Origin of the sequence: Nonomuraea sp. NPDC046570 (assembly GCF_040645915.1) — a bacterium.
Taxonomy (GTDB): Bacteria; Actinomycetota; Actinomycetes; order Streptosporangiales; family Streptosporangiaceae; genus Nonomuraea.
Genome location: NZ_JBEYZF010000025.1, coordinates 54228 through 109600 on the forward strand (window position 1 = coordinate 54228; position 55373 = coordinate 109600).

At 70.4% G+C, this 55373-nt stretch carries 58 protein-coding genes and 2 pseudogenes (2 of these 60 cut by a window edge); 28 read left to right on the forward strand and 32 right to left on the reverse strand.

Translation table 11 applies throughout. The annotated features are described in order from the left end of the window. Positions 1–35 carry the start of an antibiotic biosynthesis monooxygenase gene (locus tag ABZ911_RS31205; RefSeq protein WP_358063886.1) on the reverse strand. Its footprint begins 1564 nt before the window's first position, so only the first 35 of its 1599 coding nucleotides appear in the window; its start codon is at positions 33–35; its stop codon lies beyond the left edge, outside the window. 256 nt (positions 36–291) lie between these two features. Here ABZ911_RS31205 and ABZ911_RS31210 point away from each other — a divergent pair, with 256 nt between their 5' ends. The 3 genes from ABZ911_RS31210 to ABZ911_RS31220 all read left to right on the forward strand — a co-directional run bounded on the left by ABZ911_RS31210 (position 292) and on the right by ABZ911_RS31220 (position 2494). Next, complete coding sequence (locus tag ABZ911_RS31210; RefSeq protein WP_358063889.1) at positions 292–870, forward strand: sigma-70 family RNA polymerase sigma factor; 579 nt, start codon at positions 292–294, stop codon at positions 868–870. Between the two features lie 68 nt (positions 871–938). Next, positions 939–1604, forward strand: coding sequence for a DUF5667 domain-containing protein (locus ABZ911_RS31215; RefSeq protein WP_358063892.1), 666 nt, complete (start codon positions 939–941; stop codon positions 1602–1604). Between the two features lie 17 nt (positions 1605–1621). After that, positions 1622–2494, forward strand: coding sequence for an HAD-IB family hydrolase (locus ABZ911_RS31220; protein WP_358063894.1), 873 nt, complete (start codon positions 1622–1624; stop codon positions 2492–2494). Positions 2495–2506: 12 nt separating this feature from the next. On the opposite strand, the gene ABZ911_RS31225 is transcribed toward ABZ911_RS31220, so the two are convergent. The 8 genes from ABZ911_RS31225 to ABZ911_RS31260 form a co-directional block, all read right to left on the reverse strand. Continuing rightward, positions 2507–3529, reverse strand: coding sequence for an LCP family protein (locus ABZ911_RS31225; protein ID WP_358063897.1), 1023 nt, complete (start codon positions 3527–3529; stop codon positions 2507–2509). Between the two features lie 2 nt (positions 3530–3531). Further along, positions 3532–4116: an RNA polymerase sigma factor gene (locus ABZ911_RS31230; protein WP_358063900.1), complete on the reverse strand. Its 585-nt coding sequence runs from the start codon at positions 4114–4116 to the stop codon at positions 3532–3534. Between the two features lie 90 nt (positions 4117–4206). Continuing rightward, positions 4207–5100, reverse strand: a complete 894-nt coding sequence (locus ABZ911_RS31235; protein ID WP_358063903.1) for a lysophospholipid acyltransferase family protein — start codon at positions 5098–5100, stop codon at positions 4207–4209. After that, the gene (locus ABZ911_RS31240) at positions 5097–6110 is read right to left on the reverse strand and encodes an NAD-dependent epimerase/dehydratase family protein (RefSeq protein WP_358063906.1); all 1014 of its coding nucleotides are present in this window, start codon (positions 6108–6110) and stop codon (positions 5097–5099) included. Before ABZ911_RS31240 ends, ABZ911_RS31235 begins: the two co-directional genes overlap by 4 nt. Before the next feature lie 22 nt (positions 6111–6132). Further along, positions 6133–6231 (reverse strand): AURKAIP1/COX24 domain-containing protein, encoded by a 99-nt coding sequence (locus tag ABZ911_RS31245; RefSeq protein ID WP_018654693.1) that lies wholly within the window; start codon positions 6229–6231, stop codon positions 6133–6135. 195 nt (positions 6232–6426) lie between these two features. Continuing rightward, complete coding sequence (locus tag ABZ911_RS31250; RefSeq protein WP_026214222.1) at positions 6427–6630, reverse strand: helix-turn-helix domain-containing protein; 204 nt, start codon at positions 6628–6630, stop codon at positions 6427–6429. A 312-nt stretch (positions 6631–6942) separates the two neighbouring features. Then, on the reverse strand, positions 6943–7725 hold the full coding sequence (locus tag ABZ911_RS31255) for a phosphatase (protein ID WP_358063909.1): 783 nt from the start codon (positions 7723–7725) through the stop codon (positions 6943–6945). Positions 7726–7735: 10 nt separating this feature from the next. Continuing rightward, a complete protein-coding gene (locus tag ABZ911_RS31260; protein WP_358063912.1) occupies positions 7736–8899 on the reverse strand; it encodes an acetoin utilization protein AcuC in 1164 nt (387 codons plus the stop codon). A 100-nt stretch (positions 8900–8999) separates the two neighbouring features. Here ABZ911_RS31260 and ABZ911_RS31265 point away from each other — a divergent pair, with 100 nt between their 5' ends. From ABZ911_RS31265 to ABZ911_RS31280, 4 genes are read left to right on the forward strand one after another with little or no spacing between them, the layout of a single operon-like run. Then, the gene (locus ABZ911_RS31265) at positions 9000–10136 is read left to right on the forward strand and encodes a histidine kinase (protein ID WP_358063915.1); all 1137 of its coding nucleotides are present in this window, start codon (positions 9000–9002) and stop codon (positions 10134–10136) included. Further along, the gene (locus ABZ911_RS31270) at positions 10133–10792 is read left to right on the forward strand and encodes a response regulator transcription factor (protein WP_358063918.1); all 660 of its coding nucleotides are present in this window, start codon (positions 10133–10135) and stop codon (positions 10790–10792) included. The genes ABZ911_RS31265 and ABZ911_RS31270 overlap by 4 nt, the downstream gene beginning before the upstream one ends. Before the next feature lie 50 nt (positions 10793–10842). Next, entirely contained in the window at positions 10843–11796 is a 954-nt protein-coding gene (locus ABZ911_RS31275) for an ABC transporter ATP-binding protein (RefSeq protein WP_358063921.1), read from the forward strand. Then, positions 11793–12566 (forward strand): ABC transporter permease, encoded by a 774-nt coding sequence (locus ABZ911_RS31280; protein WP_358063924.1) that lies wholly within the window; start codon positions 11793–11795, stop codon positions 12564–12566. The genes ABZ911_RS31275 and ABZ911_RS31280 overlap by 4 nt, the downstream gene beginning before the upstream one ends. A 5-nt stretch (positions 12567–12571) precedes the next feature. On the opposite strand, the gene ABZ911_RS31285 is transcribed toward ABZ911_RS31280, so the two are convergent. The 5 genes from ABZ911_RS31285 to ABZ911_RS31305 form a co-directional block, all read right to left on the reverse strand. Beyond that, entirely contained in the window at positions 12572–13756 is a 1185-nt protein-coding gene (locus ABZ911_RS31285; RefSeq protein ID WP_358063927.1) for an ABC transporter permease, read from the reverse strand. Further along, entirely contained in the window at positions 13753–14448 is a 696-nt protein-coding gene (locus ABZ911_RS31290; RefSeq protein ID WP_358063930.1) for an ABC transporter ATP-binding protein, read from the reverse strand. The genes ABZ911_RS31285 and ABZ911_RS31290 overlap by 4 nt, the downstream gene beginning before the upstream one ends. Next, positions 14445–15815: an efflux RND transporter periplasmic adaptor subunit gene (locus tag ABZ911_RS31295; RefSeq protein WP_358063933.1), complete on the reverse strand. Its 1371-nt coding sequence runs from the start codon at positions 15813–15815 to the stop codon at positions 14445–14447. Before ABZ911_RS31295 ends, ABZ911_RS31290 begins: the two co-directional genes overlap by 4 nt. A 136-nt stretch (positions 15816–15951) precedes the next feature. Continuing rightward, positions 15952–16746: a pyrroline-5-carboxylate reductase gene (gene proC, locus ABZ911_RS31300; protein WP_358063936.1), complete on the reverse strand. Its 795-nt coding sequence runs from the start codon at positions 16744–16746 to the stop codon at positions 15952–15954. Positions 16747–16825: 79 nt separating this feature from the next. Beyond that, on the reverse strand, positions 16826–17704 hold the full coding sequence (locus tag ABZ911_RS31305; RefSeq protein ID WP_358063939.1) for a proline dehydrogenase family protein: 879 nt from the start codon (positions 17702–17704) through the stop codon (positions 16826–16828). Positions 17705–17801: 97 nt separating this feature from the next. Here ABZ911_RS31305 and ABZ911_RS31310 point away from each other — a divergent pair, with 97 nt between their 5' ends. The 7 genes and pseudogenes from ABZ911_RS31310 to ABZ911_RS31340 all read left to right on the forward strand — a co-directional run bounded on the left by ABZ911_RS31310 (position 17802) and on the right by ABZ911_RS31340 (position 25879). Beyond that, complete coding sequence (locus ABZ911_RS31310; RefSeq protein WP_358063942.1) at positions 17802–18254, forward strand: hypothetical protein; 453 nt, start codon at positions 17802–17804, stop codon at positions 18252–18254. Positions 18255–18491: 237 nt separating this feature from the next. Further along, positions 18492–20366 (forward strand): molecular chaperone DnaK, encoded by a 1875-nt coding sequence (gene dnaK, locus ABZ911_RS31315; protein WP_358063945.1) that lies wholly within the window; start codon positions 18492–18494, stop codon positions 20364–20366. A 30-nt stretch (positions 20367–20396) separates the two neighbouring features. Further along, positions 20397–21005 carry a nucleotide exchange factor GrpE gene (grpE, locus tag ABZ911_RS31320; RefSeq protein WP_358063948.1) on the forward strand — a complete coding sequence of 203 codons (609 nt, stop codon included), beginning with the start codon at positions 20397–20399 and terminating at the stop codon, positions 21003–21005. A 40-nt stretch (positions 21006–21045) separates the two neighbouring features. Beyond that, positions 21046–22233, forward strand: a complete 1188-nt coding sequence (dnaJ, locus tag ABZ911_RS31325; RefSeq protein ID WP_358063951.1) for a molecular chaperone DnaJ — start codon at positions 21046–21048, stop codon at positions 22231–22233. Between the two features lie 3 nt (positions 22234–22236). Continuing rightward, positions 22237–22539 (forward strand): annotated as a pseudogene (locus ABZ911_RS31330) (helix-turn-helix transcriptional regulator); the annotation flags it as partial. 52 nt (positions 22540–22591) lie between these two features. Beyond that, positions 22592–25165, forward strand: a complete 2574-nt coding sequence (gene clpB / locus ABZ911_RS31335; RefSeq protein ID WP_358063954.1) for an ATP-dependent chaperone ClpB — start codon at positions 22592–22594, stop codon at positions 25163–25165. Positions 25166–25291: 126 nt separating this feature from the next. Continuing rightward, positions 25292–25879 (forward strand): hypothetical protein, encoded by a 588-nt coding sequence (locus tag ABZ911_RS31340; protein WP_358063957.1) that lies wholly within the window; start codon positions 25292–25294, stop codon positions 25877–25879. 88 nt (positions 25880–25967) lie between these two features. On the opposite strand, the gene ABZ911_RS31345 is transcribed toward ABZ911_RS31340, so the two are convergent. After that, positions 25968–26498, reverse strand: a complete 531-nt coding sequence (locus ABZ911_RS31345) for a tetratricopeptide repeat protein (RefSeq protein WP_358063960.1) — start codon at positions 26496–26498, stop codon at positions 25968–25970. A gap of 170 nt (positions 26499–26668) precedes the next feature. Here ABZ911_RS31345 and ABZ911_RS31350 point away from each other — a divergent pair, with 170 nt between their 5' ends. Then, positions 26669–27061: a hypothetical protein gene (locus ABZ911_RS31350; protein ID WP_358063963.1), complete on the forward strand. Its 393-nt coding sequence runs from the start codon at positions 26669–26671 to the stop codon at positions 27059–27061. Here the strand turns inward: ABZ911_RS31350 and ABZ911_RS31355 are convergent. The 3 genes from ABZ911_RS31355 to ABZ911_RS31365 all read right to left on the reverse strand — a co-directional run bounded on the left by ABZ911_RS31355 (position 27030) and on the right by ABZ911_RS31365 (position 30536). Then, a complete protein-coding gene (locus ABZ911_RS31355) occupies positions 27030–27602 on the reverse strand; it encodes a TetR family transcriptional regulator (protein WP_358063966.1) in 573 nt (190 codons plus the stop codon). The two genes, ABZ911_RS31350 and ABZ911_RS31355, sit on opposite strands and share 32 nt — an antisense overlap. 138 nt (positions 27603–27740) lie before the next feature. Further along, positions 27741–29435, reverse strand: coding sequence for an SDR family oxidoreductase (locus ABZ911_RS31360; RefSeq protein ID WP_358063969.1), 1695 nt, complete (start codon positions 29433–29435; stop codon positions 27741–27743). Positions 29436–29444: 9 nt separating this feature from the next. Further along, complete coding sequence (locus ABZ911_RS31365; RefSeq protein WP_358063972.1) at positions 29445–30536, reverse strand: CapA family protein; 1092 nt, start codon at positions 30534–30536, stop codon at positions 29445–29447. 295 nt (positions 30537–30831) lie between these two features. Here ABZ911_RS31365 and ABZ911_RS31370 point away from each other — a divergent pair, with 295 nt between their 5' ends. Further along, complete coding sequence (locus tag ABZ911_RS31370; RefSeq protein ID WP_358063975.1) at positions 30832–32280, forward strand: catalase; 1449 nt, start codon at positions 30832–30834, stop codon at positions 32278–32280. Between the two features lie 53 nt (positions 32281–32333). Here the strand turns inward: ABZ911_RS31370 and ABZ911_RS31375 are convergent, their stop codons facing one another. The 3 genes from ABZ911_RS31375 to ABZ911_RS31385 form a co-directional block, all read right to left on the reverse strand. Then, complete coding sequence (locus ABZ911_RS31375) at positions 32334–32906, reverse strand: hypothetical protein (RefSeq protein ID WP_358063978.1); 573 nt, start codon at positions 32904–32906, stop codon at positions 32334–32336. A gap of 352 nt (positions 32907–33258) precedes the next feature. Then, entirely contained in the window at positions 33259–33471 is a 213-nt protein-coding gene (locus ABZ911_RS31380; protein ID WP_358063981.1) for a DUF397 domain-containing protein, read from the reverse strand. A 57-nt stretch (positions 33472–33528) separates the two neighbouring features. Further along, on the reverse strand, positions 33529–34470 hold the full coding sequence (locus ABZ911_RS31385; RefSeq protein ID WP_358063984.1) for a helix-turn-helix transcriptional regulator: 942 nt from the start codon (positions 34468–34470) through the stop codon (positions 33529–33531). A gap of 574 nt (positions 34471–35044) precedes the next feature. Between ABZ911_RS31385 and ABZ911_RS31390 the strand changes: the two genes are divergently transcribed. Beyond that, positions 35045–35260 carry a hypothetical protein gene (locus tag ABZ911_RS31390; protein WP_358063987.1) on the forward strand — a complete coding sequence of 72 codons (216 nt, stop codon included), beginning with the start codon at positions 35045–35047 and terminating at the stop codon, positions 35258–35260. A 66-nt stretch (positions 35261–35326) separates the two neighbouring features. Further along, positions 35327–35689 (forward strand): molybdopterin-dependent oxidoreductase, encoded by a 363-nt coding sequence (locus tag ABZ911_RS31395; protein ID WP_358063990.1) that lies wholly within the window; start codon positions 35327–35329, stop codon positions 35687–35689. A gap of 164 nt (positions 35690–35853) precedes the next feature. On the opposite strand, the pseudogene ABZ911_RS31400 reads toward ABZ911_RS31395, so the two are convergent. Further along, positions 35854–36529: pseudogene (locus tag ABZ911_RS31400) on the reverse strand (transposase); the annotation flags it as partial. A gap of 2 nt (positions 36530–36531) precedes the next feature. Between ABZ911_RS31400 and ABZ911_RS31405 the strand changes: the two are divergent. The 4 genes from ABZ911_RS31405 to ABZ911_RS31420 all read left to right on the forward strand — a co-directional run bounded on the left by ABZ911_RS31405 (position 36532) and on the right by ABZ911_RS31420 (position 39323). Further along, complete coding sequence (locus ABZ911_RS31405) at positions 36532–36867, forward strand: molybdopterin dinucleotide binding domain-containing protein (protein ID WP_358063993.1); 336 nt, start codon at positions 36532–36534, stop codon at positions 36865–36867. Positions 36868–36928: 61 nt separating this feature from the next. Further along, entirely contained in the window at positions 36929–37480 is a 552-nt protein-coding gene (locus tag ABZ911_RS31410; RefSeq protein ID WP_358064063.1) for an HD domain-containing protein, read from the forward strand. A gap of 30 nt (positions 37481–37510) precedes the next feature. Next, entirely contained in the window at positions 37511–38422 is a 912-nt protein-coding gene (locus tag ABZ911_RS31415) for a Rieske 2Fe-2S domain-containing protein (protein WP_358063996.1), read from the forward strand. Positions 38423–38477: 55 nt separating this feature from the next. Further along, complete coding sequence (locus tag ABZ911_RS31420) at positions 38478–39323, forward strand: NAD(P)H-binding protein (RefSeq protein WP_358063999.1); 846 nt, start codon at positions 38478–38480, stop codon at positions 39321–39323. Here ABZ911_RS31420 and ABZ911_RS31425 read toward each other — a convergent pair. The 4 genes from ABZ911_RS31425 to ABZ911_RS31440 all read right to left on the reverse strand — a co-directional run bounded on the left by ABZ911_RS31425 (position 39320) and on the right by ABZ911_RS31440 (position 42196). Continuing rightward, complete coding sequence (locus tag ABZ911_RS31425) at positions 39320–39544, reverse strand: hypothetical protein (protein WP_358064002.1); 225 nt, start codon at positions 39542–39544, stop codon at positions 39320–39322. The genes ABZ911_RS31420 and ABZ911_RS31425 overlap by 4 nt on opposite strands. 30 nt (positions 39545–39574) lie before the next feature. Beyond that, the gene (locus ABZ911_RS31430) at positions 39575–40330 is read right to left on the reverse strand and encodes a sulfite exporter TauE/SafE family protein (protein WP_358064004.1); all 756 of its coding nucleotides are present in this window, start codon (positions 40328–40330) and stop codon (positions 39575–39577) included. Between the two features lie 62 nt (positions 40331–40392). Further along, positions 40393–41316: an SPFH domain-containing protein gene (locus ABZ911_RS31435; protein ID WP_358064006.1), complete on the reverse strand. Its 924-nt coding sequence runs from the start codon at positions 41314–41316 to the stop codon at positions 40393–40395. A 91-nt stretch (positions 41317–41407) separates the two neighbouring features. Then, on the reverse strand, positions 41408–42196 hold the full coding sequence (locus tag ABZ911_RS31440) for an ABC transporter ATP-binding protein (RefSeq protein ID WP_358064009.1): 789 nt from the start codon (positions 42194–42196) through the stop codon (positions 41408–41410). A 68-nt stretch (positions 42197–42264) separates the two neighbouring features. On the opposite strand from ABZ911_RS31440, the gene ABZ911_RS31445 reads away from it, so the two are divergent. After that, entirely contained in the window at positions 42265–42984 is a 720-nt protein-coding gene (locus tag ABZ911_RS31445) for a hypothetical protein (protein ID WP_358064012.1), read from the forward strand. On the opposite strand, the gene ABZ911_RS31450 is transcribed toward ABZ911_RS31445, so the two are convergent. Continuing rightward, on the reverse strand, positions 42971–45655 hold the full coding sequence (locus ABZ911_RS31450) for a protein kinase (protein WP_358064014.1): 2685 nt from the start codon (positions 45653–45655) through the stop codon (positions 42971–42973). The genes ABZ911_RS31445 and ABZ911_RS31450 overlap by 14 nt on opposite strands. A gap of 167 nt (positions 45656–45822) precedes the next feature. Between ABZ911_RS31450 and ABZ911_RS31455 the strand changes: the two genes are divergently transcribed. Further along, entirely contained in the window at positions 45823–46527 is a 705-nt protein-coding gene (locus ABZ911_RS31455; protein WP_358064017.1) for a hypothetical protein, read from the forward strand. A gap of 38 nt (positions 46528–46565) precedes the next feature. On the opposite strand, the gene ABZ911_RS31460 is transcribed toward ABZ911_RS31455, so the two are convergent. Both ABZ911_RS31460 and ABZ911_RS31465 read right to left on the reverse strand, forming a co-directional pair. Next, positions 46566–47177, reverse strand: a complete 612-nt coding sequence (locus ABZ911_RS31460; RefSeq protein ID WP_358064019.1) for a response regulator transcription factor — start codon at positions 47175–47177, stop codon at positions 46566–46568. Next, positions 47174–48298 carry a GAF domain-containing sensor histidine kinase gene (locus ABZ911_RS31465; protein WP_358064022.1) on the reverse strand — a complete coding sequence of 375 codons (1125 nt, stop codon included), beginning with the start codon at positions 48296–48298 and terminating at the stop codon, positions 47174–47176. Before ABZ911_RS31465 ends, ABZ911_RS31460 begins: the two co-directional genes overlap by 4 nt. A gap of 92 nt (positions 48299–48390) precedes the next feature. Here ABZ911_RS31465 and ABZ911_RS31470 point away from each other — a divergent pair, with 92 nt between their 5' ends. The 4 genes from ABZ911_RS31470 to serB all read left to right on the forward strand — a co-directional run bounded on the left by ABZ911_RS31470 (position 48391) and on the right by serB (position 52022). Beyond that, a complete protein-coding gene (locus ABZ911_RS31470; RefSeq protein WP_358064025.1) occupies positions 48391–49047 on the forward strand; it encodes an SDR family NAD(P)-dependent oxidoreductase in 657 nt (218 codons plus the stop codon). Continuing rightward, positions 49044–50054, forward strand: a complete 1011-nt coding sequence (locus tag ABZ911_RS31475; protein ID WP_358064028.1) for an S-adenosylmethionine:tRNA ribosyltransferase-isomerase — start codon at positions 49044–49046, stop codon at positions 50052–50054. Before ABZ911_RS31470 ends, ABZ911_RS31475 begins: the two co-directional genes overlap by 4 nt. 95 nt (positions 50055–50149) lie before the next feature. Further along, the gene (locus ABZ911_RS31480) at positions 50150–50719 is read left to right on the forward strand and encodes a hypothetical protein (protein ID WP_358064031.1); all 570 of its coding nucleotides are present in this window, start codon (positions 50150–50152) and stop codon (positions 50717–50719) included. A gap of 94 nt (positions 50720–50813) precedes the next feature. Beyond that, positions 50814–52022: a phosphoserine phosphatase SerB gene (gene serB, locus ABZ911_RS31485; protein ID WP_358064034.1), complete on the forward strand. Its 1209-nt coding sequence runs from the start codon at positions 50814–50816 to the stop codon at positions 52020–52022. Between the two features lie 59 nt (positions 52023–52081). Here serB and ABZ911_RS31490 read toward each other — a convergent pair whose 3' ends face one another. The 3 genes from ABZ911_RS31490 to ABZ911_RS31500 form a co-directional block, all read right to left on the reverse strand. Then, positions 52082–54100 carry an FUSC family protein gene (locus tag ABZ911_RS31490; RefSeq protein WP_358064037.1) on the reverse strand — a complete coding sequence of 673 codons (2019 nt, stop codon included), beginning with the start codon at positions 54098–54100 and terminating at the stop codon, positions 52082–52084. A gap of 19 nt (positions 54101–54119) precedes the next feature. Next, positions 54120–54593, reverse strand: coding sequence for a histidine phosphatase family protein (locus ABZ911_RS31495; RefSeq protein WP_358064040.1), 474 nt, complete (start codon positions 54591–54593; stop codon positions 54120–54122). A gap of 206 nt (positions 54594–54799) precedes the next feature. Beyond that, positions 54800–55373: the final stretch of a sodium-translocating pyrophosphatase gene (locus ABZ911_RS31500; RefSeq protein ID WP_358064043.1), read on the reverse strand. It continues 1748 nt past the right edge of the window; the window shows 574 of its 2322 coding nt (coding positions 1749–2322); its start codon lies beyond the right edge, outside the window; its stop codon occupies positions 54800–54802.

Consider the following 55373-nt stretch of genomic DNA (forward strand, 5'->3'; position numbering starts at 1 on the left):
CCGGCGAACGCGATGGCGGCGACGAGGTATTCCATGGTGTCTCCAATGCTGCCGGACAATACCTCCCAACCGGTAGCCGAAGCCGGAAGCGGGTTGGTCCAACACGGTATCCGCCGACTACCCGTAGTCATGACGGGGCTGGAGTGGATTGTGGAATTTCCAGTTGATTTCTAGAGTGTTCGAGCACGCCGCACCCCTTACCCCTAGGGATACCGGATGCCTGATTCGTGGCCGTTCGCCGGGCTCCTTCCTCCAGCGGCCGCTGGAGGAGCACGGACGAGCGAGCTTGCCGTGCGCGAAGAGGCTCCAGCCGACCACCACACGGACGAGCTGCGCACGTTGGTGCTGCGCGCGAAGACCGGTGACAGTGACGCCTTCGGAACGCTCTATGACCGATATCTCGACCTGGTCTACCGCTACATCTACTACCGGGTCGGTTCGCATCCGCTCGCCGAGGATCTCACCAGCGAGACCTTCCTTCGCGCTCTTCGCCGAATCTCGGACTTCACCTGGCAAGGCCGTGACTTCGGCGCGTGGCTCGTGACAATCGCCCGCAATCTCGTGACCGACCACTTCAAGTCCGGGCGCTACCGGCTGGAGGTGACCACGGGGGAGGTGCTGGACGTTCCGGTGGACGGGGCGAGCATCCCGGAGAACGCCGTGGTGACGGCCATCATCAACGACCGGGTGCTGCGGGCCGTCCGAGATCTCAATCCTGAGCAGCAGGAGTGCGTGGTGCTGCGGTTCCTGCACGGCCTGTCCCTCGCGGAGACCGCGCTGATCATGGGGAAGAAGAGTGGAGCGATCAAAGCGCTGCAGTTTCGCGCGGTCAAGGCGCTTGCCCGGGCCCTCAAGCCAGACTTTGATTGAAAGTTGGCGTAACCTACCCCGCCGACCCGTCGTTAGGCAGGTATCACGGGTAGTAGCGGGGAGCATTCATGGTTAGGTCGCGACCTCGGTGGTGGCCGTTCGCCACCGCTCAGAGCTCGCAGGCGCGCCTCCTCGACCGCCTGACGGAGCTCCAGTCAGTGCCGCTCGGCGGCGGGCCCGATCCGGAGTTCAGGGCCCGGCTGCGCGAGGGGCTCATGTCGGCGTCCCTGGAGGCGCCCGAAAGGGCCGCCAGGCCGTCGCGCCGCCGCCATCGGGCCGCGCGGGTGCCGTGGCTGTCCCAGCTCGTCACGGCCGGCCTGGCGCTGAGCATGATGGCCTCCGCGTTCGTCACCTACCAGGCGGTGCCGGGCGACACGCTGTACCCGCTCAAGCGGGCCGCGGAGAGCACGCTGCTGCGGCTCAGCGCCGACGACGCCGAACTGGCCCAGCGGGAGCTCATCTCGGCCCGGACGCGCGCCGAGGAGGTGGCCGCGCTGCTCGGCTCGCCCGGCGGCGGGCCGCACGTGGGGGCGACCCTGCAGGAGATGGAGGAGACCACCAGATCGGCGCTGAGCAAGCTGGCCAGGGTGGCGCCACGCTCCAAGGACATCGACACCTTCGCCAAGGACCAGCGGGAGGTCGTCGAGCCGTTCCTGCCGCAGATGGACCGCGCCCAGCAGGACCAGACCAACGGGTACCTCGACTACATCGATGGGCTGGTTCCGCCCAGATAGTTTTAAGCTGAGGTGCTATGAGGCGGCTACTGCGACGACGGCACGGGTCAGAGGCGGAGCGCGCCGGCGAGGTGGCCGCGGCCGCCGCGATCACCACACCTCCGGCGGAGCCGGACCTGCAGGCGGCGGCGTTCTTCGACGTGGACAACACGATGATGCGCGGCGCCTCCATCTACCACTTCGCCCGCGGCCTGGCCACCAGGGGCATGTTCACCACCTCCGACCTGCTGAAGTTCGCGGTCGGCCAGGCGGTCTTCCGGCTGCGCGGCAACGAGAACCCCGAGCACATCGCGGTCGCCAGGGAGACCGCGCTGGCGTTCGTCGCGGGCAGCAAGGTCGAGGACGTGGTACGGCTCGGCGAGGAGATCTACGACGAGGAGATGTCCGACCGCATCTGGGCGGGCACCCGCGCCCTCGCGCAGAGCCACCTGGACGCCGGCCAGCGGGTGTGGCTGGTCACCGCGACCCCGGTCGAGCTGGCCAGGGTGATCGGGCAGCGGCTCGGCCTGACCGGCGCGCTCGGCACCGTGGCCGAGGCGGTCGACGGCGTCTACACCGGGCGGCTGGTCGGCGACCTGCTGCACGGTCCGGCCAAGGCCGAGGCGGTGCGCGCGCTGGCCCGCCGGGAGGGCCTCGACCTGACCCGCTGCACGGCCTACAGCGACTCGGCCAACGACCTGCCGCTGCTCTCCCTGGTCGGCCACGCGGTCGCCATCAACCCGGACTCCGAGCTACGCGAGCACGCCAGGAAGTGCGACTGGACGATCAGGGACTTCCGCACCGGCCGCAAGGCGACGATGGCCGCGCTGCCCATCGCCGCCGGAGCGGGCGCGATCGCCGGTGGCGTGGCGGCGGCCCTCGCGCTGCGCAGGCACTACCGCTCGCGCTGAGCGGTCGGTCGGTCAGCCCTCCCTCAGGGATTTGAACAGCGCCGGGGCCGCGGTCTTGTGCCACTGGACGCGGTTGGGGTCCCCCGGGTCAGGGATCCAGGGGACGGTGACGAAGGTGACGTTCTTGGTGTGCTCGGCGAGGTCTCGCATCACGCCCAGGTCCAGGTTCTCGTCGGTCTTCACCCACTTCCTTGCCACCACCAGCAGGGCGTCGAGCTTGGCGGGGTCGGTCACCAGCGCGCGGGCCTTACTCGCCAGGCGCTTCATCACCGCCTGCTGACGCTTGATCCGCTGCAGGTCCGAGCCGTCGCCGTAGCGGCGGAGCCGTACGTAGCCCAGCGCCTGCTTCCCCGACAGCAGGTGCTTGCCCGCGGGCAGCTTGAGCTTGGCCTGCCGGTCGTCCACCGCCCTGGGCAGCGTGACCTCGACCCCGCCCACCGCGTTGACCATGTCCTTGAACCCGCTGAAGTTCATCTCCACGGCGTGGTCGAGGCGGACGCCGGTGGTGGCCTCGACCGCCTTCCAGGCACAGGTCAGCCCGCCGGTGTTGTAGGCCGAGTTGATCATTCCCTTCTGCGCGGGCGTGGGCCCGCAGGAGGGGAGGTCGACCACCGAGTCGCGCGGGATGCTCACCGCCACGGCCTTCGACCGGTCGGCCGACAGGTGCAGGATGATCATCGTGTCGCTGCGCGCTCCCATTCGCCGGCTGGGACTGCCCGCCTCGCTGTCGGTGCCGACCAGCAGCACGTTGAGCACCTTGCTCACGGTCGCGGGCCGGGTGCCCGACGGGGCGGGCACGTGCTCGATCCCCGGGTCGCGGAGCAGCCCGATCCGGCTGGGGCCGCCGATCAGCACGATCGGCACGGCCGCCACGGCGGCGGTGAGCGCCGCCGCGGCCGCGAGCACCGTCCAGCCCCGCAGGCGGGGGCGGGTCCTCCCCCCGCCTGCCATCCTCGCGCGCTGGCGGACCAGCGAGGCGGGCGGCTCCTGCTCCAGTTCGTCGCCGAGGTCGCGGAGCATCCTCAGGTCGTCCATGGTCACTCCTCCTCGTGCATGGGGTTGGTTTCGCCGAGCGCCGCGCGGACCTTGCGCCTGGCCCGGTTCAGCCGGGACCGTACGGTGCCCACGGGGATGCGCAGCGCGTCCGCGGTCTCCTCGTAGCTCAGGTCGCCCCAGGCGATCAGCAGCAGCACGTCGCGGTCCCGGGCGGGCAGGGCGGCCAGCGCCTGGGCGAGGAGCGGCCGGGCGGCCGACGCGGTCACCCCGGCCGCGACCGCGTCAGCGGGCGACTCGGCGGCGCTGTCCCTTGGGGCGCGCCGCAGCGCGCGGTACCTGGCCGACTCCCTGCGGTGATGCCTGGACAGCAGTTTGGTGGCGATGCCGAACAACCAGGGCCGTGCGTCGGGGCAGGACAGGTCGTAACTCTTACGGCGGGCGAAGGCGATCAGGAACGTCTCGCCCACCAGGTCCTCGGCGGGTTCGGGACCGAGCCGCTTGACGATGTACCGGTAGAGCATGCCGGAGTACCGGTCGAACAGCGCCGCGAACGCCTCCGGCTCCGTCAGGGACCGGCCGACGAGCGCGGAGTCGGAGGCCGGCATCGTGGAGGGTGAAGCCGTCATCGTGGGCACCATGGCATGAAGCCGGCCCTTCTGTGGGACGAGTGGGTCAGCGATGTATCGCCACAACCCCGGTTCCGGGTTCACGGAACCTCAGAAGAAGGCGTGCCCCCTGCGCAGGCGCAGCTCGTTCAGCATCTGCTGGACGACCTCGCGTACGTGGTCGGTGAGCTCGAAGACCAGCATGGGGTCGTCGGCCGAGGCGGGATCGTAGGAGTCGGTCCTGATCGGCTCGCCGAACTCGATCATCCACTTGGACGGCAGCGGGACCAGCCCGAGCGGCCCCAGCCACGGGAACAGCGGAGTGATCGGCAGGTACGGCAGGCCGAGCACCCTGGCCAGCGTCTTCAGATCGCCGATCTTCGGATAGATCTCTTCGGCGCCCACGATCGCCACGGGAAGGATCGGCACCCCCGCCCGGATCGCCGAGGCCACGAACCCGCCGCGCCCGAAGCGCTGCAGCTTGTACCGCTCGGCGAACGGCTTGCCCACGCCCTTGAAGCCCTCGGGGAAGACCCCGACGAGCTCGCCCTTGCGCAGCAGGCGGTCGGCGTCGTCGCGGCAGGCGAGCGTGTGGCCGGTCTTGCGGGACAGGTGGCCGAGCAGCGGAAGCCGGTAGACCAGGTCGGCGCCGAGCAGCCGGAGCTGCCGGTGCGCCTCGTCGTGCAGCGCGACCTGCAGCATCAGCGCGTCGACGGGGAGCGTGCCGGAGTGGTTGGCGACGACGAGGGCGCCGCTGTCGCCGGGCACGTGCTCCAGGCCGACGGTCCGTACCCGGAACCAGTGCCGGTAGAGGGGCCTGATCAGTTCCAGCATGACCTTGTCGGTGAGCTCGGCGTCGTAGCCGAACTCGTCGACCTCGTACTCGCCGGTGATCCGGCGGCGGACGAACGCCAGCAGCTTGGCCAGGTCGTCCGGTTCGTACGAGCGCGCCGCGGTGATCGGGATCACCTGACCGCCCTCCTCCTCGGAGGGGGAGTCGCTCACCGCAGGACACCTCCGACCAGATCGGTCAGCCAGCCCTTCGGCAGCCCTCTGGAGTGCAGGAAGTCGTCGAAGGCGGCCCCGGTGCCGAACTTGGGCCGCCACCCCAGCTCGGCGGCCAGCCGCGAGCTGTCGACGACCCTGCCGTGGCACATCAGGCGCAGTTGCTCGGGCGAGAAGTCGACCAGTCCGGCGCTTCTGGCGGCGTCGCCGAGCAGCCGGAAGCCGGAGGAGAACAGCGGCAGCGTGGGCAGCCCGGCCCGGCGCGCGCACTGCGACAGGAGCAGCACGCCGTCCCCGGCCACGTTGAACGTGCCGGGGTGATCCTCCACGGCCATCCGCCTGAGCACCTCGACCGCGTCGTCCTCGTGGACGAACTGCAGGCGCGGGTCGAAGCCGAACACGGTCGGCAGCAGCGGCTGGCTGAAGTAGCGGGTCAGCGGCGAGTCGACGCCGGGGCCCAGGAAGTTGGCGAAGCGCAGCATCGACACGGTGATGTCGGGCCGGCGGCGCGCGAAGCCCCGGACATAGCCTTCGACCTCGGCCGCGTCCTTGGCATAGCCATGGCTGGGGCCGTCGTGAGGTTCGGCGTCCTCGGTGAACACCGCTGGATCCCTTGGCGACGAGCCGTACACCGCGGTGGTGGAACGCACCACCACGCGCCGGACGGTCGCCGACCGCTGACAGGCACCGAGCAGTTGCATGGTGCCGATGACGTTGTGCTCTTTCATGGCCGCCCGGCCCGTGCTCCTCGACGGAGCGCTGACCAGGCTCATGTGCACGACGATGTCGATGTCCGCAGCCGCGATCACCTGGGCGATGTCGGGGCTGCGCAGATCCACCCGGACGAATTCCGTCCGGCCGAGTGAGATGCCGCCGTCTCGGGTCAGCGAGGGGGGCGGCACGGTGTCCACTCCGATGACACGGCTGATGTCCGGGTCCGCCGCGAGAACGCTCGCCACCCGGGCGCCGATGTGGCGCGAGACCCCGGTGACAAGCACGGTGTGGGTCATCGGCGCCTCACAGATGCGTCTACTACTTCTTGTTACGCCGCTGGATGCGGGTCTTCTTCAGCAGCTTGCGGTGCTTCTTCTTGGCCATCCGCTTGCGGCGCTTTTTGATGACAGAGCCCACGGGACCCCCAGGTACTGATAGCAAGGCTGAACCGATGTGCGAGCGCACACCGAGTCAACAGACTACCGGCGATCCACGGTAGATCGCCCCCTGGGGGCTCTCCGCGTCCGTATTCACGATGTGACCACCGACCACACCGCTACCTCAGTGTTGCGATCCAGGGCCGCCACGGGGGACGGCCGCCGCGGACGCACTTCAGCCAGCCTCGATGTAGGCCTCCCGCAGATAGTCGTGGACCGCCTGCTCCGGCACTCTGAACGACCGGCCTACTCTGATCGCCGGCAGCTCACCCGAGTGCACGAGTCGGTACACCGTCATCTTGGACACCCGCATGACCGTGGCCACTTCGGCAACGGTCAGGAACTTCACCTCGCTGAGAGGTCTTTCGCCTGCACCCATCGGACGCCTCTTCCGCACGTGTTTCCGGGTTATCCCCACTGGTGCCATCGCTCACGCACGTGTACTGCCGTCAGCGTAAGTCGGGACTCCGAGTGCGCAAACCCCCTATTTTCTCAGCTATCGGAGCCACCTGTCAGCCGAACCAGCAAACACGCTGGCCAGCAGCATGGCGGAGCCCCTCGCGTGGACGTTGGAACCGTCCAACTTCGTACACATAAGAGTCGCCCAGCCCCTCCCAAAAGTTGGCAAAGGGACGACGAGCCTCTTGGAATGCAGGCGCGAAAAGACGGTATAGGGAGGACCGAATTCGACTCAAAGGGCTCGTGAGACTCGTGTGACGAGCCGTTCCGTCAACGGAGCGTAATAGCGCGGGAGCACGTTGTCGTCGAGCGGAACCACCACATCGATCTTGCCCTCGGCCTCGCCGAGGAAGAGCGCGGGGTCGTTGCTGTCGGCGAAACCCACGGTGGGGATGCCCGCCTCACCCGCAGCACCGGCCCAGCCGTGGTCGGCGATCACCAGGTCAGGGCGGTCGTCGCCGAGCTCGGCCAGCATGGCCTCCATCGGCGCCGGGTCGTGGGTGTGCACGAACCCGCCCCGGTCGTCGAGCATCGCGATGTCGTCCAGGTAGCGGATCTTGCGCTTCCTGCCGAATCCGGCGCCCCAGTAGGCCCAGTTCTCGGCCGGCGTCAACAGGGTGGCGCCCCGCTCCCTGGCGAGCCTGGCCAGGGCCAGGTGCACGACCAGCAGGCCGGTGGGGTGCCCGGTGGCGAACAGCAGCCGGGGGTTCGGTACGGACAGCGCGGCGGCCACCCGGTCGGCCAGCGCATCGAGGGCGTCGATGGTCCGGTCCGGGTCGATGGTGTCCTGGCCCTCGCGGTGGCCGGGGTCCGCCACCACGCCCGCCGCCTTGGCCATCTGGTCGAGCACTTCGGGGTACGACCAGGGCCGCAGGCTCGTCAGCCCGAAAAGGTGATAGGGGTCCCGGTTGGCAATGGACCGGTAGTGGTCGAGGTTGTTGTCCCGCGGGGTCGCGACTTCCCCCGCGATGCGGGTGCGGACGAGTTGTTCCCGGAGTTCGTCGCGGCTCAGCAATGCGTGCTCCTTACGGCAGGGGATCAAGGCCGTGCAGGGGGAACACCGCGTTCCGGGTCGCCATGACCGCACGGTCGATGGAGTCCGCTGGGTCATAACCCTCAGCGAAGTCACGAAATTCCGGGATTCGGCCGTCGGTCATGGTGAGCGGCGGCGTCTCCCTCGTCCGCTCCCTGACCAGCGCCCGCCAGGCCATCGGGGTCGGCGTGGCCGGGTCGAGCGGGTGGCCCGACGCCTCGGCCAGCAGATGCGTCCACGTCCTCGGCACCACCTGGACCAGCTCGTAGCCCCCGCCGCCGGTGGCCACCCAGCGCCCGCCCGCCGTCTCGTGCGCCAGGCGGTGGATCGCCTCGTGCGCGGCACGCTGACCGTCGACGCTCAGCATCAGGTTGGCCAGCGGGTCGAGCGCGTGGCTGTCGCAGCCGTGCTGGCTGACCAGGATCTCCGGCTGGAACTCGCGCAGCAGCGGCGGGACCACCGCGTGGAAGGCGCGCAACCAGCCCGCGTCGCCGCAGCCGGCCGGCAGCGCCACGTTGACCGCCGAGCCCACGGCGCCGGTCTCCCCCGGCCAGCCGGTGCCGGGGAACAGCGTGCGCGGGCTCTCGTGCAGGCTGATGGTCAGCACCCGGGGATCGTCCAGGAACAGCGCCTGGACGCCGTCGCCGTGGTGCACGTCCACGTCCACGTAGGCGATCTTCGTGGCGCCCTGGGACAGCAGCCAGGCGATGGCCACGGCCGGGTCGTTGTACACGCAGAAGCCGCTGGCCAGCGAGGACATCGCGTGGTGCAGGCCGCCGGCGACGTTGACCGCGTGCTCGGCCGTACCCGACCAGACGGCTCGGGCGGCGGCGAGGGTGGCGCCCGTGATGAGCGAGGAGGCCTCGTGGACCCCGGCGAAGGCCGGGTTGTCCTCGGTGCCGAGGCCGACCGACAGGTCGGGCGCGCCGTGCGCGGAGACGCGCTTGACCGCCTCGACATAGGCGCGCTTGTGCACCAGCGCCAGTTCGTCGTCGGTGGCGGGCACGCAGCCGACCACCTCGGCGCGGTCCAGCACCCCGAGTTCGCGGGCCAGCGCCATGGTCAGCTCGACCCTGACGGGCGCCAGCGGATGGCTCGGGCCGAAGTCGTAGGAGGTGAGGGCGTCGTCCCAGACGACTCGCACCGACCGGCTCATCGCAGCTCACCTTTCGCCCCGCTCGCGCCTGCGCCCGACGTTACCGCAGCCGCACCCGACAACCTCCGCATGGTCTGAGAGTACGAAATATGGTCAAAGCATGGGTTTCGCCGGAAGGGTCTGGCGGTTCGTCCGGCGTCCTCGCGTGCTGGACACCGCCCTGGTCATGGTGTTCTGCGGGTTCCCACTGGTCGGCGGCGTCTGGATGTACCAGATCGAGGACCACAAGGCGGCCGTGGCCGCCGTCCTCTTCTTCGCCGCGAGCCTGCCCCTGCTCGTCCGCCGGAGCCGTCCCCTCACGGTCACCGCCGTCACCGTGTCCATCGACACCGTCGGACTCGTCATCGGCGTCCTCGGCTCGCTCAACCTCGCCTCGGTGGTCGCCCTCTACAGCGCGGGCCGCTACGCGCCCGGCAGGCACGCCGTGATCGCCGCCGCCCTCGCCTCGACGCCCACCGCCGTCTCCTACTGGGTTCGCACCGACCACTACGGAAACGCGGTCGCGCCGGTCCTGGCGACATTCCTGTACATCGGCGCCGGCCAGTTCGTCCGGCTGCGCGGCGAGCTCAAGGAGCGTCGGGAGCGCGAGGCCGCCGACAACGCCGTACGGGCCGAGCGGCGGCGCATCGCCAGGGAACTGCACGACGTCGTCGCCCACCACCTCACCGTGATCAACGCGCTGGTCGGCGGCGCCCGCTCGACGATGACCGCCAACCCGGTCGACGCCCGCGACGCGCTGCTGAACGCGGAGCAGACCTCCCGCGCCGCCCTCGCCGAGATGCGGCAGCTCCTGCACGTGCTCAGGGCCGACGGCGAGAGCGCGGACGCGGCCACCGGAGTCGGCGTGGCGGGCCTGACCGCCCTGGTCGAGCAGGCCAGGAGGGCGGGGTTACCGGCCAGCCTGCGGATCGGCGGGACCCCCGCCACGCTGCCCGCCGCCGTCGACCACGCCGTCTACCGGATCGTGCAGGAGGCGCTGACCAACACCCGCAAGCACGCGGCCGGCGCGCGGGCCAGCGTGCGCCTCGGCTACCAGGACGACGAAGTGGAGGTCGAGGTGCTCGACGACGGCGTGGGCCGGCGGAACGGCTCGGCGCCCGAATCCCAGGGTTTCGGGCTTGGCGGCATGGCCGAACGTGTGGCACTGTGCGGCGGACGACTGGAGACGGGGCCGCGCCCGGAGGGCGGATTCCGGGTCTACGCCAGCCTGCCGATCCCCGCGGAGGAGGCCAGATGATCAAGGTCCTTCTGGTCGACGACCAGGCGCTGGTCCGCATGGGGTTCACCATGATGCTCAACTCCCAGCCCGACCTGACCGTGGTCGGCGAGGCGGGCGAGGGTGAGCAGGCCGTACGGCTCTGCCACGAACTGCGCCCCGACGTCGTCCTGATGGACCTGCACATGCCCGGCCTGGACGGCGTGGCCGCGACCCGGCGGATCACCGCCGAACTACCCGGCATGCGGGTGCTCGCGCTGAGCACCTTCGACCTGGACGAGTACGTCGTGGCGGCGCTCAGGGCCGGGGCGGCCGGATTCCTGCCCAAGGACATCTCGCCCGAGGAACTGGTCGAGGGCGTCCGCGTGGTGCACCGGGGCGAGTCGGCCGTGGCGCCCCGGCTGCTGACCCGGCTGATCGGCACGTTCGTGCGCGCCTCCCGGTCGCCCGCGATGGGCGTGCCGCCGGGGCTGGCCGGGCTGACCGACCGCGAGCGGGAGGTGCTCGTGCTGATCGCCAGAGGCCGGTCGAACGGCGAGATCGCGCAGGAGCTGGGCGTCTCCCCGTCCACCGTGAAGAACCACGTCACGAGCCTGTTCGGCAAGATCGAGGTGCGGGACCGGGCTCAGGCCGTCATCGTCGCCTACGAGGCGGGGCTGGTCAGCGCGGGGGCGTAGGAGCAGGGTCCCAGGGCGGGGGTGCGGGCCGTACTCCGAGGCAGGAGGACATGACCGTCCCGCAGCAGGAAGAGATCCGCGTGCCGGTCGGCGAGCCTGGATCCATGAGCGTGATCCAGGCACGAAGACTGAGCAAACACTACGGGCAGACCGTGGCCGTCGCCGGGCTGTCCTTCGATGTGGAGCCCGGGCGGGTGACCGGGTTCCTCGGTCCGAACGGCGCGGGAAAATCCACCACGATGCGCATGATCCTCGGCCTCGACCGGCCCTCCGGAGGGGACGTGCTGATCGGCGGCAAGCACTACGGGGACCTGAGGCACCCGCTGCGCAGGGTCGGCGCGCTGCTGGACGCGAAGGCCGTGCACGGCGGCCGGAGCGCCCGCGACCACCTGCTGTGCATGGCGCAGAGCAACGCCCTGCCCGCCTCGCGGGTGGAGGAGGTGCTGGCCACCGTCGGGCTCTCCGCGGCCGCCAAGCGCCGGATCGGCGGCTTCTCGCTGGGTATGTCGCAGCGGCTCGGCATCGCCGCCGCGCTGCTCGGCGACCCGGAGATCCTGCTGTTCGACGAGCCGGTCAACGGCCTCGACCCGGAGGGCATCCTCTGGATCCGTACGCTCATGCGCAAGCTGGCCGCCGAGGGCCGCACGGTCTTCGTCTCCAGCCACCTGATGAGCGAGATGGCGCAGACCGCCGACCACCTGATCGTGATCGGCAAGGGCGAGCTGATCGCCGACACCAGCGTGTCGGAGTTCATCGGCCGCAGCTCCCAGGGGTACGTGCGGGTGCGCTCGAACCGGCTCGCCGAGGTCGCCGACCTACTGGGCGCCGGTGAGCTGCACGCCGACCACCTGCGGGTGACCAGCATGAGCGCGGGCGACGTCGGCGTGCTGACGATGAAGGCCGGGCTGCCGCTGGAGGAACTGGTGTTCGTCCAGCCCACGCTGGAGGCGGCCTACATGGAACTGACCAAGGAGACGACCGAGTACGAGGCGGTGGCGTCATGACCGGCGAGGTCCTGCGGTCCGAGTGGACCAAGATGCGCTCGGTGCGCTCCACGATGTGGACGCTGATCTCGGCGGCGGTCCTGATGCTGGTGATCGGCGGGCTGCTCTCGTTCGCGGTGTCGAACTCGGCCGAGGAGTCGGCCGAGTTCAGTGTGGACCAGGCGCTCAACATCTCGCTGGGCGGCCTGCAGTTCGCCGCGCTGGCCATCGCCACGCTGGGCGTGCTGGTGATCAGCGGCGAGTACCGCACCGGGATGATCCGCACCTCGCTGCTCGGGGTGCCGCAGCGGCTGCGGCTGCTGGCGGCCAAGGTGGCGGTGTTCACGGTGGTGAGCCTGGTCGTCACCACGGCCGCGGCGTTCGCCGCGTTCTTCCTGGGCCAGGCGTTCCTGGGGACCAAGAATCTGGACGCGGCGATCGGCGATCCGGGCGTCATGCGCGCGGTGTTCGGCGCCGCCCTGTTCCTGACCGCGAGCGGCCTGTTCGGGCTGGCGCTGGGCGCGCTGATCAGGCACACGCCGGGCGCGCTCGTCGCCGTCATCGCGCTGAACCTGGTGCTGCCGCAGATGGCGCAGATGCTGCAGATGCTGCCGGGCGAGTGGGGCCCGACCGTGGCCAGGTACTTCACCTCCAACGCGGGCACCCTGGTGGCCAGGGTGATGCCGGCCGAAGGGGCGCTCGGGCCGTGGACGGGCTTCGGGGTGTACCTCGTCTGGATCGCCGTCCCCATGGTCGCCGCGGCGATCCTGCTGCGCCGCCGCGACGCTTGAGCGGCTTAGTCCGCGCGCAGGGCGATCACCGGGTCCAGCCTGGCCGCCCGGCGCGCGGGCGCGACCCCGAAGAACACCCCGACCACCACCGAAACCCCGAACGCCAACGCGATCGACCACCAGGTGATCGAGGCGGGCACCTCGGTGAGGGTCCTGATCAGCAGCGACCCGCCGACGCCGAGCGCGATGCCGATCAGCCCGCCGAGCGTGGTCAGCAGCACCGCCTCGATCAGGAACTGGGCCAGCACGTCCCGCTGCCGGGCGCCCAGCGCCTTGCGCAGGCCGATCTCCCGGGTCCGCTCGCGCACGCTGACCAGCATGATGTTGGACACGCCGACGCCGCCGACCAGCAGCGAGATGCCCGCGATGGCGGCCAGCACACCGGTCAGCATGCCGATCACGCTGCCGATCGCGCCGAGCAACTGGGTCTGGGTGACGGCCGAGAACCGCTCCCCCGGGTACCGCTCGCCGAGCGCGTCGACCACCCTGCGCTGCAGCGGCTCGATCTCGTCGGGTCCGGAGGCGCGGACCGCGATGCCCTGGATCCTGGAGACGCCCAGCAGCCGCTGCGCGGTGGTCACCGGGATGTGGATCTCCTGGTCGCGCGAGACACCGAAGGTCGCGCCGACCGTGGCGTACACGCCGACCACCCGGAAGCGGGCGCCGGAGATCGTCACCTGCCGCCCGATCGGGTCCACCTCGCCGAAGAGCCGGTCGGCCACCTCCGCGCCGAGCACCGCCACCCGCCGCCGGGTGTCCACATCGGTCTCGCTGAGGGTACGGCCACGCCGCAGCGGCCGGTCGAAGACGCGGGGCAGGTTCTCGTCGGTGCCCACCACGGTGACGAACACCTCGGTCCTGCCGACCCTGACGGTCTCGCCCGAATTGATCGACATGGTGACCCTGGCGGGATCGCCGACCACCCGGCGGACGTAGGCGACGTCACTCAGGTCGAGCCTGCTCTGCGTGGGCACCGCGCCCACCCCGATCCGGCCCGGCACCACCAGGATGATGTTGCTGCCGAGGCCGGAGATCTCGCTCTCCACCGCGTCCTTCGCGCCGGTGCCGATGGAGACGAGGATCACCACGGCCAGCACGCCGATGACGACGCCGAGCATGGTCAGCGTGCTGCGCAGCCGGTTCACCCGCAGCGCCTCCAGCGCCATGGCGAACGCCTCGCGCCCCCTCACGCCGCCGCCTCGCCGGTGTCCAGCTCGATCAGCCCGTCGCGCACGTGGATCTGCCGTCTGGCGTGCGCGGCCACCTCGGGCTCGTGGGTGACCAGCACGACGGCCATGCCGCGCTCGCCGTTGAGCCGGTCGAGGATGGCCATCACCTCGGCCCCGTTGCGGGTGTCGAGGTTGCCGGTCGGCTCGTCGGCGAGCAGCACCCTGGGCTCGCCGACCAGCGCCCTGGCGATCGCCACCCGCTGCTGCTCGCCGCCGGACATCTGCGAGGGCCGGTGGCCGAGCCGGTGGCCGAGCCCGACGGACTCCAGCGCCGCCCGCGCCCTGGCCCGCCGCTCGGCCCGGCCCACCCCCCGGTAGACCAGCGGCAGCGCCACGTTGTCCAGCGCCGAGGTACGGCCCAGCAGGTGGAAGGACTGGAAGACGAAGCCGATCGTCTCGTTGCGCAGTTCGGCGAGCTGGGTGTCGGACAGCCGGGCCATCTCCACGCCGTTCACCCGCAGCGCGCCGGAGGTCGGCCGGTCGAGGCAGCCGAGCAGGTGCATGAGCGTGGACTTGCCCGACCCCGAGGGCCCGATGATCGCCACGAACTCGCCGGGGTCGATGCGCAGGCTGACGCCCCTGAGCGCGTCGACCGTGACGCCGTCGAGCTGGTAGGACCTGGTGAGGTCCACGACCTGCAGGGCGGGCGTCATGGCAGCTTCTGGCCCTGCCGTACGGCGTCGGCGCCCTTGACCACGACGCGTTCGCCCACGGTCAGGCCGGCGACCACCTGGACCAGTGCGTCGCCCTGGGCGCCGAGCTTGACCACGCGGCGTTCGGCGGCGCCGTTCCGCACCACCCAGATCACGCTGTCGCGCCCGCTGGAGACGATCGCCGAGGCCGGGACGGCGACGGCGTCGGCGGCTTCGCGTACGGTCAGCCGGGTGACCGCGCTCATCCCCGGTTTGGGGGTGGGCGCCTTGGTCCCGTCGTCGAAGGTGCCCTTGCCGAGCGAGAGTTGCACCGGGTAGCTCACTCCCCCGGTCGTGGCCTGCATCGGCTGCACGCCGACGCCGGTGACCGTCGCGGTGTAGGTGGCGCCCGGCACCGCGTCGAGCTCCACCTCGGCCTGGGTGTCGGGCTTCACGAGCAGGACGTCGGTCTCGTCGATGTCGGCGGACAGGGTGAGCCTGGAGACGTCGGTGACGGTGACGAGCGGGTCTCCCGGGGACACCGGGACGCCGGTCGCGACGGGGGCGCCGCCGCTCGCCGAGGGGACCGCGGGCGGTTGCCCGCCGGGCAGCTGTCCCAGCAGCCCGCTCAACCCGGCCGCCCCGCCGCCCCCCGAGGGGCGGCCGAGCGTCACGATCCCCGCGAAGGGGGCTTTGACGGTGAGCGACTTCACGGTGTCCTCCGCCATCTTGACCGCGGCCTTCGCCTGCGCGGCCGAGGCGGAGCGCAGCGAGGACATCGAGGCGGTGAGCCCGCCGAGGCCGCTGCTGAGCTGCCCGGTGAGCTGGGCGAGTACGCCGTTGACCGTACGGTCGAGGTCGGCGGTGATCGCGGCGAGCGCCTCGCGCTGGGCCTTGTGCTGGGTTTCGGCCAGGCCGATCGCGTTCAGCAGTTGCCGGCGCGCCGTCGGGTCGTCGATCTTGCGCGCCTCGGCCCGCGCCTTGGCGAAGTGCCCGCGCACCTTGCGGTCGAGGGCGGCGGTGTCGAAGGAGGCGACCCTGAGGCGCGGCGCGCCGAACGAGGGCCGCGGCGTGGCCGGGGCGGCCGTCTTCGCCGCCTGGCGGGCCTGCTTGAGCTGGCCTCTGGCCTGCGGCGAGCTGATCTTGACCAGTACCTGGCCCTTGCCGACCCGCTCGCCGTCGTGCACGTAGAGCTTGCCGACCGTGCCCTGGGCGGGCGAGCGCATCGTCGCCGTGGCCCTGGCGCCGATGGTGGCGGGCGCCTCGACGACCTCGGCGACAGGGGCCCGCCCGACGGCGGCGAGCTGGATGGGGGATGGCTCGTCGGCTGAGCAGCCGGTGAGCACGAGTAGGACGAGCAGCGGGGGGATACCGCGACGAACCGTCACCGACCCATCGTAAAGAGACCGTCACCAGGCCGCCCGGGGAACCCTCGGATGGCCGGTACGGCCAGCAGAACCGCCTGGTAACAGTTAAGGTTCTTTAGTGATCGGGTCGCGAATCGATTTCAGAACGCGACACGGCTCAGCCGCTCGCCAGCTCCCGGCCACGGTCGCGGGCGGCCTCGATGGCGGCGAGGAAGGCGGCGCGCACGCTGTGCCGTTCCAGCTCGGCGATCGCGGCGATGGTGGTGCCGCCGGGCGAGGTGACCGCCTCGCGCAGGATCACCGGGTGCTCGCCGGAGTCCCGCAGCATGATCGCCGCGCCGACGATCGACTGGGTGACCATGTCCAGGGCAGCCGCGCGCGGCATGCCGAGCAGGATGCCCGCGTCGACCATGGCCTCGACCAGGTAGAAGAAGTAGGCCGGGCCGCTGCCGGACAGCGCGGTCGCCGCGTCCTGCTGCGACTCGGGGATGCGCAGCACCTTGCCCACCGGCTGGAGCAGGGCCTCGGTGAGCTTGAGGTGCTCCTCGCCCGCGTGCGACCCCGCCGAGATCACGCTCATCGCCTCGTCGAACCTGATCGGCGTGTTCGACATGACCCGCACCACCGGGACGTCCACGCCGAGGCGCTGCTCGACGAACGCGGTGGTGATGCCCGCCGCGGCCGAGATGACCAGCCGGTCCGCGGGGACATAGGGGGCTATCTCGTCCAGCAGGGTCGCCATGTCCTGCGGCTTGACCGCCAGGACGAGGGTGTCGGCTGACTTGGCGGCCTCGACGTTGGAACCGATGCGGACGCCGTACGACTCCTTGAGCGCCTGGCCGCGCTCGGGCCTGCGCACGGTGGCCATGATGTCGGCCGGTTTGAACCCGGCGCGGAGCAGGCCGGAGAGCAGGGCCTCGCCCATCTTGCCGGTTCCCAGAATCGCGATCATGCCAGTCCTCACGAGGTAGAAGCCCGATCTGCAGCCTACCGGCCTTCGTTTCCCCCACCCGACCTGGCGGCTCGCCGTCCTATCGGTGCGGCAGCAGGGCCAAGGCCAGGTCGGCGGGATGTTCGGCCAGGCGACGCATAAGGTAGGGGTACCAGCCTGGGCCGTAGGGCACCTCGACGCGCACCCGAAGGCCGAGCGAGGTCAGCCGGTGCCGCTCGGCCGGGCGCACGCGGCGCGGGAGCTGGTGCTCGTACGCCGAGGGCTCGCGCCCGCTCAGCACCGCCAGCGCGGAGGTGATCTCGATCAGCCGCCGGTCGTCGGTGGCGACCACCGGGTATCCGCTTCCGTTCATCAGGATCCTGAGGCAGCGCACGAAGGACCTGTCGACCTCCCGGGCGGTGCCGAAGCGGAGCGCCTCGGGGGCCTCATAGGCGCCCTTGCACAGGCGCACCCTGGCCCCTTCGAGCCTGCGGCACCGCTCGGCCGCCTCCCGCAGGTAGGCCTGGACGACCACGCCGACACCCGGATGCTCCTTGCGCAGGGTGGCGTGGATCGACATCAGCGCCTCGACCGTGTCGTGCTCCTCGGCGTCGAGGGTGACGGTGACGCCCCTGGACGCGGCGGCCTCGCAGATGGTGGCCGCGTTGTCCAAGGCGAGCTGCTCGGACAGGCGCAGGCCGAGCGCGGTCGGCCGTACCGACACGTCCGCTCCCGCGTGCAGCCCGGCCAGCAGGGCGAGGTAGGCCTGGACCGAGCCCTCGGCCCTGGCCCGGTCGGTGACGTCCGCGCCGAGGTAGTCGACGGAGACCAGCAGCCCCTGATCGGTCAGGTCGGCCACCGCGCCGGCGGCGTCGGCGGCGACGAACCGCTCGGCCAGGGCCTTGGCCGGCGGCGAGGACGACAGGACGCGCTCGGCGCGTTCACTTCGTGCGAGAGCCAGGAGAACGTGTCGAAGCACCTGTTCACCCTAACGTCACCCATGTGGATCGCACGCGCCGCCATATCATCAGGTTCCATGTCTTGAACCCCGGATCGCCAGGGTTCGTCATAGGGGTATGCCGAAGCGTGGATTTCTCTCAGCGGCCCTGGTGGCCGGGTGCCTGTCGCTGACGATGGGCTGCGGCTCGGCCCCCGTGCCCGAGTCCGCCTCCCCGCAGGTCCCGGTGACCGCCCAGCCTGCCTCCAGCGGCCCTGCCGACGGCCCCGAGCCGGTCAAGCCCACCGGTGACGCGGTCAACCCGCACAAGGTCCGCTGGACCAGCGCCAAGCCGGTCTCCAAGGGCCGCAAGGTGAAGCTGGTCTGGTGGTCGGGCGTGGCGCCGTGCAGCGTGCTCGACCGGGTGAAGGTGAAGGAGACCACCAAGCGGGTCACCATCACGCTGTACGAGGGCACGGCGCCGAAGGCGGTGAACGCGTCCTGCATCATGATCGCCATCGAGAAGACCACGACCGTGAAGCTCCGCAAGCCACTCGGCAACCGCAAGCTCGTCGACGGCGCGAAGAACTGATCACGACGCGCCTCGGAGGTCCCGCCGCGCGGACCGGAACGGTCACGGGTGCTGTTCCGTTGGCATCAGTGGCGGCGTCATGTGCCGCACAGTCTGTCGTCCGTTCTTGCCTGGAAGGTCCGGAATGTTGTGACGTCGAAGAGGGTTGAGTCGGATAGGCTCAACTCGTTTGACAAACGCAAGGACCATCCTTAGGTTGAGTCCAACCAACTCAACTTTGACTACAAGGACGTACTCATGGCACGTGCGGTAGGTATCGACCTGGGGACGACCAACTCCGTCGTCTCGATCCTCGAGGGCGGTGAGCCCACCGTCATCGCCAACGCGCAGGGTTCGCGGACCACGCCGTCTGTGGTCGCCTTCGCGAAGAACGGCGAGGTCCTGGTCGGTGAGGTCGCCAAGCGGCAGGCAGTCACCAACGTGGACCGGACGATTCGCTCGGTCAAGCGCGAGATGGGCACCGACTGGTCCGTCGAGATCGACGGCAAGAAGTTCTCGCCCCAGCAGATCAGCGCCTTCGTCCTGCAGAAGCTCAAGCAGGACGCCGAGGCGTACCTGGGCGAGAAGATCACTGACGCGGTGATCACCGTTCCCGCCTACTTCAACGACTCGCAGCGGCAGGCCACCAAGGAGGCTGGCACGATCGCGGGCCTCAACGTGCTCCGCATCATCAACGAGCCCACCGCCGCGGCCCTGGCCTACGGCCTCGACAAGGACCAGGACCAGACGATCCTGGTCTTCGACCTCGGCGGCGGCACCTTCGACGTGTCCCTGCTCGACGTCGGCAGCGAGGACGGCCACGGCTTCGTCGAGGTCAAGGCCACCAGCGGCGACAACCACCTCGGTGGCGACGACTGGGACCAGCGCGTCGTGGACGAGCTCGTCAACAGGTTCAAGAACGCCCACGGCGTCGACCTGGCCAAGGACAAGATGGCCCTGCAGCGCCTGCGTGAGGCGGCGGAGAAGGCCAAGATCGAGCTCTCCAGCCAGGCCGAGACCAGCATCAACCTGCCCTACATCACGGCGTCGGCCGAGGGCCCGCTGCACCTGGACGAGAAGCTCACCCGCGCCGAGTTCCAGCGCCTGACCGCCGACCTGCTCGAGCGGACCAAGGGCCCGTTCCACCAGGTCATCAAGGACGCCGGCATCAAGGTCTCCGACATCGCGCACGTGGTGCTCGTCGGCGGCTCGACCCGCATGCCCGCCGTCTCCGAGCTGGTCAAGGAGCTCACCGGCGGCAAGGAGCCCAACAAGGGCGTCAACCCGGACGAGGTCGTCGCCATCGGCGCCGCCCTGCAGGCCGGCGTGCTCAAGGGCGAGGTCAAGGACGTCCTGCTGCTCGACGTGACCCCGCTGTCCCTCGGCATCGAGACCAAGGGCGGCATCTTCACGAAGATCATCGAGCGCAACACGACGATCCCGACCAAGCGCTCCGAGGTCTTCACCACGGCCGAGGACAACCAGCCGTCGGTGCAGATCCAGGTGTACCAGGGCGAGCGCGAGATCGCGTCGTACAACAAGAAGCTGGCCACCTTCGAGCTGACCGGCATCGCCCCGGCCCCCCGCGGCATCCCGCAGATCGAGGTCACCTTCGACATCGACGCCAACGGCATCGTCAACGTCTCCGCCAAGGACCTGGGCACCGGCAAGGAGCAGACGATGACCATCACCGGCGGCTCCGCGCTGCCGAAGGACGACATCGCGCGGATGATGCGCGAGGCCGAGTCCTACGCCGAAGAGGACAAGAAGCGCCGCGAGGAGGCCGAGGTCCGCAACAACGCGGACGGGCTCGCCTACCAGACGGAGAAGTTCCTCCGGGAGAACGACGACAAGGTCCCCGGCGACATCAAGACCGAGGTCAACGACGCGCTCGCCGAGCTGAAGAAGGCTCTTGAGGGCACCGACACCGACGTCATCCGCACCTCGGCGGAGAAGCTCGCCACGGTCAGCCAGAAGATGGGTTCGGCCATCTACCAGCAGAGCCAGGCGGCGTCCGGCCCGGACGGCGCGGCTCCCGGCTCGACCGGCGACACCACCGACGGGGCCAAGGCGGACGACGACGTGGTCGAGGCCGAGATCGTCGACGACGAGCAGCCCAAGAAGGACAAGTAGGCCGCTCAAGGCGACGAGGGGAGCAAGTTCGTGAACACGCGTGAGAACGGGCCCGACACTCAGGATGAGCCGGTGATCCGCGACAACCGCAAGATCGACCCGGAGACCGGTCAGGCGCGCAGGACCGACGCGGAGCAGGCCGAGCAGGCCGCTGCTCCCGCCGCCCCGGCCCCCGCCCCCGTGGGGGACGGCGACCTGCACTCGCAGGTCGCCGAGCGGACCGCCGATCTCCAGCGCCTGCAGGCGGAGTACACCAACTACCGCAGGCGGGTGGAGCGCGACCGGATCGTGGTCCGCGAGCAGGCGGTCGCCGGGGCACTGAGCGAGCTGCTCCCGGTGCTCGACGACATCGGGAGGGCTCGCGACCACGGCGAGCTGACCGGCGGTTTCGCCAAGGTGGCCGAGTCCCTTGAGGGCGCGCTCACCAAGCTGGGGCTGAGCTCGTTCGGTGTGAAGGGGGACCCCTTCGATCCGACGATCCACGAGGCGCTGATGCACAGCTACTCGACGGAGGTCACCGAGCCCACCGCCATCGAGGTGCTGCAGCTCGGCTACCGGATGGGCGAGCGGGTGTTGCGCCCGGCCCGGGTGGCCGTGGCGGAGCCCGAGGACGCTCCGGCGTCCGAAGACGACAACTGAATTAAAGCAATCCCCCCGAACGAGGACGAAGGAACGGTAGATGAGCACCAAGGACTTCCTGGAGAAGGACTACTACGCCGTCCTTGGTGTGCCCAAGTCCGCCACCGCCGACGAGATCAAGAAGGCCTACCGGAAGCTGGCCCGGCAATACCACCCTGACGCCAACCAGGGCAGCCCGGAGAAGGAGACCAAGTTCAAGGAGGTCTCCGAGGCCTACGACGTGCTCTCCGACGGCAAGCGCCGCAAGGAGTACGACGAGGCGCGCACGCTGTTCGGCTCGGGCCTGGGTGGGCCCCGGCCGGGCGGCGGCAGCGGCGGGTTCCCGTTCGACTTCGGCGACCTGTTCGGCGGTACGGCAGGCCAGCAGGGCGGCGGAGGCGCCGGTGAGCGCATCGGCGACCTGTTCGGGGGGTTGTTCAACCGGGGTGGCTCCAGCACCCGCACCACCGGCAGCACGACCAGGCCGAGGCGCGGCCAGGACATCGAGTCCGAGGTCACGCTGTCGTTCACCGAGGCCGTGGAAGGCACCACGGTCTCGCTGCGGCTGACCAGCTCCGCCTCGTGTTCGGCGTGCTCCGGCACCGGCGCGAAGGCCGGCACCACGCCGCGGGTCTGCCCGACCTGCGAGGGCACCGGCGCGGCCAGCCGCAACCTGGGCAACTTCGCCTTCTCCGAGCCCTGCCGCGACTGCAAGGGCCGCGGTCTGCTCGTCGACGACCCCTGCCCTGTGTGCGACGGCAGCGGCCGGGCCAAGAGCACCCGCACCATCCAGGCGCGCATCCCCGCCGGGGTGAGCGACGGCAAGCGGGTCAAGCTCAAGGCCAAGGGCGCCCCGGGCGAGAACGGCGGCCCGGCCGGCGACCTGTACATCGTCACCCACGTCAAGCCGCACCCGGTCTTCGGCAGGTCGGCCGACAACCTCACCATCACCGTGCCCGTCACGTTCACCGAGGCCGCGCTCGGCGCCGAGATCAAGGTGCCGATCCTCAAGGGCATGCCGGTGACCGTCCGCATCGCGCCCGGCACGCGCAACGGCCAGGTCCAGCGCGTTCGTGGAAGGGGAGCCACCCGCAAGGACGGCACGAAGGGCGACCTGCTGGTCACCTTCGAGGTCATCGTGCCCAAGCAGCTCGACGACAAGGCGCGAGAGCTCCTGACCGAGTTCCGCGACGCCACCGCGGGCGACGACCCGCGGGCCGAACTCATTCAAAAGGCCAGAAGCGAGTAGCCGATGGACGCCAACTACTTCGATCTGTCCGACGAGACGCCCGTCTATGTCATCTCGGTGGCCGCTCAGCTGTCGGGTCTGCATCCGCAGACCCTGCGCCAGTACGACCGTCTGGGCCTGGTCTGCCCCGGCCGTACGGCAGGCCGTGGCCGCCTTTACTCCACCCGCGACATCCTCCAGCTCCGTGAGGTCCAGCGGCTCTCCCAGGAGGAGGGCATCAACCTGGCGGGGATCAAGCGCATCCTCGAGCTGGAGAACGAAGCGCTTCGGCTGCGCGAAGAGGTCCACCGCCTGCGCTCCGAGATGTTGATGGTCAAGGCGCTGATCAGATACGAGTTGCCACCGGGGGCCTAGCTACATGGACTACAAGCTCACCCAGAAGAGCCAGGAGGCGCTGTCGGTCGCCATGCGACGGGCGGCTGCCGAGGGCAATCCCGAGATCGCTCCGGCCCACCTGCTGGCCGCGCTGCTGGGCCAGACGGGCGGCACCGCCGTCCCGCTGCTGGAGGCCGTCGGCGCCGACTGGAAGGCGCTGCGCACCAGGGCCGAGGAGCAGCTCGCCGCGCTGCCGAAGGCGCAGGGCGCCACGGTGAGCGCGCCGTCGAGCTCGCGGCAGGTGCTGACCGTGATCAACACCGCCGCCCAGCGCGCCAAGCGACTGGAGGACGAGTACGTCTCCACCGAGCACCTGCTCGTCGGCCTGGCCACCGACGGCGGGCCGATGGCCGAGCTGCTGAAGTCGCAGGGGGCGACCCCGCAGGCGCTGCTCGACGCCTTCGAGAAGGTCCGCGGGCACGCCCGGGTCACCAGCGAGACCCCCGAGGACACCTACCAGGCGCTGGAGAAGTACGGCGTCGACCTGACCGAGCGGGCCCGCGCCGGCAAGCTCGACCCGGTGATCGGCCGCGACTCCGAGATCCGCCGGGTGGTCCAGGTGCTCAGCCGCAGGACCAAGAACAACCCGGTGCTCATCGGCGAGCCCGGCGTGGGCAAGACCGCCGTCGTGGAGGGCCTGGCCCAGCGGATCGTGGCCGGTGACGTGCCCGAGTCGCTGCGCAACAAGCGGCTGATCTCGCTCGACCTGAGCGCGATGGTCGCGGGCGCGAAGTTCCGCGGCGAGTTCGAGGAGCGGCTCAAGGCCGTGCTCAGCGAGATCAAGGAGAGCGACGGGCAGATCGTCACGTTCATCGACGAGCTGCACACCATGGTCGGCGCGGGCGCCGCCGAGGGCGCCATGGACGCGGGCAACATGCTCAAGCCCATGCTGGCCCGCGGCGAGCTGCGGATGATCGGCGCCACCACCCTCGACGAGTACCGCGAGCGCATCGAGAAGGACCCGGCCCTGGAGCGCCGCTTCCAGCAGGTCTACGTCGGCGAGCCCACGGTCGAGGACACCATCGCGATCCTGCGCGGGCTGAAGGGCCGCTACGAGGCCCACCACCAGGTGCAGATCGCCGACAGCGCGCTGGTCGCCGCCGCCGCGCTGTCCGACCGCTACATCACCAGCCGCTTTCTCCCCGACAAGGCGATCGACCTGGTCGACGAGTCCGCCTCGCGGCTGCGCATGGAGATCGACTCGCGTCCCGTCGAGATCGACCAGCTGCAGCGCAACGTCGACCGGATGAAGATGGAGGAGCTGGCCCTCGCCAAGGAGACCGACGAGGCCAGCAGGCAGCGCCTGGAGCGGCTGCGCGCGGAGCTGGCCGACCGGCAGGAGGAGCTCAACGCCCTGGTCGGCAGGTGGGAGAGCGAGAAGGCCGGCCTGAACAAGGTCGGCGAGCTGAAGAAGCAGCTCGACGAGGCGCGCGGTGCGGCCGAGCGGGCCCAGCGCGACGGCGACTTCGAGGCCGCCTCCCGGCTGATGTACGCCGAGGTGCCGCGCCTGGAGCAGGCCCTGGCGGAAGCCTCCGACGCCGCGCCGCCGGAGAACGCGATGGTCAAGGAGGAGGTCGGCCCCGACGACATCGCCGAGGTCATCTCGTCCTGGACCGGCATCCCGGCCGGGCGGCTGCTGGAGGCCGAGACGGCCAAGCTGCTGCGCATGGAGGACGAGCTGGGGCGGCGGCTGATCGGTCAGCGGCGGGCCGTGGAGGCCGTGTCCGACGCCGTACGCCGCTCGCGGGCCGGTATCGCCGACCCCGACCGGCCGACCGGCAGCTTCCTGTTCCTCGGGCCGACCGGTGTGGGCAAGACCGAGCTGGCCAAGGCGCTGGCCGACTTCCTGTTCGACGACGAGCGGGCGATGACCCGCATCGACATGAGCGAGTACTCCGAGAAGCACAGCGTGGCCCGGCTGGTCGGGGCGCCGCCCGGCTATATCGGGTACGAGGAGGGCGGTCAGCTCACCGAGGCCGTGCGGCGCAGGCCGTACACGGTGGTGCTGCTGGATGAGGTGGAGAAGGCTCATCCTGAGGTCTTCGACATCCTGCTGCAGGTTCTCGACGACGGGCGGCTGACGGACGGCCAGGGCCGTACGGTCGACTTCCGCAACACGATCCTGATCCTCACCTCCAACATCGGCTCGCAGTTCCTCGTCGACCCGAAGCTGGAGAACGGCGCCAAGCGCGACGCCGTGATGAACGCCGTCCGGACCGCGTTCAAGCCGGAGTTCCTGAACCGGCTCGACGACGTGATCCTGTTCGACGCGCTCCACTCGGAGGAACTGACCAGGATCGTCGACCTGCAGGTCGACAGGCTGGCGCGGCGCCTGGCCGATCGGCGGCTGACGCTGGACGTCACTCCGGCGGCCCGCGAGTGGCTGGCACTCACTGGCTACGACCCGATGTACGGCGCCCGCCCGCTGCGCCGCCTCGTCCAGTCGGCGATCGGCGACAAGCTGGCCAGGGCCGTGCTGTCGGGCGAGGTCGTCGACGGCGACAAGGTTCAGGTGGAGCTCGGCGACGACGAGCTCGTCGTGCAACGCCGCGAGTAAGGGCTTGCCCACCCTTCGGGCAAGCCGCGTGACCTGACCGCGTGAGATGGCTACCTTCGGCGTTCGTCGGACCACCTCACACGATCAGGGGGAACGTGAATGTCGGGTACTCGGAGCATCCTTGCGGTGGCCGCTCTGACGGCGGGGGTGAGCTGGTGGGCGCCTGGACCGGCGGGGGCTTCGACGTGCGAGCAGGGGCAGCAGGCGCCGGACAGCGTGGCCGCCGTCTGCGAGGAGGTCACCGGCGTGCGCGCGTCGGGGAGGTACGGCCCGATGAAGGCCCCGCCGGGCGGCGCGGCGTCCGCGGTCGAGCGCCTGGCCATGAAGCTGGGGCTGCCCGGCATGTCGAAGGCCGCCGCGGTGCTGAGCGTCGCCGACATGGGCGGAGTGGCCGCCGGGGCGGGCCTGCCCACACTGCCCATGGCCGCGCCGGGGGTGGCGGGCCTGAAGGACGTGTCGCGCCTGGCCGAGTCGCCCGACCTGCCCGGCCTGCCGGTGGTTCCCACCGAGATCCGTGAACTGGTCAAGGTCCCCGACGTGCCCGGCGTCGTCGACCGCACCGTTCCTGAGGTGCCTGTGCTGGACCTGCCGCGCCGGGCCGGCGAGGTGGAGAAGAGCGCGCCCCGCGCGCCCGATCTCACCGGCTCGTCGCTGCCCGGGGCGGGGGCGATCGCCGAACTCGGCCGCGTGCTCGGCGACCTGGGACTGGGCTGAGGCCCGCAGCACGACCGTGGACGGGCCGCGCCGCCCGTCCACGGCTTCGCCCCGCCGACGAAGGGGACCGCCGCGGCGGTCCCCTTCGTCATGACACGAGCGCGTCGAGGTCGTCCTCGGGCAGGCCGAGGTCGACCCGGATGCGGTAGCGGGTGCGCAGCAGCGCCAGATGCTCGGGGTCGTCGTGGGCGCAGGTCAGCACGGCCTGGGTCACCCATTCGAGGCCCGCCTGGAGATCGCCGTAGGCGACCAGGGTCTCGGCGATGTTGTGGGCGGTCGCCGGGTTGGCGCCGCCCTCACCGCGGATCGTCGCGATGACGTCCCTGGCCTCCTCGGGCCGGTCCAGCTCGAAGAGCGTGTCGGCGATGCCGGCCCGCGGGTCGATGCCCGAGTCTCCGCCGTCTTCGAGCGCTCGCTGGAAGCACTCCATCGCCCGGGCCGGCTGCCCCGCCTGCCGCCATTCGTCGGCGGCCAGCACGAGGATGGCCGCCCTGGAGATGTCACCGGAGGAATAGGACAAGGCAAGCTCGTCGAGCTGCCTGGCGAGCGAGCTGTGGTCGTCCGCCAGGAGGGCCTGCTCAAGCAACCGATCAAGGTGCTCACGGGTCACATGCGCCACACCGCGAGACTATCGAGCGCGGCTCGGCTTTGCCCGGACAATGCCCATGGCCGCTCTCACCAGGCTTCGGCAACGTTTCGTCCACATCCGGCTACAGATCGCGTGTCTGTGCAGGCAGAGGGGCATATACGGCTCACGTCACCACGGGGTGAGGAGGGACTCTGATGGGCATGTCCAGACAGATGACCTTCACTCTCGCCTGTACCGTGGTGCTGTCGGCGATCATTCCGGGGGCCGCGGGCTATCTGTCGGCCCGGCTGGAGGCCGTCCAGGCGGCCGAGCGGAACCTGCGGACGCTGGAGATCAGGCTCAGGGCCGAGGTCGTCGCCGAGACCAGGAACGCGGCCGGGCGGCGGGATCACGCCGAGACCAGAGCCCCGCAGAGCAGGCCGGTGGTGATCACCTCCGACCGGTGCAAGCTGGTCCGGCAGCCGCAGCAGCCACCGCCGTCGTCGTCGTCCGAGGAGCGCCTGGCCGGGCGGGTGCCGCGCAAGGTGCCCGCGATCCCGCCCGAGTGGTTCGCCGTGTCGGTCACTCCGGAGGACGGGCCAGCTTCCTACTGAGCCTGCGCGACAGGAAGCCGCGGATGAGTTGCTTGGCCGCCGCGATGATCTCCGGGTCGCCTTCGGGGGCGCGGCGGAAGGCCAGCTTCAGCACCGCGTCGCCGGCCTCGACCGCGACGAGGACGGACACGTCCAGTTCCTCGCTGTCGGCCAGGCCGTACTCCTGCAGCAGCAGTCCGCGTAGCCGTCCGGCGATCACCGTGTTGTTGTCGGAGTCGGAGTCGAGCAGGTTGAGGTCGACGACGTCCCCGAAGTGCAGGCTCTTGAAGCCCGGGACGGTCCGGTGCATGTCGACGTACTCGTCGATGATCGCGTCGACCGCGTCCCACCAGCCGCGGTAGTCCTCGTCGAGGAATCTGCGGCCGATCCTGGAGACGAACAACTCGACGTTGCGCCGGGTGAGCTCCTGGGTGATGGCCCGCTTGTCGGGGAAGAACTGGTAGACGGATCCGATGGCGACCCCGGCGCGCTCGGCGATCCGGGTGGTCGACAGGGACTCGTAGCCGAGTTCGTCGAGCAGTTCGGCGCACGCGTCGAGCATCCGCTCGACTCTGCGGACACTGCGGCGCTGTGTGGGTTGACGGCGGAGCGGAGTCGCCTCCACGCAATCGGGGTCGTCAACGTGCAGTGGGGACACGAGCACCATCTTGCCCCCTGGCAGTCAGATTCCAACGTGCAATCAGTGGAATTCTGCGGTTGTAGAACGTCGTGCAATGCGCCGCATGAGCGCGGGCGACAGCCGGGAGAGCGCGTAACCGATCCAGCCTTCGGCGTTGACGGGGACGACGGCCTGGTCGCGGCGCACCGCGCGCAGGATGTGCGCGGCCACCCGCTCCGGCGGGTACGCCCGCCGGCGCAGCCCCGCCACGGCCAGTTCCTTGACGTCCGGCCCGACGAATGTGGCGTTGCGCGCGATCGCGGTCGACACGAAACCGGGGCAGATCACCGTGACGCCGATGCCCTGCCCGGCCAGTTCCGCCCTGAGGCAGTCGCTGAGCATCTTCACCGCGGCCTTCGACACCGAGTAGGCGGGCAGCGCGCGGGAGGGGGCGAAGGCGGCCAGCGAGGCGATGTTGACGATGTGGCCGCCCTCGCCGCGCCCGGCCATCTGCCCGGCGAACAGGCGGCAGCCGTGCACCACGCCCCACAGGTTCACGTCGACGGTCCTGCGCCAGTCGTCCAGGGAGTGGTCGAGGAAGGGGCCGCCGACCGCGATGCCCGCGTTGTTGACGACCACGTCGGCCACTCCGTGCGCGGCCAGCACCTCGGCGGCGAAGTCCGCCATCGCCCCGGCGTCGGCCACGTCCACCCGGTAGGGGTGGGCACGCTCGCCGATGCCCTCCGCGGTGCGCCGGGCCGCGCCCAGGTCGATGTCCGCGCACACCACCTCGGCCCCGTGCGCGGCGAACGCCCGCGCGGTGGCCCGCCCGATCCCACTCCCCGCCCCGGTCACCACCACCAGCCGATCCTGGTACGGCCTGCGCCTCCCACCCGCCCGAGCCGCCCGTAGCTCTTTCCGGGCCGGACCTCCTTCGAGATGCTCGGCGAACTCCCCCACCATCCTGGCCACCACCTGGGGATGGCTGCGGTGCGCCCAGTGCCCGGCGGCGATCCTGCGGTGCCAGAAGTCCGGCGCCCACCGCCCCAGCGAGGCCAGCAGGCCGGGGGTGACGAACGCGTCGCGGGTGCCCTCGATGAGCTGGACGGGCACCGTGACGTTCGGGTCGCCGGGGACGCGCCGCCTGGTGAACATGTTGGCCCGGTAGAGCCGGAGCCCGTTGCGGGCGTCCTTGGCCAGGGTGGCCGACGGGTGGCCGGGGCGTGGGGTGACGCCCTCGCCGCTCATGGTGCGCGCCAGGCTGCGCGGGATCACCGTACGCCAGGCGATCTCGGGCAGGACGGGGAGCTGGAAGGCGCCGATGTACCAGGATCTGCGGAGTTGGGCGGCGATCTGGGTGCGCTTGCCGTGCCGCATGAAGTGGGCGGTCTGGTCGACGCCGGGGCCGCCGAGGGTGGTGAAGGAGGCGACGCGGTCGCGGATGCCGGGGCGGGTGATCGCCTCCCAGCCCTGCAGCGAGCCCCAGTCGTGGCCGACGAGGTGGACGCGGGGCTTGCCGATCGCGTCGAGGACGGCGGCCAGGTCGGCGGCGAGGTGGTCGAAGGCGTAGTGGCGGCGGTCGCGGGGCGCGGAGGAACGGCCCACTCCCCTGACGTCGTAGCGCACGACGTGGAAGCGGTCGGCGAGTTCGGCGGCCACCTCGTCCCAGACCTGGTGGGTGTCGGGGTAGCCGTGCACGAGCAGGATGGTGGGGGCGGCGGGGTCACCCTGTTCGACCAGCGCCAGCCGTACGTCGCCTGAGGTGACCCAGCGCATCGGGGTCTCCTATTCGGCCGCGTTCGGGACGCGGGCCAGGCCCGTACAGCCGCGCAGGGCCTTCCACGACGAGATCGCCTGGGTTCTGGCCGTTCCGGTGGCCGGGATCGGGATACCTCCCTGGATCTGGGCGGGGGTCCAGGTGTCCTTCATCACCTTGCGGCCGTTGATGGTGAGGGTGAGCACGCCGGTCTTGGCGGTGATGCCGCCGCCGCTGTAGAAGACGAAGTTGCCGAGGCCGTAGTTGACGTAGGCGCTGTCCAGGTAGCCGCCGCCGAGCAGGATGTGCGCGTGCCCGCCGACGATCACGTCGGCGCCCGCCTTGACCAGCTTGGGGGCCAGCGAGCGCTGCGCCGGGTTCGGGCAGCCCGCCATCTCGGTGCCCCAGTGCAGGTGGACGATCACGGTGTCGGCGGTCTTGCGTGCGGCGCGGACCGCCTGGATCAGGCGCTGCTCGTTCTTGGCCGAGGCCAGGCCGCCCTTGTCGTCGGTGGCCGTCCACGCGGGGATGAGGTGGTCGTCGAGCACCTGGGTGGCCCCGATGATCGCCACCCGGTTGCCGTTGACCGTCTTGCGCCACGGGCGGTAGGCCTGCGCGGCGTCCTTGCCGATGCCGACGACCGGGAACCTCGTCTTGCGGATCGCCGCGAGCGAGTCGGCCAGCCCGGAGTCCATGTAGTCCATGCCGTGGTTGTTGGCCATGGACACCACGTCCACCCCGGCCGCCTTGAGCGCGGTGAACGCCGTCGAGGGCGCCCTGAAGGTGAACTCCTTGCCCGGCGCCTTGGTCCCGCCGGTGGTGATCGCCGTCTCCAGGTTGACCATGGCCAGGTCGGCTTTGCGCAACACGCTCCCGATGGGCCCGAGCGCGGTGCGCGGGTCGGCGTCCAGCCGCCGCCGCAACACCCCCTCGAAGTGCACGTCCCCACCGAAGGAGATGGTGTACGGCTTGCGCACCGGCTTGGCCGGTGCGCTGGGGGTGGCCGTCGCCGGCGGGTCGGCCACGTTCTCGCTGGGCTCGGACTGGGCCGGTGAGCACGCGGTCAGGGCAATGACGACAGCGGTGGTCATTCCCGCCACGCCGGCACGGTACAGGTTCATGTCGGCACTTCCACTCGATCCCCATTCATCAGGCACCGAGCATGCCATGCCCGGCGGCCTCACGGGGATTCTCCTGGCCGTGCGTGGCGAGCCAGAGGACCGCGGCGGCCGTGCCCTCGTCAGACGTGACCGTTTTGGCAGTGTTCGCGGGGCTAAGTCCCCTCTTCCGTGTCCGGATATGGGCGAAATCTCCTACCTTCTAGACTTGAATCATTCAAGTTAGGAGGTATGGTGACGAACGCGGAGGAGCTAGCTGCTGCTCCAAAGCTCTAGATCAATTCCGGAGGACCGCGCCATGACCAACAGGCCAATCACCACCGACGACGCAGGCCTGCCCGCGCCGAGTGACGAGTTCTCGCTCTCCGTGGGTTCGAACGGACCGCTGCTCCTGCAGGACCACTATCTGATCCAGAAGATGGCCCACTTCAACCGTGAGCGCGTCCCGGAGCGGGTGGTGCACGCCAAGGGCGGAGGCGCCCACGGCATCCTGCGGATCACCGAGGACGTCAGCCAGTTCACCAAGGCCGGGCTGTTCCAGAAGGGCAAGGAGACCCCGCTCTTCCTGCGCTTCTCCACCGTGGCCGGCGAGCTGGGCAGCGCCGACACCGCGCGCGACCCGCGCGGTTTCGCGATCAAGTTCTACACCGACGAGGGCAACTACGACCTGGTCGGCAACAACACGCCCATCTTCTTCATCCGCGACCCGTCGAAGTTCTCCGACTTCATCCACAGCCAGAAGCGGCGCGCGGACAACCACCTGCGTGACCACAACATGCAGTGGGACTTTTGGACGCTGTCCCCGGAGTCGGCCCACCAGGTCACGTTCCTGATGACCGACCGCGGCACGCCCGCCACCTGGCGGCACATGCACGGCTTCGGCTCGCACACCTTCCTCTGGTACAACGCGGCCGGCGAGAAGTTCTGGGTGAAGTACCACTTCAAGACCGACCAGGGCATCCGCAACCTCACCGCCGCCGAGGCGGACGCGCTGATCGCCACCGACGCCGACCACCACATCCGCGACCTGCACACCGCGATCAAGTCGGGTGACCACCCGTCGTGGACGGTCAACGTGCAGATCATGCCGTTCGAGGCGGCGGCCGACTACCGGTTCAACCCGTTCGACCTGACCAAGGTGTGGCCGCACGCCGACTACCCCGAGATCACCATCGGCAAGCTCACCCTGAACAGGAACCCGGACAACTACTTCGCCGAGGTCGAGCAGGCCGGCTTCGAGCCGTCGAACCTGGTGCCGGGCATCGGCGCCTCGCCGGACAAGATGCTCCAGGGTCGCCTGTTCTCCTACCCCGACACGCACCGCTACCGGATCGGGCCCAACTACCTGCAGTTGCCGATCAACGCCCCCAGGGTGCCGGTCAACAGCTACAACAAGGACGGCGCGATGGCCTTCCGCAACGCCGCGGACCCGGTCTACGCGCCCAACTCCGTCAACGGACCCGCCGCCGACCCCACCCTGTACGCGGGCGACGGTTACGCGGTGGCCGGGGAGATCCTCCGCTCGGCGTACACCAAGCACGCCGAGGACGACGACTACGCCCAGCCGCGCGCCCTGTGGGAGAACGTGCTGTCCGACACCGACCGCGCCCACCTGGTGAGCAACGTCGTCGGCCACGCCTCGGCCCCCGAGGTGACGGCGGACATGAAGAAGCGTGTCGTGGAGTACTGGACCAACATCCACAAGGACCTCGGCCAGGGCGTCGCCCAGGGCCTCGGCCTCTCCTGACCCACCGCGAGAAGCCCGCGCCCCCGGGACGCGGGCTTCTCGCGCAGAGCCCCCTACCTGAATATCCGGCGGCCTCTGAAGATCGGGTGATCGGTCTCCCAGTACCGCCAGCCTTCGACCCTGGCGGGCACGTTGGCTATACCCGTGCCGACCCTGACGCGGCGGCACGTGCCGAGCACCCTCCACGTCGAGTAGCCGATGCGGTAACCGAAGACGCGGTACCACATGTTGCCGTACTTTCCCTTGGTGATCGTCCGCGTGTAGTCGTGTCCGCTGAAGACCATGTGCCGCTCCTCCAGGTGGGGAATCCCCAGCTGTCGCAGGCTGCGGACCAGGTCCCCCTTGGTGCGCTGCCTCGTCCTCTCCTTCTCGGTCTCGAGGAATGCGAGCACTTCGTGCTCCCGCGTGATCGAGACCGTCATCTCGCCGCCGGGGCCGTCGATGTAGCGGGTGCGGGGGATGAAGAAGTTCCTCGGCGAGAGCCGGTGGACCTTGTAGAAGAAGCGCGGCGAGCATCGCCCTTGCACGGTGTCGATCCTGGCGGTCGCACTCACCGCCGGGGCCAAGGTGGAGACCAAAGCCATCGAAAGGGAGGCGCCCACGGCCAGCGTCGTCATTCTCTTCATCGAACGACGCAGGTTAGGAGTGACTGTGGTTGGTGATTCGGGAATAGGCGTGAACATGTACCGTCCCTTTCGGAATGCGACCCATGGTCGCGACTGACCCGCAGGCCGAAATACGGCCTGTGCCTGCCCGCTGAGCGAGCGAGCGACAAGACCGGTTCGATGCTTACAGTTGCCGCGAGCCGCTCCACACCACCACGCCGAAGTCGAATTCCCCGTATCCGGCAAGGGTCGGTAAAAGTGTCGATATCCGGCTGTCTATTCGGTAAGACCACATGCCTCCCCAAGGCCCCGGCAAAGCCGCAGGTGAGTCCGCGGACGCGGAACGGTCACCAGCCTGCCGGGGCCGCGCCCTCTACTGGGCTACGGAGTCGAACTCTCCCGCGCGGACGCCTTCGGCGAAGGCGGCCCATTCATCGGCGGTGAAGACGAGTGTCGGCCCGTCCTGCTGCTTGCCGTCCCTGATGGCCACATTGCCATCGGTCAGCTGAGTGAACTCCACACAAGCCGACGCACCATTGCAGAAGCGGCTTTTCCGCCACGGTAGCGCGGAGGTCTCGATGTGCATTTAATCCCCATATAAGTGAAAGGGGGCGCCTTTGCCCCCGCTGACGCTGAGAACCCTCTAGCGTCGCCACTGCATGGCGACGCGCCGGATGAGCGAACGCGACTCATCCTCGTCGAGCGCCATGGAACTGATCTGGTCGAAGGCCATCTCGTATCCAGCCACCAGTTCAAGATCTTCGACGAATCGCGCACTGTAGAGCGACTCCAGATAGACGACGTCGTCGAAGGCCGCGAACTTGAGATGGATGAACGCGCCCGTCCCCACGGGATGGACCGAGTCCAGCGTCAGAACCCGGACGCTCACATGCGGGATGGCGGTCATCTCCAGGAGATGGTCCATCTGCTCCCGCATCACCGAGGCGTCCCCGAAGCGGCGCAGCAGCGCCGACTCGTCGATGACCATGTGGATCATCGGCGGATCCGCGCGGAACAGCACCCGCTTCTGCCGGTCGAGGCGGGCCTCCACCCGGCTGCGCACACCACTGTGCGTGATGCGCGAGATGCCCCTGGTGGCCAGGATGACCTCTCTGGCGTAGTCCTCGGTTTGGAGAAGACCTGGCACGAGTTGGGGTTCCCAATCTCGCTGGGCTACGGCCTCCGCCTCAAGCCCCAGAAGTCTCGTGTACTCCCCGGGCAGGTGGCCCTCGTAGTCTTCCCACCACCCTCGCTGCTCGGCGTCCCGCAGGAGGCCGAGCAACTCGCGCTTCTTGTCGGCATCGACCTCGAAGAGGTCCGCCATCGCCGTCACGTCTTCGGCTCTGGGCTTCGTCTTCGACGATTCGATGCGGCTCACCTTGCTGGGAGACCAGCCGAGCCGCTTGGCCGCTCCGGCCCCCGTGAGGTTGCGACGCTCACGCAGGAACCGCAGTTCCTGACCAAGCCTGAGCCGACGGACTATGGGACTGCCACGCTCCGGCACCCGTCCGCTCCCCTCGTGTGGGCAGGAAGGTGTATCGGAAAAGAACCGTTTGCGGTCCCCTTTTCTGGGCCGCTCCCGCAATCGTAGCACTGCAAGTTGCACGAGTAGTGGCACACAGTCTTGCCATAAGCGTTCCACGAGAGGACGGTGGAAGACGGGGAAACCACTGGCCACACGGGGGTGTTCGGGGTGATTTACCAGTGTCCTGGCGTTCCATCGACAATGTCCATGCAAGTTGCACTTGCCTATGCATCGCAACATGTCACGCAACGTGCGAAGAAATCGCAATCTTCTGTTGCTCGCACTATTGCGGCAGGTATCGCCTGAGAGGAACATCGGGCTCAGGAGGATGACCAGGGGATGAGGAGGCCGAGATGACTACCCGGCCGGACGTCCCGGGTCTTCCGTCCGCGAGCTTCCGCGGCCGTGCAGGCCGCGAAGACGGCAGTGCCGTCGTCGCACCCGCTACTCGTCACCCCAGGGAGCCCGCCCGCCGAGAGGAACGCGGCTAGGCGTCTCCACCAGCACGGAAAAGCCGGACCGATGTGCCGTCCTCGTCCCGTCACCCATGGGCTGCCACCCGATGACGGAGAGGCCGACGACCGGTCCGGCGAAGAAGTCCACCCCGGGACAAACACCGCGAAAGGGGCCTTCTATGTATTCACAAGGTATCAAGGGACTCAGTCGAATCAAGTCCCAGATCCGCGACGCCGTCGCGTGGGTGGACCGGGAGATCTGCATGGAGCCGGACGAGTTCGCCTACCGGCGAGGCTGGACGGTCGCCAGGACCGGCTTCGGCGCCCGCCGCTACCGCGACTCCTGGTTCGACCTGACGCGCACCACGCCCGGACAGATCCCGCGAGTGGGGTGAATCGGGGCTTCCCACTGCCCGCCACAGGAGACAAGATGAGTTCGGATGACGAACTCAGGAGCGGCGATGACCACCGTGCACCGTACCTGTCCCCTGTGCGAGGCCGTGTGCGGTCTGACGCTCACCCTCGGGGAGGGTGAGCGGGTGACGAGCGTCAGGGGCAATCGGGAGGATCCGTTCAGCAAGGGGTATATCTGCCCGAAGGGGGCGAGCCTCGGTGGGCTGGACGAGGACCCCGACCGGCTGGCCGCGCCGCTCGTCCGTACGGGCGGCGACTGGCGGGAGGTCTCCTGGGAGGAGGCCTTCGCGGTGGTCCGGCAGGGGTTCGAGCGGGTCGTGGACGCGCACGGGCGCCAGTCGCTGGCGCTGTACCTGGGCAACCCGAGCGCGCACACCGTCGCGGGCGGGCTCTACACGGCGCCGCTGTAGTGACGGTCGCGGGCAATCCGGTGCTGTCGGCGCCGAACGGCGCGCGGCTCGACACGGCGTTCGCGGGGCTCAACTTCAGCGTCGATCCGTACGTAGGCTTCTCGGCCGTAAGCGACCGAGCTTGCAGTTCCTCGCCGTCGATGGCTTCGACGGTCTGGTCCGCGTCAGGCAGCGTGACTCACTGCCCAGCCCGCTACACCGCGCGCGGCGATGTTACGGGCTGCGTTGACGTCGGCATGCTCAGCGAAACCGCACGACGTACAGGAGAAGACGGCCTGGTCTGGCCGGTTGGCCCGATCGGTATGCCCGCAGGCCGAGCATTGCCGGCTGGTGTAGGCCGGATCGACATGGATAAGAGCGATCCCGGCCTGTCGCGCCTTGTAGGCGATGAAGCCGCCCAGTTGGGCGAAGCTCCAGGAGTGCAGCGTGACCCGCTGGGGCTTGCGGAGCCGTACCCGCTCGCGGATGCCCTGGAGGTCTTCCAGGGCGATCCCGCGTCCGGTGCGTTCTGCCTCGGTCACGATGCGTTTGGCGATCACATGGTTGGTGTCGGCGGCGAACCGGGCTTCGGCCCGGCGGCGTTTCTTCAGCAGGCGTTTGGCGGATTTGGTGCGTTTGGCCTGCAACCGGCGGCGCAGCTCGCGGTGACGGTGCCTGACCGCGTTCAGGCCTTTGCCGCTATGGCGCAGGCCGTCGCTGGTGGTGGCGATGTTGACGATTCCAGATCGACACCGTGCGGGCGTGGGGTTGCCAGGACAGGCAGCGATCGTCATACGGCTGGGCGGCGTGCGGGCGGAAGGCGATCGGTTTGCTTTCGGCCCGGGTCCGCCGCCGCGATCCCCGTGCCAACGCTGGTCGGCGGGAGCAACACCTGCACGCTGCAGATCAACCCGGCCGACGTGGAGCGGCTCGGCCTCGACGGGTTCGCGACGGTGACCTCGGCGACCGGCACGCTCACCGTGCCGCTGGAGCCCACCGACACGATCATGCCGGGCGTCGTCAGCCTGCCGCACGGCTGGGGGCACGGCGGCAGCGTGCAGGCCGTCGCCGCCGAGCACGCGGGGGTGAGCGCGAACACGCTGACCGACGAGTCAGCGATCGACGTGCTTTCCGGCAATGCCGTGTTCAACGGGGTTCCCGTGACGATTTCGGCAACCGCTGTGATCACCACACATTAAGGTGTCGCGCGTGACTACCGCGCCCGAACAGGACCGCCTGAACGCTCAGATCACCTTCGCCATGGAGATCGACAAGCTCAAGCGGGTGATCCGCCGCAACCACCTGATGGACGGTTCGCGACGGGAGAACGACGCCGAGCACTCCTGGTACGTCGGCATGCTGGCGATGATCCTCGGCGAGCACGCGCCGCCGGGCACCGACCTCCAGCGCGTCGTGGCCATGCTGCTGGTGCACGACCTGGTGGAGATCGACGCGGGGGACGCCTTCATCTACGATCCCGTCGAGGTGGCGGCCCAGCCCGAGAGGGAGAAGGCCGCCGCCGACCGGATCTTCGCGTTGCTGCCGGAGGAGCAGGGGTGCGAGCTACGGGCGTTGTGGGAGGAGTTCGAGGAACGTGCCACTCCCGAGGCCCGGTTCGCCAAGGCGCTGGACCGGTTCGCGCCGATCCTGGCCAACCACCACACCGAGGGTGGCTCGTGGCCGCTGTTCAAGGTGTCGGTCGGCCAGGTGCGCGAGAAGGTGAAGATCATCGAGGAGGGTTCGGCCTCGCTGGGCGCGTACGCCACGGAGCTGATCGAGCTGTCCGCCGCCCGGGGGCATCTTTCCGAGTGACCCAGTAGGCCCCTGGGTAGGGGAAAGGTCGTGAAGGAGACAGTCAAGGCAGGTCGTCGGCATTCGCGGCGTTTCGTCGGGCCGCGCGATCTGGCCGACCGGCTCGAGAAGACCAGGGCGCTGGACCGGCCGATCAGGGTCGTGGCGAAAGCCGTACGGGAGAAGATCGGGCCCGGGCGGCTGCGGGACTGGCTGCACGGGGTGCCCACCGGCAAGCCGTTGCATCCGCCGCTCGCCACGGTGAGCCTGGGCTGCTGGCTGTCCGCCACGCTGCTGGACGCCACCCGCACCGATCCGCGGGCGGCCCGCGTGCTCATCGCCGCGGGTGTGGGCGGCGCGCTGCCCACGGCCGCCGCCGGGATCACCGACTGGTCCTCGCTGCACCGGGAGCAGCAGCGGGTCGGCTTCGTGCACATGCTGGCGAACCTGACCGCGCTCGGGCTGTTCTCCGGGTCGCTCGCCCTGCGCCTGACCGGGCGCGAGCGGGGCGGGCGGTGGCTGTCCGTCGCCGGGCTGAGTGCCGCGGGGATCGGCGGCTACCTGGGCGGACACCTGGCCTACCGGCTGGCGGCGGGGGCCAACCACGCCGAGCAGGTGGCCCACCTGGTGCCGCTGGGCTGGCACGATCTGTGCCCGATCGGGGACCTGCCCGAGGGGCGGCCGGTGGCCCGCAGGCTCGGCTACATCCAGCTCTTCGTGATGCGCCACGGCGACACCGTGGCGGTGATGGCCGACCGCTGCTCGCACCTGGCGGGGCCGCTGCACCAGGGGCGGGTCGTCATGGAGGACGGGGAGCCGTGCGTGGTCTGCCCGTGGCACGGGAGCACGTTCAGGCTGGCCGACGGGAGCGTGGCGCACGGTCCGGCCACCGCGCCGCAGCCCACGTTCGAGACGCGGCTGCGCGGGGACGGGGTGATCCAGGTTCGCCCGGCGGTGGGTTGACCTGAACAAAGGTTTAAGTTCTACGGTCCTCTCAACGACTACGAGAGGACTCGTCATGATTCTGGTCATCGGAGCCACCGGCAACGTCGGCCGTCCCACCGTCTCCTACCTGCGCGAGGCGGGCGCCAAGGTCCGCGCGCTGGTGCGGAACCCCTCGACCGCGGGGCTGCCCGCCGACGTGGAAACTGTCCAGGGGGACCTCACCAGGCCCGAGACCGTCGAAGCCGCGCTCGGCGGTGTCGACACCGTGTTCCTGATCTGGCCCGGGTTCGGCGTCGAGAACGCCGCCGCCGTCGTCGACGCCATCGCCAGGCACGCCCGCCGCGTCGTCTACCTGTCGGCGGACATGCCCGACCTGGCCGAGGGCGAGGAGTCGTCCCTCTTCCACCAGGACATCGAGCGGCTGATCCGCGCCTCAGGGCTGGAGTGGACGTTCCTGAAGCCCGGCGGGTTCGCCACCAACACCCTGGGCTGGGCCGAGCAGATCCGCCGGGACGGCGTCGTGCGCTGGCCGTACGGCCAGGGCGGCAGGTCGCTGATCCACGAGGCCGACATCGCGGCCGTGGCGGCGCTCACGCTCACCCAGGAGGGGCACACCGGCGCCGGCTACGTGCTGACCGGGCCTGAGGTGCTGACGCAGGCCGACCAGGTCCGGGTCATCGGCGAGGTGATCGGGCGACCGGCACGCTGGGAGGAGATCGCCCCCGAGGAGGCCAGGGAGCGACTCCTGGCCTCCTGGGGCGACGCCACCTTCGTGGACGGCGTGCTGAAGGCGTGGGGCAGGCTGGTGGACGAGCCGGAGGGCGTCACCGACACGGTGGAGCGGCTGACCGGAAGGCCCGCGCGGACCTTCCGCTCCTGGGTGGCCGACCACGCGGACGCCTTCACCGGCGAAGACTAGGACTTGGGCTCGTCGGCGGGGTGCTCGACGAGGGCGAGGATCCGGCTGGACATGAAACGCGCGGTCCGTACGGCACTGCCGCTCCGCGTCACCTCGCTCACCTCCACCAGTCCCCTGCGGTTGGCCACCTCGACGCGACGCCCGGCGCGAGTGGCGGTGACTTCGTAGGTGCGCGGAGTGCCCCCCGCATCGATGACGATCTCCACCCAATCACCCTTCATGTCCAGATATATACCCGTTTTTCTATGGATTTATCCGTACACCAGTTTGACAATCGCGAAGATTCCGACGCAGACGATGAAGCCGCGCAGCACCGGAGCGGGCAGCTTCCGGCCGACCTTGGCGCCGATGAACCCGCCTAGAGTCGCCCCCAGGGCGATCAACAGCACCGCCCACCAGTCCACCTCGGCGACCAGGGTGAACAGCACCGCGGCCGTACCGTTCACGATCAGCGACAGCACGTTCTTGGCCGCGTTCACCCGCTGCAGATCGTCGGAGAGCACCGCCCCCAGCAGCCCGATCAGCAGCACCCCCTGAGCGGCCCCGAAGTAGCCGCCGTAGACGCCCGCCCCGAACACCCCCAGCCACAGCCCGGCGCCGCCGTCGGGGTGGGCGTGCTCCCGATGCGCCGCCAGCCAGCCGTTGAGCTTCGGCTGGATGACCACCAGCACGCAGGCGAGCGCGATCAGGACGGGCACCACGACCTGGAACACGCTCGGGTCCAGGAAGAGCAGCAGAACGCCGCCGAGCAGGGCGCCGAGCGCCGAGCCCAGGCCGAGTCGGATCAGACGGTCCCGCTGGCCCTTCAGCTCGGCGCGGTAGCCGTACGCGCCGGTGAAGGAGCCTGGGACCAGGCCGATGTTGTTGGAGACGTTGGCCACCACAGGGTCGATGCCGACGGCCACGAGCGTGGGGAAGGTGATCAGCGATCCCGATCCCACCACCGCGTTGATGGCTCCGGCTGCGATTCCGGCCGCGCATATCGCGACCACTTCCAACGGCGACACGATCCCCTCCAACAGGTCCCGACAGAGCCTAGGGGGCGACCGGGGTCAAGCGGCGGGAGGGTTCACCCTGTGGGACCGTCCTTGGGCGGTGCGAACAGCCCGCCGAGGTTCTCCAGCGCCTTCCCCATCTCCGAAGGCACGATCCACACCTTGTTCGCGTCACCCTTGGCGATCTCGGGCAGCATCTGCAGGTACTGGTAGGCGAGCAGCGCCTGGTCCGGCTTGCCGTCGTGGATGGCCCTGAACACCATCCCGATCGCGTCCGCCTGCCCCTTGGCCCGCATGGCCTGCGCCTCGGCCTCGGCCTGGGCGCGCAGCACGGCCGCCTCCGCCTCGCCGCGCGCCCTCAGCACGGCGGCCTGCCGCTCGCCCTCCGCGGTCAGGATCGCCGACTGCTTGGACCCCTCGGCGGTCAGGATGGCGGCCCGCTTGTCGCGGTCGGCCCGCATCTGCTTCTCCATCGAGTCCTGGATGGAGGTGGGCGGGTCGATGGCCTTGAGCTCGACCCGGTTGACCCGGATCCCCCACCGGCCGGTCGCGTCGTCCAGCACGCCGCGCAACTCGGTGTTGATCTCCTCGCGGGAGGTGAGCGTACGCTCCAGGTCCATGCCGCCGACCACGTTGCGCAGCGTCGTCACGGTGAGCTGCTCGACGCCGACCAGGAAGTTGGCGATCTCGTACGTGGCCGCCTTGGGATTGGTGACCTGGAAGTAGATGACGGTGTCGATGGAGACCACGAGGTTGTCGGAGGTGATGACCGGCTGCGGCGGGAAGGAGACGACCTGCTCACGCAGATCGATCATCTCCTTGATCCGGTCGATGAACGGCATGACCAGATTGAGGCCGGGAGTGAGCGTGCGGTGGTAGCGGCCGAGCCGTTCGATGATCGCGGCGGTGGCCTGGGGGATGATCCGGACCGTCCTGACCAGGGCGAAGCCTGCGACCCCGACCAGGAGGATGGCGACGATCAGCTGCTCGGTGCCCATGGCGCACACTCCGCGAATCGAGGGGGCCGTCGCGGAAATGGTATGTGCTAACTCCCTTTTGGCGACCGTAAATCGCGCAAAAGCGGCCTACCTACTGAGCCCTGGCGTACCAGCGTCCTCCGTTGCCCCGCTCCAGCGTCAGCGGGACGCCGAACGTGCGCGACAGGTTGTCGGCCGTCATCACGTGCTCCAGCGGGCCCTGCGCCACCACCGAGCCGTGCCGCAGCAACAGCCCGTGCGTGAAGCCGGTGGGCACCTCCTCCACGTGGTGCGTCACCAGCACCATCGTGGGTGAGCGCTGGTCCTCGGCGAGCAGCGACAGGCGGCGCAGCAGGTCCTCGCGACCGCCCAGGTCGAGGCCCGCGGCCGGCTCGTCCAGCAGCAGCAGCTCGGGATCGGGCATGAGCGCCCTGGCGATCTGCACCCGCTTGCGCTCGCCCTCCGACAGCGTGCCGAACCTGCGCCTGATCAGGTGGGCCGCGCCCATCATGTCGATCAGCTCGACCGCCCTGGTCACGTCGTTGGAGTCGTACTCCTCCGTCCAGCGGCCGAGGATCGCGTAGGAGGCGGTCAGGACCAGGTCGATGACCTTCTCCTCCGGCGGGATCCGCTCGGCGAGCGCCGCGCTGGCCAGGCCGATCCGCGGGCGCAGCTCGAACACGTCGGTCTGGCCGATCCGCTCGCCCAGCACCTCGGCGACGCCCTCACTCGGATAGAGCAAGGTCGCCGCGACCTGCAGCAGCGTCGTCTTGCCCGCGCCGTTCGGCCCGATGACCACCCATCGCTCGTCCTCGTCGACGGCCCAGTCGATGCCGCGTAGCAGGACCGCCCCGTCGCGCCGGACAGCGACGTCCTGGAGCCGCAGCACCTGACCACCCATCCCGGTTCCCCTCCCTAAGAGAAAGCTCGAGACAAACCTATTGCAGGCTCAGCGCTTATCGTGGACCGGTGCGTGCTGAATCACCTACGTCCGCGGCCCTGGTCGCCTGGGGGAACGCCTGGCTGTCCGGGCATGTCGGCCTCGACGAGGCCGCCGACCAGGTGGAGAGAGTCGCGGGCCCGACCGTCGTGGGCCCGCTCTCCCTCCGCGGCTACCTCGCCGACCTGCGGGTTAACGGCCTGAGCGAGCTGCGGCTGGCGCTGCCCTCGGCCGGTGACCCGCTCGGGCTGTCGGGTCCGCCGCCGTTCAACTCCGCCGCCGTGGACGCGGGCGAGGCGGTGATCGCCGTGCTGCCCGATCGCCGGATCGGGCTCGTCCCCGCGCCCGACCACCGCGGCTCCTCCTACGTCGGCGTCAGCCTGAGCGAGTACGAGGCCGGTCCGCCGCGCGCCGACCTGCCCTCCGTCGCCGAAGCCGAGCGCGAGCTGGCCACCGCGATCCACTCGGCCACCGAGGCGCTCTCCGCCGTGGACGGCCCGGCGCAGGGCCATCCGGGACGGCCGGCCGCGGCGGGCGGCGAGCTCGCGCCCGGCTACCCCGCGCGGGCGCACCGCGTCGCCGCGCTGGCCGCGCGGCTCTCCGGGATCCTGCGCCTGGCCGACGACCGCGGCCTCACCTCCGCCCAGATCGTCACGCGCGCCGAAGCGCTGCGAGACCTCGACCGCGCGGTACGGCGAGCACTCGTGGCCGCCCACCACGCGATCTTCGAGCCCTCTACGAATTCGTAGCCGACCCGAACCGCCAGATCCTGATCAGCTTGTCCTTGCCCGCCGACACCACCGCGGGCCTGCCGTCCACCGTCACGACGGACACCGAGTACACGCCGCCCTTGTGCGCCTTGACCGGCTTGCCCAGGGACTTGCGCATCTCGGCGTCCCAGAGCCTGATCGTGCCGTCCGTGCCGCCCGACACCAGCACCCTCTTGCCGTCCACGGTGCCGAACGACAGCGAGTACACGTTGTCGGTGTGCCCCTTCAGCGGGCCGCCGTAGGAGGCGCCCGTCTTCGGGTTCCACAGCCTGATCCGCTTGTCCTTGCCGCCGGAGGCGACCACCGGCTTGCCGTCCACCTCGCCGACGGCCACCGAGAAGACCGCCCCGCGGTGGCCCTTGTACGCCTTGCCGTACGCCTTGCGCTTGTTCAGGTCCCAGACGCGCAGCGTCTTGTCCTCGCTGGCGGACACCACGACCGGGCGGTCGCCGACCGTGCCGATGCCGAGCCAGTTGATGTCCTTGCGGTGCGCCCTGATCGAGCCGAGCTGCCGGTTCTTCTTCAGGTCCCAGACGCGCAGCGTGCCGTCGCCGTCGCCGGTGACCGCGACCCACTTGCCGTTCGCCCGGCCCACCGCGACCGCGAACACGGCGATCGGGTGGTAGCCGAGCACCTTGCCCTTGCGGGTCTTGAGGTTCCAGACGCGCACGGTGTGGTCGTAGCCGCCGGAGACGGCCATCGGCTTGCCGCCGATCGTCGCACTCGCCACCGCGTACACCTCGTCGTCGTGGCCGCGCAGCCGGCCGACCGTCCGGTGCTTGACCGGGTCCCAGATCCGCAGCGTGCCGTCCTGGCTGCCGGAGATCACCCGGAGCGCGCCGCCGATCTTGATCGCGGTGAGCGACTGGACCGCCTTGCTGTGGCCCTTGAGCGCCTTGCCGTCCTGCTTGCCGAGCAGGGGGATCAGGTCGGGGAGGGTCGGCACGGTGTTCGCGTCGGGCGTCGTCACGGGCGTGCTGGGCGACGGGCTGGGCTGGCCGGTGGGCTCCGTGGTGGGAGGTCCCGAGGAGGGCGGGGAGTTCGTGGGCGGGCCGTTGGAGGTGTCGATCGCCACGTTCGTCGGGCCTGGCCGGGGGTCGTCGTCGAACGCGCTGGGCGCCACGAACAGCACGGTCGCCGCCAGCACCAGCGCGGCCAGCATCGCGCCGCCGACGATCCCGGCCTTCTTGCGGCGGGCGCGGTCCTCGGCGCGCTTCTCCTCGGGCGCGGTCTCGCGGAAGAAGGCGTCGTTGTCGTTCGCCTTGCGCGGCGGGAACGGTCCCGGAGGGTAGCTCGCCTGCTGCCCGTCCTGCCCCCCGGAACCCTGGCCTTTGCCGTACGGCTGCGCCGGCTGGCCGTACGGTCCGGGCGGTTGGCCGTAGGGCTGGCCATAGACCGGGCCCTGGGGTGGCTGGCCGTAGGGCGGAGGGGGCTGTTGCGGGGTGTAGGGCTGAGGCGGGATCGAGTGCATGCCCGAAGGGTTGGCCCAGCCCGACGCCGCGGCCGGCGGTTCGGCCTGCTGCTCCTGCGGGGACCCCTGCTGCGGAGTTCCGTGGGGTGGCGTTCCCTGCTGGTGCGGGAGCTGCGGTGGCGCGGCGTGCGGATGCGAGGAGTTGGGGTGCGAAGAGTTCGGGTGGAAGGAGTTCGGGTGTGAGTCATGCGGTTGCGGCGAACCGGCGGTTGACGCGCCAGGGTGTGGCGGACCGGGGTTCGAGGCGGCGGGGTGCGGTGGCTGCGGGTCCGGGAGGAGGAAGGGGGTGGGGGGCGGCAGGGACGGCTGCTCGGCGGCGACCTGGGTGCCGGTGGTGAGCGCGACTTCCGCGTCACCGGGCTGGATCGCCCCCTGGTTCTCCAGCAGCGCGAACAGCGTCTCCGCCGCCGACGGCCGCTCCTCGGCCCGCTTGCTCAGCCCGGCCTGCACGATCGCGCGCAGGTTGTCCGGCAGCGCCGACAGGTCGGGCTCCTCGTTCATCACCCGGTAGATGACCGCGGGCAGGCTGTCCTGCCCGAACGCGGGCCGCCCGGTGGCCGCGAACGTCATCGTCAGCGCCCAGCTGAACATGTCGCTCGCGGGCGCCACCCGCTCCCCGGAGATCTGCTCGGGCGACATGTACGCGGGCGTGCCGACCACCCCGCTGCTGATCGTCATCGCCGAGTCGAGCGCCCTGGCGATCCCGAAGTCGATCACTCGCGGACCGTCGGGGCCGAGCAGCACGTTGCTCGGCTTGAAGTCCCGGTGCACGATCCCGGCCCGGTGGATGGCCGCCAGCGCGGTCACCGTACCGACCGCGAGCCGGTAGAGCGCCCCCCCGGTGCGCGGCCCGTCGGTCTGCACGATGCGCTGCAGCGAGACACCCTCGACGAGCTCGCTGACGATGTACGGCAGGTCGCCGTCCATGTTCGCGTCGAGCACCTGCGCCGTGCAGAACTGGGCCACCCGCCTGGCGGCGGCGACCTCGCGCAGGAACCGCTCGGCGTCGATCCCCGGCTTGTCCAGCCGGGTGTTCAGCAACTTGATCGCGACTGTTTCCCCGTCGGGCCCCTGGCCCTTGAAGACGACCCCCTGTGCCCCCTTGCCCAGCCTGCCCAGTAACCGGTAGATCCCCAGTTGCGCCGGGTCCCCCGGCTGCAAGGGGTGCGTGTCCGGCACCTGTCCTCCCCCTCGTACGTATCCCCCGTGGCAAGAGTGACGGGCGTGAACGGCGGCCCGCAAGCCATCACATATCACGAAAGATCATCACTCTTCGCGAAGTATTTACCCTAAGCAATAATCGTCGAGACAATCGTGGATTTCCAGAACCGTACGGGGAGCACCGCATGCGCAGACCACTCGGCGCGCTCTTGGGCTTCGGCCTGATCGCGCCTCTCGTCCCACTCAGTCCACTGGCGACCGCCTCGCCGGCCGAAGCGGCCGTCCTGTCGGCCCCCGCGCCCGTCACGCAGGTCGTCCCTGCCGCGGTGGTGCGGAAGGATCCGTTCTCTCGCTTCAAGGTGAGTGTGCGGTACGACAAGTCCACCAAGCGCGCGGGCAAGATCACTTACTACATCAAGGCCAAGAACCTCGGCCCGTACGCGGCCGACTACTTCGGCGTCGGCGGCCAGTTGCCCAAGGGCGTCAAGCCCACGCTCCGCTGGGGCGGCCCCAAGGGGACCCAGTGCGTGTGGCAGGGGCAGATCTTCCTGTGCGTGCCGAAGTACCAGGTGCCCGTCGGCGGCACCACCTGGCTGAAGTTCCAGCTCACGCTGAAGTCGAACACCAAGGGCATCGCCAAGGGCCGGGTCGGCGTGATCGCCTACGACCTGCCCACCGGCGCCGAGAACATCGACCAGGAAGAGCTGGCCAGGATCGGCGGCCTCAAGGGCCACCTGTTCATGAAGCCCACCAAGACGAAGATCGTCTGGCCTCAGCGCAAGCGCAAGAGCGGCGGCGGCAGCGGTTACACGCCGCCTCCCCCGCCCCCGCAGTGGACGCCGCCCGCGAACAACTCCCACGTGGAGCGGAACGAGAAGAAGGACACCTGATCTACCGGGGCCGCTCTCACCGGGGCGGCCCCGCGGTCTCAGGCCAGGTCGTGCCGTACCGCGTAGAGCGCGGCCTGGGTCCTGTCCTGCACGCCGAGTTTCATCAGCACGTTCGACACGTGCGTCTTCACGGTCTTCTCGGCCACCGTGAGCCGGCGGGCGATCTCCCGGTTGGAGTGTCCGGCGGCGATCAGCTTCAGCACCTCCCGCTCCCGCTCGGTGAGCGGCACCGGCGAGGGCGCCGGATCGGCGGCCAGCATCGCCTCCGCCGCCTCCGGCGCGAGCAGCACCTGCCCGCCGTGGACGGAACGCACCGCCTGCACCAGCGCCTGCGGATCGACGTCCTTGTACAGGAACCCCGACGCGCCCGCCCGCATCGCGGGCCCCACGTCACCGCGGTCGCTCACCGAGGTGAGCACCAGCGCCCTGGTCGGCGAGCCCGACAGCCGCCCCAGCGTGCCCAGCCCGTCGAGGACCGGCATCTTCAGGTCGAGCAGCAGCACGTCGGGCTTGAGCTCCTCGACCAGCCGCACCGCCTCGTCCCCGTCGGCCGCCTCGCCGACGACCGTGATGTCCTCCTGGAGGTCGAGGAAGGTCCGCAGGCCCTGCCTCACCACCGGATGGTCATCGGCGATCAGCACCCGGATCACACGCCCACCTCCATGCGCACGGTCGTCCCCTCGTCGCGCGCGGAGGTCACCGTGACGCCACCGCCGACCGACTCCGCCCGCTCCTTCATCGACACCAGGCCGAGACCGCGCCCGGCCAGCTCGTCGAACCCCGTGCCGTCGTCGCTGACCGTCAGCACCACCCTGCCGCCCTCGCGGGCGAGCCGTACCACGACCAGGTCGGCCCGCGCGTGGCGGAGCGCGTTGTGCACCGCCTCCTGGGCCACCCGCAGCACCGCGACCTCCACCTCGCTGCGCAGGTCCGGCAGCGTGTCGGCCTCGAAGGTGACGGCGGCGGGGTGCAGCCGGTCGAGCAGGCGCACCTGCCTGCCCAGCGTCTCGGCCAGCCCGTGCCGGTCCAGTTCGGCGGGGCGCAGCTCCACGATGACCGCGCGCAGCTCGGCCAGCGCCTCCCCGGCCAGCCGCTGCACCGTGTCCAGTTCGGCGACGGCCCGCTCGGGAGCCCTGTGCACCAGCGCGGCGGCGGCCTGGGCGGTGAGCCTGAGCGAGAACAGCTTCTGGGTGACCGCGTCGTGCAGGTCACGGGAGACCCGGTTGCGCTCCTCGACCATCGCCAGCTCGCGCCCGCTCTCGTAGAGCCTGGCGTTGATCAGCGCGATCGCGGCGTGCGCGGCGAACAGCGTGAGCAGGTCCTGGTCCGCCGCCGTGAAACCGCCGGGGGTGCGCTTGTTGGCCAGGAAGATGATGCCGAGCACCTGGTCGCCGTCGAGGATCGGCACGCCCAGGAAGTCCTTCATCACCGGGTGCGCCTTGGGCCACCACTCGAACCGCGGGTCCTCGCGCAGGTCGGGCAGGCGGACCGGGACCCCCTCGCGGAGCATCGCGCCGAGCATGCCATGCTGACGGGGCAGCGGCCCGATCGCGTCCCACTGCCTGTCGGTGATCCCCTCGGCGACGAACTCCGCGAACGAGCCGTCGTCGTCCGGCACGCCGAGCGCGGCGTACCTGGCGTCGAGCAGCCGCTGCGCCGAGCGCACGATGACCTGGAGCACCTCGCGCACCGACAGGTGCCGGGTGACCGCGAGCACCGCGGAGCTCACCGCGTGCAGTATCGCGTCCCTGTCCTCGGGGTCCCGGCTCACGGAGCCAGACTACGGTCCTAGGTCCAAGTGCCGAGCCGCGGCAGGGACCTGAGCCCGATGTACGGCCGCGCCCGCACTCCTACCGTCGGGTCATGACGAACACCGCACTCATCACCGGCGCCTCCCGTGGTCTCGGCCTCGCCCTCGCCAGGGCGCTGGCGGATGCGGGCTGGACCCTCGTGCTCACCGCGCGCGGCACCGAGGAACTGGCCCGGGTGGCCGGCGAGCTGGGCGCCACCGCGATCCCCGGCGACGTGACCGACCCCGCGCACCGGGCCGCGCTCGCCGCCGCCGTGCCGGACCTCGACCTGCTGGTCAACAACGCCTCCGGGCTCGGCGCGACGCCGCTGCCGCCGCTGGCCGACTACCCGCTGGACACCTTCAGGGCGCTCGTCGAGACGAACGTGACCGCGCCGCTGGCCCTCGTCCAGGCCACCCTGCCCGCGTTGCGCCGCCGGCGCGGCGCCATCGTGAACATCACCTCCGACGCCGCCCTCGGCGCCTACCAGGGCTGGGGCGGGTACGGCGCGACCAAGGCCGCCCTCGACCAGCTCTCCAACGTGCTGGCCGCCGAGGAGCGCGACGTCGCGGTCTGGTGGGTGGACCCGGGCGAGATGAACACCCGCATGCTCGCCGACGCCGTCGGCGCCGATGAGGCCGCGGCGGCGAGCGACCCGGCCATCGTGGCGGCCGTGATCGGCGACCTGGTCAAGGCCAGGCCGGCGTCCGGAAGGGTGAGCGCCCAATGACGATCGACTTCGCCCTCCCCCCGGCCCTGTCGGCGCACGAGCCGCCGGAGGCGAGGGGGCTGGCCCGCGACGCCGTACGGCTGATGGTGACGGACTCCGGCGGGCGGATCGGTCACCATCGCTTCCGCGACCTGCCCGAGCTGCTCGCCCCCGGCGATCTCGTCGTGGTGAACAACTCGGCCACCCTGCCCGCCGCGGTCGAGCTGGACCGGCTGGCGGTGCACTTCTCCACCGCGCGCGAGGACGGCACGTGGCTGGTCGAGCTGCGCCGCCATACCTCCGGCGGCACCGAGCCGTACCCGGGCGGCGCGGCGGGCGAGTGGCTGCCGCTGCCCGGCCGCGCGACGCTGCGGCTGATCGCCCGCGAGACGCCACGCCTCTGGCGCGCCTCACTCGACCGTCCCGTCCACTCCTACCTGCACGAGCGCGGCAAGCCGATCCGCTACTCCTATGTCGAGGCGGAGTGGCCGCTCGCCGACTACCAGACCGTGTTCGCCACCGTGCCTGGCAGCGCCGAGATGCCGAGCGCGGGCCGCCCGTTCACCGCCGAGCTGGTCACCGCGCTGGTCTCCAGGGGGGTGCGGGTCGCGCCGATCACCCTGCACACCGGCGTCGCCTCACCGGAGAAGGACGAACCGCCGTACGCCGAACGGTTCGAGGTGCCCGAGCCGACGGCCACGCTGGTGAATCGGACCCGCGAGGACGGCGGCCGGGTCGTCGCGGTGGGCACCACCGTGGTGCGCGCCCTGGAGAGCGCCGTGGACCCGCAGGGCCGTCTTCGCCCGGCTGAGGGCTGGACCTCGCATCTGGTGACCCCGGAGACGGGCGTGCGCGCCGTGCACGCGCTGCTCACCGGCCTGCACGAACCCCGGTCGAGTCACCTGCGGATGCTGACCGCCTTCACCGGCGAGGAGGTGCTTTGCCGGTCCTATGACGAAGCGTTGTGTGAGGGATATCTCTGGCACGAGTTCGGCGACACGCACCTGCTCTTCGGCAATAAATGGTAGATCCTTTATGGAGTTCATGATAGGAAACAGCCGTATTTAAACGGGGGCCCAAATCGCGTGCGCTCCCGTCCCTTCTTCCTCATCGGAGACGTTTGATGCGCCACCCCCTGGCGAAGATCGCCACCTTTGCGCTCGTCGCCCCTCTCTCGGGCGCCATGTTCCTGTCGGCTCCGGCCGTCGCGGCGCCCGTCGCCGCCAAGCCCGCCGCGGTCAAGGCGGCCGACCCGTTCTCCGTCTTCGACATCAGCCTGAAGGCGACCAAGAAGGTCAAGCGCGGCGGCACGATCAACTACTCGGTCGTCGCCACCAACGAAGGCCCCTACGAGGCCACCGCGGGCACCTGGTTCGTCGGCGGGGAATTCCCCAAGGGCGTCGACCTGAGGAAGATCTCCTACCGCAGCAGCGTGGCGGGCACCGAGTGCCTCCTTGACGGCCGCTCGCTGTTCTGTGTGATCCCCGCCACGGTGAAGAAGGACGAGTACGTCGCCGTGTCCTTCGCCGCCAAGGTCAAGAAGACCGCCAAGGGCACCCAGTCGGCCGTGCTCGGCGTCGTGTCCTACGACGTCCAGCAGGGCATGGAGAACATGAGCAAGGAAGAGCTCGACCGCATCGGCGTGCCCGCCAAGGCGTACGCCAAGCTGGTCAAGACCAAGATCGTGCGCTAGCTCCGCCGTGACGGGCGCCCGCGCCACGTGGGCGCCCGTCCGAATGCTGAACCCTCATGCCGAGCACGAGAGCGTGCACAGTAGCTTGGACAATGTGGACCAGCGCACTCTCCTGATCACTCTGAACGGCCCCGACCGACCAGGGGTCACCTCCCGGCTCTTCTCCGTCCTGTCGAGCTTCCCCGTGATCGTGAGCGACATCGAGCAGGTCGTCATCCGCGGCCGCCTCACTCTCGGCGTACTCGTCACCTACGCCGGCGGGCCGTCGACCGGCACCGGCGGCACCCTCGGCGCCCTGTGGTCCGCCATGGAGCGCGTGGCCGAAGATCTCGGCCTTGAGCTCGAACTGTCCACCGGTTCCCAGACCAAGGAGGCCCGCCGGCGCGGGCGCCTGTCGGTGAGCGTGCTCGGCGCGCCGCTGCAGCCTGCCGCCATGGCGGGCATCGCCGGGCGGATCGCCGCCGCGGGCGCCAACATCGACCGCATCGAACGCCTCGCGCAGTGGCCGGTGACCTGCATCGAGCTGTCCGTCTCGGGCGCCGACCCCGCCATGCTCAGGGGCGAGCTGGCCGCCGAGGCCGCCGTCCAGCAGGTCGACGTGGCGGTCCAGCGCACCGGCCTGTCCCGGCGGGCCAAGCGGCTGATCGTCATGGACGTCGACTCGACGCTGATCCAGGCCGAGGTCATCGAACTGCTCGCGGCGCACGCCGGCTGTCTCGACGAGGTGGCCAGGGTCACCGAGGAGGCGATGCGCGGCGAACTCGACTTCGCCGAGTCGCTGCGCCGCCGGGTGGCGCTACTCGAAGGACTGTCCGAGGACGTCTTCGCGAAGGTACGCACGGAGGTCGTGCTCACCCCGGGCGCCCGCACCCTCGTCCGTACGCTGAAGCGGCTCGACTACCGCTTCGCGATCGTCAGCGGCGGCTTCACCCAGATCACCGACGACCTGGTGAAGGATCTCGGCATCGACTACTCCGCCGCCAACGTGCTGGAGGTCGTCGACGGCAGGCTCACCGGCCGGGTCGTCGGCGAGATCGTCGACCGGCCGGGCAAGGCCCGGGCGCTGGAGCGCTTCGCCCGCGAGGCGCAGGTGCCGATCAGCCAGACGGTGGCGATCGGCGACGGCGCCAACGACCTGGACATGCTCGCCATCGCCGGGCTCGGCATCGCGTTCAACGCCAAGCCCGTGGTCCGCAAAGCCGCCCACACCGCCGTCACCACGCCCTACCTCGACTCGATCCTCTACCTGCTGGGCATCTCCCGCGACGAGGTCGAGGCAGCCGACGCCGAAGACCTGCTCTAGCCCCGCCACAGGAACGGGTAGTCCTCCTCCAGGTCCGCGTTATCGGAGACCCGCCCCCGTCAGGCGACCCGCTCGCCCAGGCGCAGGGCGTCGGCGCAGATTGCGCGCAGGGCCGGGTGGGCGGCCACCGTGTGCCGCAGCTCCCTCCTGACCGCGGTGTCCTCCCTGATCGCCGCCTCCTCCATCAGCGTGTCGACCCGGGAGGCCAGCGCGGCCAGCGCCCAGTCCAGTTCGTCGCCCTCCGGCGCCCGGCTGCCCTTCTTCACCGCCTCGGCCACCGTCTCCAGCCGGTCGGCCACCATGTCGAGGATCGCGGCCGTCGCGTCCCAGCCGGTGTCGCCGCCACGGATGACCGCCGACAGCAGCATCACGTCGTCGCGTACCTTGCGGGCCTCGTCGACCGCGTGCCTGAGCTCTGCGGGCGCCCTGCCGCCCGGCTCCTTCTCCAGCCGGTCCAGGGACTCGGTCAGCCGGTCGGCGGTCCGCCCCGCCTCCTCGATGTGGTCGGCCAGCTCGTCGAGGTCCCGCTCGGCCAGCGTGCGCACCAGCCTTCCGTGGGTACGCAACAGGTCCACCACCCGGCCGTTGATCCGGCCCGCCTCGCCGCGCGGCCACAGCAGCCGGGCCGCCAGCAGCGCCGCCACTCCGCCCGCGGCCGTCAGCAGCAGCCTGACCCCGGCGGCATGCCAGTCGATACGGGTGGAGAAGTCGGTGAGCATCAGCGCCAGCGGCGTGGCCACCACCGACCAGTAGGCGTAGCTGACCTCCCGCAGCGCGAACCCGATCGTCGCGAAGGTCCACACGATGAGCACGACGGTGAGCGGCCCCGGCACCACGGCCAGGATCAGCGCCGCCACGGCCGTACCGACCACCGTCCCGGCCACCCGCAGCACCACCCGGTCCACGGTGTCGCCGTACGTCGACTGCAGCCCCACCAGCACGGTGAACACGAACCAGATGGCGTACGGCTCGCGGATCGTCACCGCCAGCGCCATCGCCAGTGCCGTCGCCAGCCCCAGTCGGCCCGCGTGCCTCGGCGGCCGGGTGATGACCGGGATCTGCCAGGACAGGCGCGGCAGCCTCGGCGCCGCCCGCACCCGCTCGGCCACCCCGCTGGCGCGCACGGCGACCGCGATCCGGTCCACGCACCTGCGCACCTGGCCGAGCAGCGCCGCGTACCGCAGCTCCTCGGGATCGGTCTCCCCGCCCACCCTCACGTTCGCGGCGTACTCGGCGAACTCCCCCGCGGCCGCGATCGCCTCCCGCAGCGCCTCGGGATCCTCCTCGCGCAGCGCCTCGGACAGCGCGGCCACGGCCTCGTCCAGGCGCGGCACCGTGGGCCTCGCCTCCAGCGCCTGGGCGCGCAGCGTGCGCAGGGCGACGCTCTCGTGGAAGACGCGGGTGAGCGCGGCCACGTAGCGGTCCGGCGAGCGCTCGTCGTCGGCGTTGTGGAAGGGAGCCGCCGCCGTGCCCGCTTCCTCCAGCGCCTCCGACGCGCGCTCCCGCGCCTCGACCCAGTCCTCCTCCGGCAGGTCGAGGCCGTCCAGCATGTCCGCCAGCGCCTCCGCCGCCTCCCGCAGCGCCTGCCTGAGCGGGTCGAGGCGGCGCACCGGCCACAGCGCCAGCGCGAACGCGCAGAACAGCAGCCCGCCCAGCCCCAGCAGCGCCGACGGCCCCCAGGAGGGCGGCAGATGGTCGTAGAACCCGATGACGGTGGCCAGCACGGGCGACATGCCGACCGCCTCCCAGTGCCCCGCCGCACAGGCCACCAGGCCGATGCACACCACCGCCACCCACGGGTACGGCCCGACCAGCGACCCGAGCCAGAACCCCAGCATGATGAGGACGACCTGGCCGAACAGATTCCGGGCGCGCGTGCCGTACGGCTGGCCGTAGGTGTCGCCGAAGGCGGTGAGGTAGGTGCCGAGGGCGACCAGGCCGCCGGTTCTCAGGTCTCCGGCGAGGGCCCCGGCCAGCAGGGGGGCGGCGACCGCCGTACCGCAGAGGACGCCGTAGCCCCACGGCGGCCGGGCGGGCAGCGAGAAGCCGGTGCGCAACGCGTCAGCCGCTCCTCGCATCGGCTCCCCCGGCCGGGTGCTACTCCTGGTGCTCCTTGGGATCCCAGCGCGTGACCAGGCGTCCCTCCCCTGGCCACAGGTCTACCCACGCGGCGGCGGTCTCGATCACCGCGAACGAGCCCGGCCTGAAGGTGTACTCGCCGCCCGCCAGGCTGAGGGCCATCTCGTGCACGCCGGGGTTATGGCCGCACAGGACGATCGTCGCCGCCTCCGGGTCCGAACGGCGGACCAGGCTGTACAGCTCTTCCGGGTAGGCCTCGTAGATGTCGCGCTCGAAGGAGACGTCGGCGGCGGGGAAGGCGAGTTCGGCCGTGCGCCTGGTGCGTACGGCGGGCGAGCAGAGCACCAGGCCGGGCTCCAGCCCGAGGGACCTGATCTCGGCGCCCGCGCGCTCGGCGTCGCGTTCGCCGCGGTGGGTGAGCGGGCGCTCACGGTCGTCGAGGCCGGGGATCTGGGCCGCCTTGGCGTGCCGCAGGATGATCAGCGTACGCACTCGGTCAGCTCCCGTTCGAGGCCCAGATGGACAATCCGGCGATCACCGCGAGGATCACCAGCATCCCGAGCAGGATGAACGCCAACGTCTTGCCGCCGGTGGGCCGTTGCTCTTCCATGCCCTTCAGTGTCCCACCAGGCACCCAAGGTCGGTGAAACAGGCGTGGGGCCCGCACGCCGTGTGCGGGCCCCACACTGGGTTCCGGGTCAGGACGCGACCTGCTCCGGCTTCCTCTCGTTGTTGTTGTTGCCACTCGGCGAGATGCTGACGTGCCGGCGCTTGGAGACCACGATCGCGGCGACGACGATGCCCACCGCGACCACGGTGACGCCGATGCGCACCGCGGGATCGGCCGCGTAGGTGACGACCGCGGGCGCGACCAGCAGCGCGACCAGGTTCATCACCTTGATCAGCGGGTTGATGGCCGGGCCGGCGGTGTCCTTGAACGGGTCGCCCACGGTGTCACCGATGATGGTGGCCTCGTGCGCGGCCGAGCCCTTGCCGCCGTGGTGGCCGTCCTCGACCAGCTTCTTGGCGTTGTCCCACGCGCCGCCGGAGTTGGACAGGAACACCGCCATCAGCGTGCCGCAGGCGATCGCGCCGGCCAGGAACGCGCCGAGCGGCGCGTAGCCGAGCGCGAAACCGACCGCGATCGGTGTCAGGACCGCGAGCAGGCCGGGCGTGGCCAGTTCGCGCAGCGAGTCGCGGGTGCAGATGTCGACGACGCGGCCGTACTCGGGCTTCTGGGTGCCGTCCATGATGCCCGGGTTGTTGCGGAAC

What these genes read in the sequence shown, in the direction of transcription:
- ABZ911_RS31380 (WP_358063981.1), bottom strand. Translation starts at nt 33,471, where the DNA reads ATGCACATCGAGACCTCCGCGCTACCGTGGCGGAAAAGCCGCTTCTGC.
- ABZ911_RS31250 (WP_026214222.1), bottom strand. Translation starts at nt 6,630, where the DNA reads ATGGGTGCAGGCGAAAGACCTCTCAGCGAGGTGAAGTTCCTGACCGTT.
- ABZ911_RS31355 (WP_358063966.1), bottom strand. Translation starts at nt 27,602, where the DNA reads ATGCTCGACGCGTGCGCCGAACTGCTCGACGAACTCGGCTACGAGTCC.
- ABZ911_RS31275 (WP_358063921.1), top strand. Translation starts at nt 10,843, where the DNA reads ATGACCGTCCCGCAGCAGGAAGAGATCCGCGTGCCGGTCGGCGAGCCT.
- ABZ911_RS31470 (WP_358064025.1), top strand. Translation starts at nt 48,391, where the DNA reads ATGACGAACACCGCACTCATCACCGGCGCCTCCCGTGGTCTCGGCCTC.
- ABZ911_RS31270 (WP_358063918.1), top strand. Translation starts at nt 10,133, where the DNA reads ATGATCAAGGTCCTTCTGGTCGACGACCAGGCGCTGGTCCGCATGGGG.
- ABZ911_RS31220 (WP_358063894.1), top strand. Translation starts at nt 1,622, where the DNA reads ATGAGGCGGCTACTGCGACGACGGCACGGGTCAGAGGCGGAGCGCGCC.
- ABZ911_RS31455 (WP_358064017.1), top strand. Translation starts at nt 45,823, where the DNA reads ATGCGCAGACCACTCGGCGCGCTCTTGGGCTTCGGCCTGATCGCGCCT.
- ABZ911_RS31215 (WP_358063892.1), top strand. Translation starts at nt 939, where the DNA reads ATGGTTAGGTCGCGACCTCGGTGGTGGCCGTTCGCCACCGCTCAGAGC.
- clpB (WP_358063954.1), top strand. Translation starts at nt 22,592, where the DNA reads ATGGACTACAAGCTCACCCAGAAGAGCCAGGAGGCGCTGTCGGTCGCC.
- dnaJ (WP_358063951.1), top strand. Translation starts at nt 21,046, where the DNA reads ATGAGCACCAAGGACTTCCTGGAGAAGGACTACTACGCCGTCCTTGGT.
- ABZ911_RS31390 (WP_358063987.1), top strand. Translation starts at nt 35,045, where the DNA reads ATGTATTCACAAGGTATCAAGGGACTCAGTCGAATCAAGTCCCAGATC.
- ABZ911_RS31230 (WP_358063900.1), bottom strand. Translation starts at nt 4,116, where the DNA reads ATGACGGCTTCACCCTCCACGATGCCGGCCTCCGACTCCGCGCTCGTC.
- ABZ911_RS31420 (WP_358063999.1), top strand. Translation starts at nt 38,478, where the DNA reads ATGATTCTGGTCATCGGAGCCACCGGCAACGTCGGCCGTCCCACCGTC.
- ABZ911_RS31290 (WP_358063930.1), bottom strand. Translation starts at nt 14,448, where the DNA reads ATGACGCCCGCCCTGCAGGTCGTGGACCTCACCAGGTCCTACCAGCTC.
- ABZ911_RS31425 (WP_358064002.1), bottom strand. Translation starts at nt 39,544, where the DNA reads ATGAAGGGTGATTGGGTGGAGATCGTCATCGATGCGGGGGGCACTCCG.
- ABZ911_RS31480 (WP_358064031.1), top strand. Translation starts at nt 50,150, where the DNA reads ATGCGCCACCCCCTGGCGAAGATCGCCACCTTTGCGCTCGTCGCCCCT.
- ABZ911_RS31490 (WP_358064037.1), bottom strand. Translation starts at nt 54,100, where the DNA reads ATGCGAGGAGCGGCTGACGCGTTGCGCACCGGCTTCTCGCTGCCCGCC.
- ABZ911_RS31365 (WP_358063972.1), bottom strand. Translation starts at nt 30,536, where the DNA reads ATGAACCTGTACCGTGCCGGCGTGGCGGGAATGACCACCGCTGTCGTC.
- ABZ911_RS31395 (WP_358063990.1), top strand. Translation starts at nt 35,327, where the DNA reads ATGACCACCGTGCACCGTACCTGTCCCCTGTGCGAGGCCGTGTGCGGT.
- ABZ911_RS31260 (WP_358063912.1), bottom strand. Translation starts at nt 8,899, where the DNA reads ATGAGCCGGTCGGTGCGAGTCGTCTGGGACGACGCCCTCACCTCCTAC.
- ABZ911_RS31475 (WP_358064028.1), top strand. Translation starts at nt 49,044, where the DNA reads ATGACGATCGACTTCGCCCTCCCCCCGGCCCTGTCGGCGCACGAGCCG.
- ABZ911_RS31375 (WP_358063978.1), bottom strand. Translation starts at nt 32,906, where the DNA reads ATGAAGAGAATGACGACGCTGGCCGTGGGCGCCTCCCTTTCGATGGCT.
- ABZ911_RS31240 (WP_358063906.1), bottom strand. Translation starts at nt 6,110, where the DNA reads ATGACCCACACCGTGCTTGTCACCGGGGTCTCGCGCCACATCGGCGCC.
- ABZ911_RS31360 (WP_358063969.1), bottom strand. Translation starts at nt 29,435, where the DNA reads ATGCGCTGGGTCACCTCAGGCGACGTACGGCTGGCGCTGGTCGAACAG.
- ABZ911_RS31370 (WP_358063975.1), top strand. Translation starts at nt 30,832, where the DNA reads ATGACCAACAGGCCAATCACCACCGACGACGCAGGCCTGCCCGCGCCG.
- ABZ911_RS31350 (WP_358063963.1), top strand. Translation starts at nt 26,669, where the DNA reads ATGTCCAGACAGATGACCTTCACTCTCGCCTGTACCGTGGTGCTGTCG.
- ABZ911_RS31410 (WP_358064063.1), top strand. Translation starts at nt 36,929, where the DNA reads ATGGAGATCGACAAGCTCAAGCGGGTGATCCGCCGCAACCACCTGATG.
- ABZ911_RS31265 (WP_358063915.1), top strand. Translation starts at nt 9,000, where the DNA reads ATGGGTTTCGCCGGAAGGGTCTGGCGGTTCGTCCGGCGTCCTCGCGTG.
- ABZ911_RS31435 (WP_358064006.1), bottom strand. Translation starts at nt 41,316, where the DNA reads ATGGGCACCGAGCAGCTGATCGTCGCCATCCTCCTGGTCGGGGTCGCA.
- ABZ911_RS31280 (WP_358063924.1), top strand. Translation starts at nt 11,793, where the DNA reads ATGACCGGCGAGGTCCTGCGGTCCGAGTGGACCAAGATGCGCTCGGTG.
- ABZ911_RS31225 (WP_358063897.1), bottom strand. Translation starts at nt 3,529, where the DNA reads ATGGACGACCTGAGGATGCTCCGCGACCTCGGCGACGAACTGGAGCAG.
- proC (WP_358063936.1), bottom strand. Translation starts at nt 16,746, where the DNA reads ATGATCGCGATTCTGGGAACCGGCAAGATGGGCGAGGCCCTGCTCTCC.
- dnaK (WP_358063945.1), top strand. Translation starts at nt 18,492, where the DNA reads ATGGCACGTGCGGTAGGTATCGACCTGGGGACGACCAACTCCGTCGTC.
- ABZ911_RS31440 (WP_358064009.1), bottom strand. Translation starts at nt 42,196, where the DNA reads ATGGGTGGTCAGGTGCTGCGGCTCCAGGACGTCGCTGTCCGGCGCGAC.
- ABZ911_RS31310 (WP_358063942.1), top strand. Translation starts at nt 17,802, where the DNA reads ATGCCGAAGCGTGGATTTCTCTCAGCGGCCCTGGTGGCCGGGTGCCTG.